This is a genomic window from Alteromonas sp. ABH2_165, from assembly GCF_056159945.1.
The window spans coordinates 1-57,671 of record NZ_JBSWWF010000005.1; the positions used below are offsets into that span (position 1 = coordinate 1).

48 protein-coding genes (1 of these 48 running past the window's edge) are annotated in these 57,671 nt (G+C 46.8%); 24 read left to right on the forward strand and 24 right to left on the reverse strand.

The annotated features are described in order from the left end of the window. The first annotated feature begins 244 nt into the window (after positions 1-244). Entirely contained in the window at positions 245-721 is a 477-nt protein-coding gene (locus ACXAFQ_RS10740) for an RNA recognition motif domain-containing protein (RefSeq protein WP_474821447.1), read from the forward strand. A 67-nt stretch (positions 722-788) separates the two neighbouring features. On the opposite strand, the gene ACXAFQ_RS10745 is transcribed toward ACXAFQ_RS10740, so the two are convergent. Further along, a complete protein-coding gene (locus ACXAFQ_RS10745) occupies positions 789-2,210 on the reverse strand; it encodes a DUF5610 domain-containing protein (protein ID WP_474821450.1) in 1,422 nt (473 codons plus the stop codon). A gap of 140 nt (positions 2,211-2,350) precedes the next feature. On the opposite strand from ACXAFQ_RS10745, the gene trmA reads away from it, so the two are divergent. Next, complete coding sequence (gene trmA, locus ACXAFQ_RS10750; RefSeq protein WP_474821453.1) at positions 2,351-3,454, forward strand: tRNA (uridine(54)-C5)-methyltransferase TrmA; 1,104 nt, start codon at positions 2,351-2,353, stop codon at positions 3,452-3,454. Here trmA and fabR read toward each other — a convergent pair. Continuing rightward, on the reverse strand, positions 3,451-4,068 hold the full coding sequence (gene fabR / locus ACXAFQ_RS10755) for an HTH-type transcriptional repressor FabR (RefSeq protein ID WP_474821457.1): 618 nt from the start codon (positions 4,066-4,068) through the stop codon (positions 3,451-3,453). The two genes, trmA and fabR, sit on opposite strands and share 4 nt — an antisense overlap. 239 nt (positions 4,069-4,307) lie before the next feature. On the opposite strand from fabR, the gene ACXAFQ_RS10760 reads away from it, so the two are divergent. The 4 genes from ACXAFQ_RS10760 to sthA all read left to right on the forward strand — a co-directional run bounded on the left by ACXAFQ_RS10760 (position 4,308) and on the right by sthA (position 11,245). After that, entirely contained in the window at positions 4,308-5,435 is a 1,128-nt protein-coding gene (locus ACXAFQ_RS10760) for an acyl-CoA desaturase (protein ID WP_474821460.1), read from the forward strand. Positions 5,436-5,595: 160 nt separating this feature from the next. Continuing rightward, the gene (locus ACXAFQ_RS10765) at positions 5,596-7,845 is read left to right on the forward strand and encodes an EAL domain-containing protein (RefSeq protein ID WP_474821464.1); all 2,250 of its coding nucleotides are present in this window, start codon (positions 5,596-5,598) and stop codon (positions 7,843-7,845) included. Continuing rightward, positions 7,846-9,702: a sensor histidine kinase gene (locus ACXAFQ_RS10770; RefSeq protein WP_474821467.1), complete on the forward strand. Its 1,857-nt coding sequence runs from the start codon at positions 7,846-7,848 to the stop codon at positions 9,700-9,702. It begins immediately after the preceding gene. Positions 9,703-9,820: 118 nt separating this feature from the next. Beyond that, positions 9,821-11,245, forward strand: coding sequence for a Si-specific NAD(P)(+) transhydrogenase (gene sthA / locus ACXAFQ_RS10775; RefSeq protein WP_474821470.1), 1,425 nt, complete (start codon positions 9,821-9,823; stop codon positions 11,243-11,245). A 65-nt stretch (positions 11,246-11,310) separates the two neighbouring features. On the opposite strand, the gene ACXAFQ_RS10780 is transcribed toward sthA, so the two are convergent. Both ACXAFQ_RS10780 and ACXAFQ_RS10785 read right to left on the reverse strand, forming a co-directional pair. Beyond that, positions 11,311-11,622, reverse strand: a complete 312-nt coding sequence (locus ACXAFQ_RS10780) for a pyridine nucleotide transhydrogenase (protein WP_070127611.1) — start codon at positions 11,620-11,622, stop codon at positions 11,311-11,313. A gap of 361 nt (positions 11,623-11,983) precedes the next feature. Continuing rightward, entirely contained in the window at positions 11,984-14,227 is a 2,244-nt protein-coding gene (locus ACXAFQ_RS10785) for a bifunctional diguanylate cyclase/phosphodiesterase (protein ID WP_474821475.1), read from the reverse strand. Between the two features lie 131 nt (positions 14,228-14,358). Here ACXAFQ_RS10785 and ACXAFQ_RS10790 point away from each other — a divergent pair, with 131 nt between their 5' ends. Next, positions 14,359-15,267, forward strand: coding sequence for a TIGR03899 family protein (locus ACXAFQ_RS10790; protein WP_474821479.1), 909 nt, complete (start codon positions 14,359-14,361; stop codon positions 15,265-15,267). A 66-nt stretch (positions 15,268-15,333) separates the two neighbouring features. Here the strand turns inward: ACXAFQ_RS10790 and ACXAFQ_RS10795 are convergent, their stop codons facing one another. The 12 genes from ACXAFQ_RS10795 to ACXAFQ_RS10850 all read right to left on the reverse strand — a co-directional run bounded on the left by ACXAFQ_RS10795 (position 15,334) and on the right by ACXAFQ_RS10850 (position 27,622). Further along, positions 15,334-16,080 carry a phosphoadenylyl-sulfate reductase gene (locus tag ACXAFQ_RS10795; protein WP_474821483.1) on the reverse strand — a complete coding sequence of 249 codons (747 nt, stop codon included), beginning with the start codon at positions 16,078-16,080 and terminating at the stop codon, positions 15,334-15,336. After that, positions 16,073-17,791 (reverse strand): assimilatory sulfite reductase (NADPH) hemoprotein subunit, encoded by a 1,719-nt coding sequence (cysI, locus tag ACXAFQ_RS10800; RefSeq protein WP_474821487.1) that lies wholly within the window; start codon positions 17,789-17,791, stop codon positions 16,073-16,075. Before cysI ends, ACXAFQ_RS10795 begins: the two co-directional genes overlap by 8 nt. Beyond that, positions 17,791-19,620, reverse strand: a complete 1,830-nt coding sequence (locus tag ACXAFQ_RS10805; protein ID WP_474821491.1) for an assimilatory sulfite reductase (NADPH) flavoprotein subunit — start codon at positions 19,618-19,620, stop codon at positions 17,791-17,793. Before ACXAFQ_RS10805 ends, cysI begins: the two co-directional genes overlap by 1 nt. Before the next feature lie 210 nt (positions 19,621-19,830). Continuing rightward, positions 19,831-20,604, reverse strand: a complete 774-nt coding sequence (locus ACXAFQ_RS10810) for a TIGR04219 family outer membrane beta-barrel protein (RefSeq protein ID WP_474821494.1) — start codon at positions 20,602-20,604, stop codon at positions 19,831-19,833. 3 nt (positions 20,605-20,607) lie between these two features. Continuing rightward, positions 20,608-21,600: a DUF2333 family protein gene (locus tag ACXAFQ_RS10815; protein ID WP_474822422.1), complete on the reverse strand. Its 993-nt coding sequence runs from the start codon at positions 21,598-21,600 to the stop codon at positions 20,608-20,610. Positions 21,601-21,731: 131 nt separating this feature from the next. Next, positions 21,732-22,061 carry a hypothetical protein gene (locus tag ACXAFQ_RS10820; protein ID WP_474821497.1) on the reverse strand — a complete coding sequence of 110 codons (330 nt, stop codon included), beginning with the start codon at positions 22,059-22,061 and terminating at the stop codon, positions 21,732-21,734. Continuing rightward, the gene (locus tag ACXAFQ_RS10825; protein ID WP_070127619.1) at positions 22,061-22,264 is read right to left on the reverse strand and encodes a PspC domain-containing protein; all 204 of its coding nucleotides are present in this window, start codon (positions 22,262-22,264) and stop codon (positions 22,061-22,063) included. Before ACXAFQ_RS10825 ends, ACXAFQ_RS10820 begins: the two co-directional genes overlap by 1 nt. Before the next feature lie 63 nt (positions 22,265-22,327). Continuing rightward, positions 22,328-22,999, reverse strand: a complete 672-nt coding sequence (gene pspA, locus ACXAFQ_RS10830; RefSeq protein ID WP_474821503.1) for a phage shock protein PspA — start codon at positions 22,997-22,999, stop codon at positions 22,328-22,330. A 472-nt stretch (positions 23,000-23,471) separates the two neighbouring features. Then, positions 23,472-23,759: a hypothetical protein gene (locus ACXAFQ_RS10835; protein ID WP_474821506.1), complete on the reverse strand. Its 288-nt coding sequence runs from the start codon at positions 23,757-23,759 to the stop codon at positions 23,472-23,474. 204 nt (positions 23,760-23,963) lie between these two features. After that, positions 23,964-24,977, reverse strand: coding sequence for a tRNA dihydrouridine(20/20a) synthase DusA (gene dusA / locus ACXAFQ_RS10840; protein WP_474821509.1), 1,014 nt, complete (start codon positions 24,975-24,977; stop codon positions 23,964-23,966). Between the two features lie 238 nt (positions 24,978-25,215). After that, the gene (locus tag ACXAFQ_RS10845) at positions 25,216-26,616 is read right to left on the reverse strand and encodes an MFS transporter (RefSeq protein WP_474821513.1); all 1,401 of its coding nucleotides are present in this window, start codon (positions 26,614-26,616) and stop codon (positions 25,216-25,218) included. 19 nt (positions 26,617-26,635) lie between these two features. Further along, a complete protein-coding gene (locus ACXAFQ_RS10850; protein WP_474821516.1) occupies positions 26,636-27,622 on the reverse strand; it encodes an aldo/keto reductase in 987 nt (328 codons plus the stop codon). Between the two features lie 102 nt (positions 27,623-27,724). Between ACXAFQ_RS10850 and ACXAFQ_RS10855 the strand changes: the two genes are divergently transcribed. Then, complete coding sequence (locus ACXAFQ_RS10855; RefSeq protein WP_474821520.1) at positions 27,725-28,321, forward strand: TetR/AcrR family transcriptional regulator; 597 nt, start codon at positions 27,725-27,727, stop codon at positions 28,319-28,321. Positions 28,322-28,391: 70 nt separating this feature from the next. On the opposite strand, the gene ACXAFQ_RS10860 is transcribed toward ACXAFQ_RS10855, so the two are convergent. Continuing rightward, the gene (locus ACXAFQ_RS10860; RefSeq protein WP_474821523.1) at positions 28,392-29,207 is read right to left on the reverse strand and encodes a mechanosensitive ion channel family protein; all 816 of its coding nucleotides are present in this window, start codon (positions 29,205-29,207) and stop codon (positions 28,392-28,394) included. Positions 29,208-29,315: 108 nt separating this feature from the next. Next, positions 29,316-30,743: a glycoside hydrolase family 15 protein gene (locus ACXAFQ_RS10865; protein ID WP_474821525.1), complete on the reverse strand. Its 1,428-nt coding sequence runs from the start codon at positions 30,741-30,743 to the stop codon at positions 29,316-29,318. 340 nt (positions 30,744-31,083) lie between these two features. On the opposite strand from ACXAFQ_RS10865, the gene ACXAFQ_RS10870 reads away from it, so the two are divergent. The 5 genes from ACXAFQ_RS10870 to ACXAFQ_RS10890 all read left to right on the forward strand — a co-directional run bounded on the left by ACXAFQ_RS10870 (position 31,084) and on the right by ACXAFQ_RS10890 (position 38,515). After that, the gene (locus ACXAFQ_RS10870; protein ID WP_474821528.1) at positions 31,084-31,881 is read left to right on the forward strand and encodes an SDR family NAD(P)-dependent oxidoreductase; all 798 of its coding nucleotides are present in this window, start codon (positions 31,084-31,086) and stop codon (positions 31,879-31,881) included. A 12-nt stretch (positions 31,882-31,893) separates the two neighbouring features. Further along, on the forward strand, positions 31,894-32,709 hold the full coding sequence (locus ACXAFQ_RS10875; RefSeq protein ID WP_474821531.1) for an SDR family oxidoreductase: 816 nt from the start codon (positions 31,894-31,896) through the stop codon (positions 32,707-32,709). Positions 32,710-32,961: 252 nt separating this feature from the next. Then, positions 32,962-35,079, forward strand: a complete 2,118-nt coding sequence (locus tag ACXAFQ_RS10880; protein WP_474821535.1) for a TonB-dependent siderophore receptor — start codon at positions 32,962-32,964, stop codon at positions 35,077-35,079. A 9-nt stretch (positions 35,080-35,088) separates the two neighbouring features. Next, on the forward strand, positions 35,089-36,279 hold the full coding sequence (locus ACXAFQ_RS10885) for a PepSY-associated TM helix domain-containing protein (protein WP_474821537.1): 1,191 nt from the start codon (positions 35,089-35,091) through the stop codon (positions 36,277-36,279). Between the two features lie 151 nt (positions 36,280-36,430). Further along, positions 36,431-38,515: a S9 family peptidase gene (locus ACXAFQ_RS10890; RefSeq protein WP_474821540.1), complete on the forward strand. Its 2,085-nt coding sequence runs from the start codon at positions 36,431-36,433 to the stop codon at positions 38,513-38,515. 68 nt (positions 38,516-38,583) lie between these two features. Here ACXAFQ_RS10890 and ACXAFQ_RS10895 read toward each other — a convergent pair whose 3' ends face one another. Both ACXAFQ_RS10895 and ACXAFQ_RS10900 read right to left on the reverse strand, forming a co-directional pair. Then, positions 38,584-40,638 (reverse strand): sensor domain-containing phosphodiesterase, encoded by a 2,055-nt coding sequence (locus ACXAFQ_RS10895; RefSeq protein ID WP_474821544.1) that lies wholly within the window; start codon positions 40,636-40,638, stop codon positions 38,584-38,586. Positions 40,639-40,999: 361 nt separating this feature from the next. Then, positions 41,000-42,043: an isopenicillin N synthase family dioxygenase gene (locus ACXAFQ_RS10900; protein WP_474821547.1), complete on the reverse strand. Its 1,044-nt coding sequence runs from the start codon at positions 42,041-42,043 to the stop codon at positions 41,000-41,002. Between the two features lie 334 nt (positions 42,044-42,377). Between ACXAFQ_RS10900 and ACXAFQ_RS10905 the strand changes: the two genes are divergently transcribed. The 6 genes from ACXAFQ_RS10905 to ACXAFQ_RS10930 all read left to right on the forward strand — a co-directional run bounded on the left by ACXAFQ_RS10905 (position 42,378) and on the right by ACXAFQ_RS10930 (position 49,646). After that, on the forward strand, positions 42,378-44,057 hold the full coding sequence (locus tag ACXAFQ_RS10905) for an ABC transporter transmembrane domain-containing protein (RefSeq protein ID WP_474821550.1): 1,680 nt from the start codon (positions 42,378-42,380) through the stop codon (positions 44,055-44,057). Beyond that, a complete protein-coding gene (locus tag ACXAFQ_RS10910) occupies positions 44,050-45,084 on the forward strand; it encodes an efflux RND transporter periplasmic adaptor subunit (protein WP_474821555.1) in 1,035 nt (344 codons plus the stop codon). The genes ACXAFQ_RS10905 and ACXAFQ_RS10910 overlap by 8 nt, the downstream gene beginning before the upstream one ends. Before the next feature lie 5 nt (positions 45,085-45,089). Beyond that, entirely contained in the window at positions 45,090-46,508 is a 1,419-nt protein-coding gene (locus tag ACXAFQ_RS10915) for a TolC family protein (protein ID WP_474821559.1), read from the forward strand. A gap of 479 nt (positions 46,509-46,987) precedes the next feature. After that, entirely contained in the window at positions 46,988-47,986 is a 999-nt protein-coding gene (locus ACXAFQ_RS10920) for a nucleoside hydrolase (RefSeq protein ID WP_474821562.1), read from the forward strand. 137 nt (positions 47,987-48,123) lie between these two features. Continuing rightward, entirely contained in the window at positions 48,124-49,146 is a 1,023-nt protein-coding gene (locus ACXAFQ_RS10925) for a LacI family DNA-binding transcriptional regulator (RefSeq protein ID WP_474821566.1), read from the forward strand. A gap of 2 nt (positions 49,147-49,148) precedes the next feature. Continuing rightward, positions 49,149-49,646 (forward strand): hypothetical protein, encoded by a 498-nt coding sequence (locus tag ACXAFQ_RS10930; protein WP_474821570.1) that lies wholly within the window; start codon positions 49,149-49,151, stop codon positions 49,644-49,646. Positions 49,647-49,706: 60 nt separating this feature from the next. Here the strand turns inward: ACXAFQ_RS10930 and fghA are convergent, their stop codons facing one another. Beyond that, a complete protein-coding gene (gene fghA / locus ACXAFQ_RS10935; RefSeq protein ID WP_474821574.1) occupies positions 49,707-50,549 on the reverse strand; it encodes an S-formylglutathione hydrolase in 843 nt (280 codons plus the stop codon). A 116-nt stretch (positions 50,550-50,665) separates the two neighbouring features. On the opposite strand from fghA, the gene ACXAFQ_RS10940 reads away from it, so the two are divergent. Genes ACXAFQ_RS10940 through ACXAFQ_RS10950 form a run of 3 tightly spaced genes read left to right on the forward strand, consistent with a single transcriptional unit; the run spans position 50,666 to position 53,810 of the window. Beyond that, positions 50,666-51,580 (forward strand): acyltransferase, encoded by a 915-nt coding sequence (locus tag ACXAFQ_RS10940; protein ID WP_474821577.1) that lies wholly within the window; start codon positions 50,666-50,668, stop codon positions 51,578-51,580. Then, positions 51,577-52,467: an acyltransferase gene (locus ACXAFQ_RS10945; RefSeq protein ID WP_474821581.1), complete on the forward strand. Its 891-nt coding sequence runs from the start codon at positions 51,577-51,579 to the stop codon at positions 52,465-52,467. The genes ACXAFQ_RS10940 and ACXAFQ_RS10945 overlap by 4 nt, the downstream gene beginning before the upstream one ends. A 2-nt stretch (positions 52,468-52,469) precedes the next feature. Beyond that, positions 52,470-53,810 carry a mechanosensitive ion channel family protein gene (locus ACXAFQ_RS10950; protein WP_474821584.1) on the forward strand — a complete coding sequence of 447 codons (1,341 nt, stop codon included), beginning with the start codon at positions 52,470-52,472 and terminating at the stop codon, positions 53,808-53,810. Positions 53,811-53,871: 61 nt separating this feature from the next. Here the strand turns inward: ACXAFQ_RS10950 and ACXAFQ_RS10955 are convergent, their stop codons facing one another. Further along, positions 53,872-54,063 (reverse strand): hypothetical protein, encoded by a 192-nt coding sequence (locus ACXAFQ_RS10955; RefSeq protein ID WP_070127639.1) that lies wholly within the window; start codon positions 54,061-54,063, stop codon positions 53,872-53,874. Positions 54,064-54,398: 335 nt separating this feature from the next. On the opposite strand from ACXAFQ_RS10955, the gene ACXAFQ_RS10960 reads away from it, so the two are divergent. Then, complete coding sequence (locus tag ACXAFQ_RS10960; protein ID WP_070127640.1) at positions 54,399-55,199, forward strand: DUF2884 family protein; 801 nt, start codon at positions 54,399-54,401, stop codon at positions 55,197-55,199. 355 nt (positions 55,200-55,554) lie between these two features. Here ACXAFQ_RS10960 and ACXAFQ_RS10965 read toward each other — a convergent pair whose 3' ends face one another. Then, positions 55,555-55,686, reverse strand: coding sequence for a hypothetical protein (locus tag ACXAFQ_RS10965; protein WP_474821592.1), 132 nt, complete (start codon positions 55,684-55,686; stop codon positions 55,555-55,557). Positions 55,687-55,797: 111 nt separating this feature from the next. On the opposite strand from ACXAFQ_RS10965, the gene ACXAFQ_RS10970 reads away from it, so the two are divergent. After that, positions 55,798-56,640: an NAD-dependent epimerase/dehydratase family protein gene (locus ACXAFQ_RS10970; protein ID WP_474821595.1), complete on the forward strand. Its 843-nt coding sequence runs from the start codon at positions 55,798-55,800 to the stop codon at positions 56,638-56,640. A gap of 6 nt (positions 56,641-56,646) precedes the next feature. Here ACXAFQ_RS10970 and ACXAFQ_RS10975 read toward each other — a convergent pair whose 3' ends face one another. After that, on the reverse strand, positions 56,647-57,671 hold the 3' portion of the coding sequence (locus ACXAFQ_RS10975; protein ID WP_474821599.1) for a sodium-dependent transporter. The gene runs 397 nt beyond the window's last position; the window shows 1,025 of its 1,422 coding nt (coding positions 398-1,422); its start codon lies off the right edge, out of view; it ends in the stop codon at positions 56,647-56,649.

A 57,671-nucleotide genomic window follows, 5' to 3' on the forward strand; every position in this document is an offset into this window, starting at 1 on the left:
CCGTTTGACGTTCCCCGTCGAAGTGGTGCGCATTCTACGCTCCAGAGGTTTTTCGTCAACCCCTTTTTCAACTTTTTATCGTTTTTTCTCGAAACTCGCACTCAAATGCCTAGTTTTCCAACAAAAGTCTGATTTTCATTGGTCTTTCGTCTACTATTTCAACAGACCATTGTCCAAATTGTTACAAATGAGTAAACTGTAAGCAGCCTCCACGAGTTTCACTAAAATAATTAAAGGTAGGTTTATGAAAGTAGGCTTTATTCAATGCGCAATTATTAGCGCGGTATTTGCAATTGCTGGGTATATTGTTTTCTCTTCCGGTTCTCTGGAAGCGAGTTTACCTGTGACAGTTGCAGCTTCTCTATTAATAAGCGGTATCGTTACACCTTGGCTTGCATCGTTTCTTAGTAAGTCTTCGACTTCAGCTTCGGCTAACTCTGATGTCGAAACTAAGACATCCGAAGAAACGGCCACTTTATATGTTGGTAACTTGCCATATAAAGCGAACGAAGATGCAGTTAAGGATTATTTCAAAGGTTTTATCGAGGTACAGAGTGTTCGCTTAATGAAAGATCGCCGAACGGGTAAACGTAAAGGCTATGGTTTTATTGAAGTCATTACCCAGGATGTCGACCAGGCAATTATCGAACTCAATGATAAGGTGTTTTTGGATCGTACGTTAAAAGTACGTGCAGCCAGAGAAAAGGGTGAGACTGAATAACTGTCTCCGATTTTTAGCTTGATCTGTATTAAATAAAAAAGGCACTCAATGAGTGCCTTTCTTTTTATTACTTACTCTTGGTATCCGGCTCTATCGGTTGAATTGTTTCCCGACCACCGGATTTCAGTGGTTCTGCTGGCTGAATGGTTTGACGATCATCCGGTTGAATTCGTTCACGTTCATTCGGCATCGCTTCTAACACTCGCTGGTTAAACGTGTGAAAACGGTTAATCGCAGACAGCAAATCAGGAACCTGCACTTCCTTCATTTCATTAATGAGGCCGCTAATCAATTCATTAAAGTCTTCACCTGAAGCCAGTTGCTGCCTTGCTGATTCAAACACATTAAGCATTTTATCCAAATACTGAGCAACCGGACGCGCTTCGTCTCCATGGGCAGCTCCAGTGTCATTTTCCCTATAATGTTGTATTGCACCATAAGTCTTCACGACTTCTGTTTGCTGAACTCTATTAAGTTGTAATGCATAGCCGGTCAGTTCCTGATCATCGAAGCCAAGCTCTAACGCTTTTTCAAAGGCCTTATCGATGTCACCACCAAAAAAGGTATCTGCAAGATCATTTACCGAGCCTACCAAATCTGCAATTGCCGTTAACTCACCGTCATCAAGTTCGCCTTTGAGTGAAAAACTGATCCCCTGTCGGTCAAAGTACGCATAGGATTCAGTTTTTTCGGCAGCCAACGAAATAGATTGCTCATCGCTATCCCCTATTCCGGGCATGACTGTCGCACTGTAACTTTGCTGATTCTGGTACTGAAACTGCCGCAAACTTTCAAAGCTTAGCGTTACCTCATCACCATCCCGAGTGCGTATCATTAAACTCGCTGATTCAGAATTCGAACTTCTCATCTCCATTGACGACTCGAGCGCTGATAACTGTGCAGGGTCTTGATTTTGCCCCAGTAAGTTAGACTCTAACTCATCAATTCGATTAGAAATTAGATCCCGGCTGCGTCCGATGCCAGTCGCGATCTCGTCGTTTAGCATTCCACCAAGATCACGCTCAGCCATCGCTATTCCGCGAGCAACGCCTTCACGTGCCTGTGAAAACAGACTGTTAAGCTTGTCATCATCGGCTCCGCCTCTGGCTGCGCCTTGAATAACGCCACCCACAAATTTCATAACGTTCTTTGCCACTTCTTCAAAATCAAATAACGATGCTTGCTTTTGCTCGCCCTTGTCATCGCTTTTTCTGGCAAATTTTCCACGTTGACCATCAACAGAAACTTCCTGCTCCATTGACGAACTATAGACTTTGAGACCAATGGTGGTTTGCGAACTGCTCACACTCACCATCGCCGTATTGCGCTGCTGAAGTTCTGCAGCTTGACGGAGTCCTTCTTGCTGTAACTGCTTTTGAATAGCTTTATTCGGATCTTCAACGCCTGTTGATTCAGAAACAGTTGGTTTCTGCTCTTTTACAGGTGGCGTCTTGTCACTAACAAATGCCTTAATTTCACCCACGTTCATAATAATGTCCTCACTAACCTCAATTCTTTATCGGCACCTTTTCGAATTTGTTTAATTTTAATACGATCTCAGAACAGTGATTGCACTATATTGCAGAGACACTACAATGCGCAGCCCGGAAACAAATGAAGTATTAACCAATGAGTACGATTATGCACAGCCACGAATACCTGACACAGCTTGAAGAAAAGAAAGCCAGATTAGGTCATCTTTTGAATGAGTTCGGCAACCATGAATTGGTTGTAATTCCTTCAAAAGAAACAGGCTACCGCATGCGTGCTGAATTCCGGGTATGGCACGAAGGCGACGACCTTTTTCACATTATGTTTAACAGTGAAACAAAGGAGAAGTATCGGGTTGATAGTTTTGCTCCGGCATCGCAAACCATTAATGAGGCAATGGACATACTGATCAGTCAGCTGCGTCCGTCGAAGACTCTTAGAAAGAAGTTGTTCCAAATTGATTACCTCACTGGGTTATCTGGAGAACTGGTGATCAGCCTTTTATACCACCGTCAATTAGACGAAGAATGGGAAGCTGCCGCTGAAAACCTCCGCTCGTTTTTATCTGAGCACTTTGGCACTGTAAATATTATTGGCCGAGCCAGAAAACAGAAGAAGATTCTAGGTAATGATTTTATTATCGAAGAGTTACCAGTAAATGCGCGCACTTATCAGTTCAAGCACATAGAAAATAGCTTCACTCAACCTAACGCTGAAGTTAATTGCAAGATGATCGAGTGGGCAATGTCGCAATGTGGAACCAGTGACGGTGATTTACTGGAAATGTACTGCGGTGCTGGTAATTTCTCCTTGCCCATGGCCAGTAAGTTCAGACGAGTAATTGGCACCGAAATCGCCAAACCATCGGTTAATGCAGCGCAATTTAATATTGATGTGAACGCAATCGATAATGTGGATATTGTACGCTTGTCGGCAGAAGAATTTACCGAAGCCTTGAAGACGGGGAGAACATTTTCACGGCTTAACGGTATCGACTTACAAGCTTATAACTTCACGACGGTACTGGTAGACCCACCACGCGCAGGCTTAGATGAAGATTCATTGAAGATGATTCAGGACTACCCTGAAATTATTTACATTTCATGCAACCCTGAAACACTGGCGGAGAATTTGAAAACGCTGACGCAAACCCACGAACTGGTCGCGACCGCCCTGTTTGACCAATTCCCTTTTACTCACCACATTGAAGCTGGCGTAAAACTGGTTAAAAAGCCGGTCTAGACTTTACTTCTTTCTCCTCTGGGGCGAAACACCTTCGCTCCAAGTTGCACAAATCTTAATTGCGCTTTTACCCTGTTTCCAATTTCCTGACGCAAAGCGACATCCACTTCCAGGGCTTCGGCACCAGCGCTGAAAACCAACCGTACCATGGCTTCTGCCTGCAAACTCGCAAGGTGATGCTCTACGTTCTGACTTTCTACAATGTAGTCAGAAAGTTCCTCGATAAAATGCTGGATCTCACGTAATACGGCCATGCGGTATGCCGTTGAAGTACCGGTATGTTCACGCAAAAGCAAACGAAACACGTTGGTATTGCCGGTAATAAATTCCATAAAGGTATCGACGGAAGTATCGATAACCCCACCTCCAGACGCGATTCTGCGACGGGCCTGACGCATGAGTTGCCGCAGCGCTAAACCGGCTTCATCGACGAGAGTAAGTCCTAACTCATCCATGTCTTTGAAATGACGATAGAACGAGGTAGGCGCGATACCAGCTGCCCGGGAAACTTCCCGCAGACTGATGGCCGACAGGCTGCGTTGTTCATCCAGTAATCCGAATGCCGCATCAATAATGCTCTGGCGGGTTTTTAGCTTTTGCTCCTGACGATTCAACGTCAACTCCTTTATACGCGTGCAACTTACCATGGCTAGTGTAACCGAATCAGACTGGCAGCGAGAAATGCTGATTAAAAATATTCCAAGTAAAAACAAATAGACCGCCGATCCTTGCCTTACAAAAGCAGCAACTCATGCATTGTGCACTATACTTAATGCGTAAAATATTGGTTTTCCCTTGCCTGTAGTATGGGAAAAAGCTAAATTAGCGTACAGTTGTAAGCCGAGTTGTTAAGATGAAGAAACCACCTATTATCCTCACCAATATTCTTGTTTTCGTAGTCACCGGCGCGATCGCTCTACTGGCGGTGCCTCTGTGGGCAGTCACCATGGGATTCGACACTGTTGAAATCGTTACGGCTATTGTACTTTTTTATTTTACAGGGATGTCGATTACTGCGGGATACCACCGCCTGTGGTCACATAAAACTTACGATGCCCATATTTCGGTAAGAATCATTCTGGCCATTGGTGGTGCGATGGCACTACAAAACAGTATTCTGCACTGGTCGTCTGATCACCGTGTGCACCACCGTCATGTCGATGACAACGATAAAGACCCCTACTCTGCCAGAAAAGGATTGTGGTTCGCTCACATGGGTTGGATGCTTCGGGAGTACCAAAAGCATCGCTATGACGACTACAGCAATTGCAGGGATTTACAAAAAGATCCTGTAGTGATGTGGCAGCACAAATATTATCTGCCGATTGTTTTGGTTGCGAACTTTGGTTTAACCGGATTACTGGGCTGGATAAACGGTGACGTGCTGAGCATGATTTTGTTCGCCGGTGTATTCCGCCTGTTCATGGTGCACCATGTCACTTTCTTTATAAATTCTTTGGCCCATTTTTGGGGTAGTCAGCCATATACCGATAAAAATACCGCGCGAGATAACGGCGTTCTGGCCTTCTTCACATTTGGTGAGGGCTACCACAACTACCACCATATCTTTGAATACGACTACAGAAATGGCATTCATTGGTGGCAGTTTGATCCAACAAAATGGCTTATCCGTGGATTGTCTTTTGTTGGGTTAACCACTAACTTACGCCGTGTGCCTGAAGAGCGAATTGAAAAGGCCCGGGCAGCAATGCAATTGCAGGAAGCTAGCCAGCGACTTTCCGCACTACCTGATGCAGATGAATTGCTACAGAAAGTGCAGGCAGAATATGACTTGCTGGTGCAAAAGATGTCTGCCTATTACGCAGCGAAAAAACGCCTTATGAACGTTCGTAAACGGTGTTTAAAACGTAGCGTTGAGCGCCTCGAAATCGACTTTCATTATAAAGAACTGAAGCATGCCTTAGCGCTTCAGAAAGAAAAGTGGCTCCAGTTACAGACACTTACGCCACAACTTGCATAGCTTTAACTTAAAACGCCGCTTCTTGCGGCGTTTTTATATTCTGACTGTTGCAAAATCAATAATATAAGTAACAATTAGGTGATGAGTCACTCTTGCGGTTTTCTGCATTTAGTAGCGGAATTAAGAGTCCAGGCAATTAAGATATTTGTACGGATTATGCATGACCGAAGAACAACTCTTTACCTTCACTCCTGAAGCGGAAGACACATCAAACACGTCTAGCCAATCAGCGGAATGGCTTGTACTCAGCGTTGAAGATGACCCTGGTTATCAGCAATCTTTGAAGTTAGGTCTCAACGGGTTAACCGTGCGAGGTCGCCCCATTCGATTTCTCACTGCCAACTCAGCAGCACAGGCTTCCTCTGTGCTTGCCGAGAATGATGGCATCGCGGTAATACTGCTTGATGTCGTGATGGAGCAGGACAATGCAGGCCTTTTTCTGGTTAACACCATTCGCACTATACTGGGAAACTCCCGGGTAAGAATTATTTTATTGACCGGTCAACCCGGTATGGCGCCTCGTCAAGACACGCTGAAAGAATATGATATTGATGAGTACTGGAATAAAGTTGATTTAACCGAAGAGAAACTTCGCGGAATCGTTTCAAGCAATATTAAAACCTGGTCGAATCTGACTGAGCTCTTTATTGCAAAACGTGGGTTGCAGATGATTGTCGACGCCTCCCGAGCTCTCACATCGAAGCAGGATGTCAGCGATTTCACCTACACGGTACTGAAAGAAGTTTCGCGCGTAATAGGCATTCCCGACACGGGTGGTATGGTGTGCGCCAGCAGGCCATCGATGGCCTCCCTCGAGCAATGTGAGGTGGTTGCGACATCTGGAGAATTCTCGCAATCAAATTCGCCATTACTGGCAAACTTGCTGGAAGAGCAACAATACATTGAACAACCAGGCCTCATCGACGCGATTAATGAAGCGCTCGCGCATCATGAACATCAATTTTTTGAAAATTGGTCAATTCTCTATTTCGATACAGCAGACGTAGACAACAATCAGTATCTTATTGTTGTAAAGTCACCAAAACCCCTTGAGCCCAGCCACATCACGCTGCTTATGGTTTTCAGTGAAAACATCAGTAATGGATTCGTTAACCTGGCGCTCATGAACAAACTTTCCATGCTGGCCTACTATGATGAAGCGCTCGGCGTACCCAATAAACACTGGTTACAGCGCGAAATTAGCAGCATGTCTACCTACGACAGAACATCAACCTCTCTGGTATTCTTAAGTATCCTTGATTTTTCTACTACTGAAATCACACTAGGAACCAATTTCAGTTCGCTGATTGTGTCTACGGTTTTGGAAAATATTAAAACCACTTGCCAAAAAGCCATGACGATATGCTACCTGGAGGATGGATGTTTCGCGATTCTCTATCGAACTGCTCGCCTGGCACAAGAAAGCAATCTGGATAGACTGGCCTCTCAAACGGTTGCCATTGATGGTGTTGTGCAGCGCATCTCAATCAACATCAGCCATGTTGGTGTTCAGGATCTCGATGCTTTAGATCTGAAAAAGTCGATTAAAACAGCCCAGCTTGTACACAATAGCCCGCGGCTAAAATTGGGCGCCGTTCATGCCATCACAAAAGCACATATTGACGATATAAACGCCCGGCATACATTACTCAAGTCCCTCTCAGACGCGCTAGACGATGGCTCTGCGTTTTTCCTTGAGTTCCAACCTAAGGTTAACTTACACGACGGTCGCCCAGTGGGGGTTGAAGCACTTTTACGCTGGCAATTCCAAGAAGGCGAAGTGTTGCCTCCAGGTGCATTTATTCCCCTTGCAGAAGCCTCAGGCCTTATCACCAAACTCGACAGCTTGGTGATGGAATTGGCAGTAAGTGCAGCAAGAGAACTTGCCGAGTCGGGCAACCACTTTGCTGTAGCATTTAATGTTACCCATGCGGATGTCATGTCGCCCACTTTTATTCCTCACTTAGAGCAGCTTTTGGCAAGGCACCAGGTAAAGCCTGAGCAGATAGAAATAGAAATTACCGAAACGCAGGCGATGGCAGATTATGACGGCATAAATCCCATTCTGGAAACACTGATCAATATGGGAATTACCATAAGTATCGATGACTTCGGTACCGGCTACTCATCACTTGCTCACTTAAGTACGCTTTCAGCATCGACGTTGAAAGTTGACAAGAGCTTCGTCGATACCTTGATGTCGAGCGAAAGTAATTCGAATACGCATATCTTGGATATGGTTTATCGTTTGTCGCGCCAATGTCATTTCAAGATCATTGCAGAAGGCATTGAGACCGAGACTCAACGAAACGCGCTAATTAATAAAGGCTACGAAACAGGACAGGGATTTCTATTCAGTAAGCCACTGCCGCTGCCCGCATTGATTGATTGGCTGAAAAAGGCAGGTTAAATGAATCGTTCTCTTTGGCGGAGAGCCAGTCTTTTTTACGTTGCGAATTTGTTTCTGTCTCTATCATCTGGCTACATTGTGTATCAATGGTTTCATAGTGAATCTATGGAGCAGTTGTCAGCCGATCACGCGGCAATGATTTCGTCGGTCAACACCGCGATTAGCCAGGAAATGGGCGATATCACTAACATCATTCGGCTTGCCAACGAACACCTCATGGAAGCCATCGATTATGACAATGATGACAATTCCAGGGCAGAAATTTTTCTGCGTATAGGCAGTGTTTTAAGCAATGTTTCGCAAATACGATGGATAGATTTAACCGGGAAAGAAACCATACGAGTTAACTTTACTGAAAATGGCGGCCAGATAGTGCCGGAGAACGAACTGCAAGATAAATCATCCCGTTATTATTTTATTCAGGCAAAAGAAACGTCGCCCGGTGGGATCAGTCTGTCCTCTATCGACTTGAACATCGAAAATGGCCGACTTACCTTACCTTACCAGCCTACTATTCGGGTTAGCCTACATACTTTCCCGAGACATCCGTTGGGAGAAGGTTTTCTGGTCTTTAACTTCGACATGACCGAGCTGTTCCAACGTTTGCGTAATTTTGAAGAGCCACAAAGCCAGCTACTCATCGCTGCCGGTGAAACGCAGTGGCTCATTAACCCTGACAGTAGCCTTGAATGGTCATCAAGTAAAAACAGCGAGCCAGCAAGCCTCAAAGTAGCGCAACCGGAACTCTATGAAAGATTGGCTGAGCACCATGTACTGTCACTGCAACGAGGTGCAAATGATGCCATTTTTAGCGCCGCGTTATTACCCATTCGCATGAAACACGCATTCAGCAGTGAAGAGCTGTATATTCTTGCCCGTACGCCGGGACAATACTATACCCTGCTGATGAAAGATGCGTTGCTGCCAGCCATACTCACATTTTTGGGTACATTTGCGTTAGTTGCATTATTTATTCTGCGAGATATTCGTCATCAGGAGCACGTAAACGTATTAAACAAGCAGCTTCTGGCAGAAAAAATAGAATTAAAGACCGCCCTTGAGCGTCAAACCAAATTAAGAGACGAGTTGGTAGAGTCTGAGAAGATGGCATCCTTGGGCATGCTGGTTGCGGGCGTCGCCCATGAGTTAAGTACGCCTGTGGGCGGCACAACAATGTGTATCAGCACATTGGAAAATAAACTTGAGCGGCTAGAGCAGCAAATTTCGTCCGGGCTTACCCGCTCGGAGTTAGATAATTACCTGTCAGCGACAAAAGAATCACTCACGATATCGCGGCATAACCTGGAGCGCATTACAGACCTAATAAAACGGTTCAAACGTTTAGCCGTAGACCGGGGCAGTGAATCGCCCGTTAGATTTAACCTCATGCAGGTGATTACGGATCTGATTCGAACGCTGGAATCGCAAGCGAGTAGCCGTCGAGTATCCATCACCCATAACATTCCCGAGGACATTCAGCTAAATAGTTTCCCAGGTTTGTTCTCTCAAATTCTGCAGAACCTGATAACCAATGCAATCCATCACGCCTTTTCCGACATGCCGAGAGGGGAAGTCGTGGTAAGCGCCATTAACAAAGAAGACAGCATTGAAATTAGAGTAAAAGACAACGGCAGCGGCATTGCTGAAGAGGTACAAGACCATCTGTTTGACCCCTTCGTTACCACCGCAAGAAATGATGGTAACACCGGCCTCGGCATGCACCTCGTACATCAATGGGTGAGCGTGCTTGGTGGTCGTATTATGTTCACAACAAAGCAGAATGAAGGAACCGAATTTGTGATGACATTTCCAGTTACTTCCGCACCACAACACGAGATGCCCGATAACCAGGATTGATACGCTTAAACTTTGTCTTTCGTATCAAAATGTTGCTAGACTTTGTAAGACTCCAACCGTACCAGCAACGTACCTTCCGGAATTCATCGGGATCCAGACACAGTGAGCACAATAAATTATGACTAAAAAAGCAGCCAAAGCGGCAGACCCCAGTTATCAGTTTGATGCAATCGTAATAGGCACGGGCCCTGGCGGCGAGGGTGTGGCAATGCAACTGGCCAAAGCAGGCAAAAAAGTCGCGGTAATCGAGCGATATGAAGCCGTTGGCGGAGGCTGTACGCACTGGGGGACCATTCCATCCAAAGCATTGCGTCATTCGGTTAGCCGTTTAATTGAATATAATACAACCTCATTATTTTCTGAAAATCAGGTTGCTCGTCATGTCACCTTTCAGGACATTATGAAACACGCTAGTGGCGTGGTGAAAAAGCAGTCTCGTTTACGTACCTCATTTTATGACAGAAACCGGGTTAGTTTGATCCACGGTGAAGCCAGTTTTGTTGACGCCCACACTTTGCAAATCGTACGCCCTGACGGTTCAAAAGACACGATTACTGCTCATCAGATTGTTATTGCCACAGGTTCACGCCCATATACACCGAAAGACATCGATTTCGATCATCCGCGCATTTATAACTCCGATACCATTTTGTCACTCAAACATGAGCCACAGAACATCATCATTTATGGTGCCGGTGTAATCGGTTCTGAGTACGCCAGTATCTTCCGCGGTATGGGCGTAAAAGTCGACCTGGTCAACATGCGCGATCGATTGCTATCGTTTCTCGACGCTGAGATCTCTGACGCACTGAGCTACCACCTTTGGAACAACGGCGTTGTGATTCGACACACTGAGACCTACAAGTCGGTAGTGGGCCATGACGACTGTGTCGTGATGGAACTTGAATCAGGAAAGCGCATGAAAGCGGATTGCCTGTTGTTCGCTAATGGTCGAACAGGTAATACCGATATGCTTAACCTCGACGCGATTGGCCTTAAAGCCGACTCTCGCGGTCAGTTACGGGTAGACGAGAATTACCGCACTGACATTGAGAACGTGTTCGCGGTAGGTGATGTTATCGGATATCCCAGCCTGGCATCTGCAGCATACAATCAAGGACGTTCTGCAGCGGAAGCGATGCTTTCTGGCAAAGCAAACTCCGGTTTGGTTGAAGACATTCCTACCGGCATTTATACCATTCCAGAAATTAGCTCTGTAGGTAAAACTGAGCAAGAGCTAACCGCAATGAAAGTCCCGTATGAGGTGGGTCGCGCGCAGTTCAAACATCTGGCCAGAGCACAGATTGCATCAACAACGGTTGGTAGTTTGAAGATTTTGTTCCACCGGGAAACCAAAGAGCTCTTAGGTATTCACTGTTTTGGTGAACGTGCCTCAGAAATTGTGCACATTGGCCAGGCTATTATGCAACAGAAGAATGGTGGCAATACGCTGGACTATTTCGTTAATACCACCTTTAACTACCCCACCATGGCGGAAGCATATCGGGTAGCGGCCCTTAACGGTCTGAATCGTATTTTCTAAGCTCAGCTTTAATCAGATACAAAAAAACCGGCTTTTTGAGCCGGTTTCTTTTATCTGGATAAACCTTACTGATTCATCGCAAGATTGTTTTTTGCCTGCAGTGCGTCTCTGTGCGCAACGATATCGATTTGCATTTTTTCAGCATCGAAAGTCATTGTTGCAATAGCATAGTCGCCAAAGTTTTCGCTCGCCTGCTCTGTTACTTGTTGTTGTGCATCGCGGTAACGAATGTTGTTGCTGATTTTGTCAGACATACATTGGTTATTCATTTCGAAAGATTTCGCATCCATACATTCGAAAAGCTGGCTGTTACCAGACTCCGCATGCGCAACGCCAAACGACATTAAAAGCGACAGGCCAATAAGTGATTTACGCATGTGATTACTCCTGTGTTACAGTGGATACTACTGTTATGATTCAGCATACTGTAGAAACGTAAATCCGTCAAATTTGGATCACGCGAATATTACAGGAATATGACAAACTGACATGTTAGCCAAAAAATCGACTAGAAGCCTGACAAGCGTGCGCTCACGCTACCTTAATAGTCAGTAAATTTAGGAAAAAGCGTTATAATTTACACATTTATAACACTGCCAAATTCCTAAAAACAAGCGTCTATTGCGTTAATCCTACATTGAAATCCTGAGCAGATTAGCGATCCGGTCTTAAAAATACCAAATTATCCCGCCACTAAAGTATAAATACGCATACTGTTGAACCAAGCACCATACCTGTTTAGTGGGACGCGTTTACAGTTTGCTTACTGAGCAAATATTGGTGTAAATCATCGAACGGCATAGGCCGAGCAAATAGATATCCCTGCGCTTCGTCACAGCCCAGTTTTATCATGAAGCTGGCCTGCTCACGCTTTTCCACACCTTCGGCGATGGTAATTAAACCGAGTTTGTTTCCTAGCGTTACGATGGTTTCAGCGATCACGGCATTTTCTTTGGGCTTAAGATCCATCACAAAGGAACGATCTACTTTTAGCCTATCTAAGGGCAGCTTCTGCAGATAACTCATGGAAGAAAAGCCAGTTCCAAAATCGTCAATGGCTGTGGCAACACCATAAGCCTTCAGTGCGGTAAGTGCGTCAATAACAATCTGCGGCTCATCCATTACCACACTTTCAGTAATTTCAAGCTCAAGGCGATGCGGCGCACAACCGTACTTAGTCAACGTTGCTTTGATTTGATCAACAAAATGACGATCACGAAACTGCGGGATAGATACATTGATCGCCATGCGTACCTTGTCAAAACCCAACTCCGTTAGCGAGTTAATACGCCTACAAGCTTCCTCTAGCACCCAATAGCCAATATCGACGATGAGTCCGGAATATTCTGCCAAGGGAACAAACTCAGCCGGAGAAACATATCCGCCCTGCCCGTCAGGCCAGCGAAGTAAGCCTTCCACACCGACAACCTCTTCGCTTACCAAATCAACCTGAGGCTGAAACCACAACTCCAGCAAACGAGCCTGGAAGTCGCTACGTAGTTTTCTGATCATAGCTAATTGACGGGTAGTATTTCGCTCAAACTCTAACTGGTAATATTCGTAATTGTCGGACGTGCTCTTCTTAGCCCGATTAAGCGCAATGTTGGTACGTTTTAGAATTTCAATACCCGCACATTTTTGCGGACCCGAGCGATACATGCCAATGGTGATATTTACCGGTAGCACGTTGTCTCCGGCGACGAAGCTGTCTGCGAACACCGCATTAATAGTCTGAGGTGAAATCTGCGTATCAGAACCAATTAACCCGAAAACATCGCCGCCAATTCGACTCTTAATGACTCGCTCATCAAAACTTGCTTCAAGCCGCTCAGCGATGGCTTTGAGTAACTGGTTACCCGCTTCCTGACCCAAACCATCATTGATATCGGAAAAGTGATTAATATCGATAAGCGCCACACATAGATCGGCGACCCCAAGAATTGAGGGGCGATCTAGTAAGTTGATAAACTCGTTGCGGTTGGGCAAACGGGTTAGCCAGTCACGGAAAGCCGCGTTGCGGAGTTCATGAAACAGATTTACGTTTTCATAGCCCACCGAGATGCTAGATAAAAAGACTTCGAGTAATTGGCGGTCTACCACAGTGAGTTCTTTACTCATACTCATAAACACAGCGGCTTCAAACCCTGAACTGTTTAAATAGAGTATTGAGTTTCCATCTTCAAGAATGTGGCGCTTCAAGCGCAGGCATCGACTGATGTTTTCGACAATAAGGAGGTCGGAAATTACATCAACAGGCTCATTAATATAAGATGCATAATCGCCTGCGGCCCCCAGAATATACACACCATTATCATCTCTATCGAGAACGGACCCGGCTCTTGCGCACACCAACCCTTCGGCATCTAAACCAAGGAGCGAACTAATTTGCGTGACTACACCTTCACAAAACCCTTTCACCGAATGCTCTTCAAGCAAGTTCGCCGCAGACGCTACAATTTTCTGTAAACCTAACCGACTTTGGTTAATGGTGAGAATTTGTTGGTATGAACGCAAGGAGGCATACACGGTAGTCAGTAATTTACTGCGCGTTAACTCCGTTTTGGTCTTGTAGTCGTTAATGTCGTAATTACGAATGACAAACTCTTCAGGCGCATAACCCGGCTGTCCTGTGCGCAGAATAATTCGTGGTTCAGACAGGCCAAGCTCTTCTCGCATATATTGCACCACGAGGAAACCCGCATCGTCAGATTCCATAACCACATCAAGCAGAATTATCGCAATATCTCGGCCATTTTCTTTGAGGATTTGTTTAGCCTGCTCACCTGAATAGGCATGCATGAAGTGCAACTTCCGTTCGGTGATGATCAAGTCGGCGAGTGCAAGCTTGGTTACGGCATGAATTTCTTCATCGTCATCGACGATCAGAACATTCCATTCCTTATAAGTTTGAGGTTCGAGCTCTGGATGCGCTTCCTCATCTAAAAAAACCAGTTCATCATTGTCGTAACTTGCCGATGACATTCATTATCCATCCTTTTTTACCACCTAACTTAAGCCTACTCGGTAGTTGCGTATTTGCAAGTTAATGGGCGATTTGCTTAGTAAGAATGTGAAGCGTAAAGTTAATATTCGTCTTATTCTAATTCTTAGCTATGAAAGTCACTGATTCGGGTAATTCCTCTGCCGCTGCTCCTTTAAGCCCAGCAGCGCTAAAACAAGCGCCACAGAGCAGCGCGTCAGAGAATGTGAAACGCAGCAGTTCGGCTTCGCGTTCAGCAACAGACAATGTTCAGCGTATCCAGTCGCTGTTCGCCAGAGTTGGGGTGAGCCCCTCGATGATCATGCCGGATGAAGACACCCGGCAGCGAGCAATTAAACGTAGAAACGACATTCAGGCATTAGCAAAAATCCGTAATCTGCAAGCCGTAATGGAAGCGGCAATGGGAGTCAGCCTCACCGAGACAAGCGAAGAAATGGTGGACCCAGACTGGTTCTACGCCTTCTCGCAACTCGCTGAAAATATTTACTCACCCACAATGCAAACCTTATGGGGCAAAATATTCGCGGTGGAAGTGAGTAAGCCGGGTTCGTTCTCGCTGCGCAGTTTGGAAACATTGAAGGCGCTTACTCAACGAGATGCTGCCATATTCTCAAGAGCAGCTTCGTTGTCGTGCGTTCGACAAGGCGACAGTGAGCCTCGTATTCTCACCGGTTACCATCAAAAGCCCGGCTTCTGGGCGTTTCTCGGCCAGCGACAGCCCGAGTCGCTGAATTTGGCCAGTTACGGTGTAAGTTATCCTGACTTACTGGCCCTTACCGATATGAAATTGATTTTTGCCAGTGAAATTGAAAGTGGTGAATTAGAACAAGGGCAAGGCATTAAATGGCGATGCGGCCAAGAAACGTTTCATATTGTGCCGAACCGCCAAGGATTAGCATTGGTGTATTATAAGTTTACCAGCACCGGGGCTGAACTCGCTCGACTCATATCCCGACAAAGCGCAGCGGCGTACGTAAATGCTTTGAAAGAGCGCTTTAGTGGCCCTTTTACTATCGAATAGCCAATAAATGACCGGCAATAAAAAAGCGACCGTAGAAAGGTCGCTTTTTTATTCGCTTAGAGAAGGTTAAATACCGTCACCAAATTCGTGCAATCCACACTCACGTTTCAGGCCAAAGAAGCGCGTATCTTGTTCGTTCATGCCTTCTTGTAAGGACTGGGTAGTATGCCAGTCACCAATCGACACGTAGCCTTCGTCCCAAAGCGGGTGATACGGCAACTCATGCTCTTTCAGGTAGTAGTGCAAGTCTTTGTTAGACCAATCGATGATTGGATAAACCTTAAATTGTTTTCCTACCTTTTGCAGCACCGGTAATCTTTCGCGGGTGTCAGACTGGCTGCGGCGTAAACCCGCAAACCAGGTACCCACTTCCAGATCTTTCAGCGCCCGTTGCATGGGCTCAACCTTATTAATGCGGTTGTATTTCTCAATCCCTTCAACACCCTGTTCCCACAATCGACCAAACCGTGCTTCCTGCCAGGCCGCAGACATCTCTGACTGGTACACTTTCAGGTTAAGGTTGAGTCGTTCCGTTAGTTCATCAATGAACTTGTAGGTTTCCGGAAACAGATAACCGGTATCGGTCAGCACTACCGGAATATCCGGCTTAGCTGACACCAGAAGTTTCAGCATAACGGCAGACTGCGCACCGAAGCTAGAGGACATCATGGGCTTACCGGGCAGCATTTTCAGTGCCCAGGCAATACGGCCAGCCGCGTCCATGCCCTCCAGCTCTGCGTTAATGTCTGCAATCTCTGCTGCGCTGGTGTCCAGCGTCAGCTTCGATGTGGTGTCGGTCAGGATATCACTCATAGAAGTCTCTTGCTGAGTCAACCACAGGGGCAATAACGCCCGCGCGAATGACGAAGTCACCGAACGCTTCACCGCTTTCGCGTTCTTTTGCCCAACGGCCAATTAAGGTATCGAGTTCAGTAAAGATTTCGTCTTCACTGATATTTTCCTGATACATCTTAGGAATGCGAGTACCTTCACGATTACCGCCAAGGTGCAGGTTATATTTACCCGGGCCTTTACCTACCAGGCCAATTTCAGCCAGCATGGCACGACCACATCCATTCGGACAGCCGGTGATACGGAAGATAATGCTGTCGTCGGCTACGCCATGAGATGCCAGTAACCCTTCCATACGGCCTACCGCTTCTGGTAGATAACGCTCTGCTTCTGCCATTGCCAGCGGGCACGTTGGCAGCGATACACACGCCATGGAATCGAGTTTCTGATTCGATGTATCGTCTTCGATCAGTTTGTGATCACGGGCAATTTTTTCAATCGCCGCTTTTTGATCAGCAGGTACACCCGCGATGATCAGGTTCTGGTTGGCGGTTAATCGGAAATCACCTTTGTGAATTTTGGCGATTTCAGCACAACCTGTCTTTAGCGGACGACCCGGGAAGTCCAGAATACGACCGTTCTCGATGAACAGTGTCAGGTGATAGTTACCGTCGATACCTTCAACCCACCCGAAGCTGTCGCCACGGGTAGTAAATTCGTATGGACGTGATTCAGCAAAGCTCACACCGGCACGCTTTTCTACTTCGGCTTTGAAGTTATCAGCACCTACACGCTCAAGGGTGTATTTGGTTTTCGCATTTTTACGATTAACCCGGTTACCCCAGTCACGCTGTGTGGTTACAACAGCAGCGGCAACATCCAGCGTATTTTCCAGCGGGATAAAACCAAAGTCAGTCGCTTTTCGCGGATACGTTGACTTATCACCGTGGGTCATGGCAAGACCACCGCCCACCAGCACGTTAAAGCCTACCAACTTCCCGTCTTCAGCAATGGCAACGAAGTTCAGATCGTTAGCGTGTAAGTCAACATCGTTCTGCGGCGGAATAACCACGGTAGTTTTAAACTTACGTGGCAGATAATTATCACCTAAAATCGGCTCAACCGGCTTCTCGGTGGTTTCTACTTTTTCGCCGTCCAGCCAGATTTCGGCATAAGCACGGGTTTTAGGCAGCAGATGCTCAGAAATTTTCTTCGCCCATTCGTAAGCTTCAGCATGCAACTGAGACTGAATCGGGTTGCTGGTACACAGTACGTTACGGTTTACGTCACCGGCAGTGGCGATAGAATCAATTCCGGTTTTATTCAGCGTCTGGTGCATCAGTTTAATGTGCGGCTTCAGTACACCGTGGAACTGGAACGTCTGACGGGTAGTCAGGCGGATACTGCCATACATGGTGTGCTCTTCAGCAAACTTGTCAATAACCAGCCATTGTTCTGGTGTCATCACACCACCCGGAAGACGGGCACGCAGCATCACATTGTGCAGCGGTTCAAGCTTTTGCTTACCACGTTCTGCACGAATATCGCGGTCGTCCTGCTGATACATACCGTGAAAACGGATCAGCTGGAAGTTATCTGCTGTGAAACCACCGGTTAAATCGTCTTTCAGATCTTGTTCGATAGTACCGCGCAGGTTATTACTTTCGCGCTTCAGGCGCTCGTTGTCAGCCAGTTTGCCTTCAACGATAAATGGCGATTTTTCGTTACTCATTAATAGACATCCTTCTGATAACGTTTGGCTTTGCGCAGAGCAACAATATAGGCTTTGGCGTCTTCTTCAGACTTACCACCGTGCTCCTGGATGATGGAAACCAGCGCAGCTTCAACATCTTTTGCCATGTGTGTTGCATCACCACACACATAGAAGTGAGCACCGGCTTCAAGCCACTCCCACACTTCTTTACCGTTTTCAGTTAAACGATGCTGAACATAAATCTTTTCTTTCTGATCGCGGGAGAATGCCAGCGTGATTTTGTCAACCAGACCAGATTTCACGTAGCCCTGCCACTCAACCTGATAGAGGAAGTCCTGGGTGAAGTTAGGGTTACCGAAAAACAGCCAGTTCTTGCCTTCAGCACCTTGAGCGTCGCGTTCCTGCATGAATGCACGGAATGGTGCGATACCGGTTCCCGGACCCACCATGATGACAGGCGTGTCGCCATTATCAGGCAGACGGAAGTGGTCATTTTTCTCGATATACACTTCAACTTCGGCACCTTCTTCCAATCGTTCACAAAGGAAGCTGGATGCGCCACCCTGGTGACGTTTGCCAAAGGCTTCGTAGTCGACGTGTGCCACGGTCAGATGCACTTCTTCTTCTACTTCATCCTGACTGGATGCAATAGAATACAAACGAGGCGTTAACGGGCGGAACGCATCAGCAAAGGCCTGTGCTTCAATTTTCGCCGGGTGTTCACGAACGATATCAATCAACTGACGCTCTGCCAGGTAAGTACGCAGTTGCGCTTTATCTTCCATCAGCGCAGCCAGGCCTTCGGAGCCTGTTGCTTCCTGATAAGCTTTTACAAACGTTGGATAGCTTAGTGTCAGTTCCAGCTTGCTGGTCAGTGCTTCAGTTAATGAAACGGTGGCATCACCCACTTTCACTTCTTCAGAGCCAGACAAACCTGTGAGTTCCAGGAATTCAGCAACCAATTCGGCAGAATTCTTAAACCAGATCCCTAAAGCATCACCGGCACGATACTGAATGCCTGAATCTTCCAGGCTGATTTCGATGTGACGGATGTCTTTTACCGAATCACGACCAGTGATTTTCTGCGATTCAATCAACGTGGCTTTAAACGGTGACTTTTTGGTGTACATCTGCTCTGCGCCAGATGGTGCAGCAACGCCTGACTGAACAGTCACCACGTCGTGAGTTCCGGCAGACGCAAAATCGTCTTTCAGTGCCGCAACTAATTGTTCACCCCAGGCTTTGGCAGCGTCTTCATAATCTACGTCGCAATCAAGGCGAGGCACGATGGCCTTTCCGCCAAGCTTACCTAAACGCTCATCGAAGTCTTTACCGGTTTGGCAGAAGAACTCGTAGCTACTGTCACCGAGACCCAGTACCGCGAACTTCAAGCCATCCAATTTAGGCGCTTTCTTACCGCCCAGGAATTCGTGGAATTCAATCGCATCATCTGGCGCATCACCTTCACCATGCGTACTCACGAATACCGCAACGTGCGTCTCGCCTTTGATGCTACGCGGCTTGTAGTCGGCCATGCTGATTAGCTTGCTGGTGTAACCCGCTGCTTCAGCCTGCGCCTGGAAACCTTTGGCCACGCCCATGGCGTTGCCGGTTTGCGAACCTACCAAAATAGTAAGCGTTGGTGTATTCGCCGGTGCAGCTGCTACCGGCGCCGCTGCTGCGGGAGCAACCGCTCCGCCCTGCGCTGCTGCCATACCAGCAACATAACCACTTACCCAGGTAAGCTGATCGCGGTTTAAGCCTGCAATGGCCTGCGTAATCGCATTCCACTGTTGCTCATTGAGCACCGCACCGGGTGCTCCGTTTTGATTAGAATTCACTGACATAGTTAATTAACCTTTTTAATATGCCGTCAAAGGTATCGATTTTTATTGAGAAGAGAAAAGAATAAATAACACTTTTTTATGCTCTAAAGTTTCTAAAACTGTGAAATTTACGCTCTCTGGAATATAAAAAGAGCCGTAAGCGATACTTACGGCTCTTATAGATTTGAAGATTTACCGCTGATGCAAAAAACATCAGCGGCATTTTAATCATCAGAAATGAATTTCTACACCTGCAAACGCACCGTCGAACTCCATATCGGCGTATACGCCATCGAGATCATCAATATCGACAGACACATTGCGGTAGCCTGCCTGAATCGTCATATCCACCGCTAAGCTTTCAATAAATGAATAAGTCAGTGCAATTTGATAATCACTCAAGGTATGATCATCGAAAGACAGATAACTGCCTTCCGCATACGCACCAAGACCGGTAAACGGTAAGCCTACTGCCACACGAGAATAGGCCATGGGAATGATACCGGAAAACGCCTGCTCACCTTGCGTTTGCGAGTCCGTGTCGGCAACGTAAAGCGTACCGTCAACGTACTTCGCGTTAACGCCAACATCGAAGCTCACCAAATCGTTGTCGAACAATTCATAGTAAAGAATGATGTCTGTGGTAGACATTTCTACTTGCGTGTAAATGTCGTTACCCATTGTATAGACATCACCATCGAAGGTGAATGTCGATGTAAGTGAAGTATTGCCATCGCTATCGAGGGTGGTATAGCTCAGCTTAATATTCGGTACAAAAGGGAGCGGATGTTCCACGGCAGCGTAAAATGAAGAGTTCGCGTTGCTATCAAAGTTGAAATCTGCCATTGCGCTGCCATCGGAAAACGTACCGTCATCAGCAAAACCACCTGATGGGCTTGTATACCAGCCTTGGCCACCCAGATACAATCCGGCAACGGTGTCCGCCACTACCGGTGATGCAGTAAAAGCCGTTGCGAGTGCTACAGCTACTATGCATTTTTTCATGAATTATCCTTGATTAAGAAGTTCAGTCAGTTCAATAAGCGCTGCATTAGCGCGAGAAATATAATTTGCCATGACCAGAGAATGATTAGCCATCATGCCAAATCCATTGCCGTTAAGAATCATTGGGCTCCACACGGTTTGCTGTGTCGCTTCCAGTTCACGAATGATCTGACGAAGACTTACCAGTGCATTCTTATCTTCAAGTGTATCGGCAAATTCGATTTCTGCCGCTTTTAAGAAATGCAGCAACGCCCAAGTCGCGCCGCGGGCTTCGTAAAAGTTATCATCCAGTTTCCACCAGCTCGTCTGTACAACCCGTTCTGACACTGCCGGCGTCGACTGTCGCGCATTCTTGTCACCGGCCAAATCGGTGTTCATTTTGGATGAGCCAACGCTTGCACTTAAGCGCTGAGAGTATGAACCTAAACGCTTTTCTACTTGTTTAAGCCACTCTCTAAGATTGTCGGCTCGGGTATAAAACTGACTGTCGCCAGCGGCCATATCGCCCAGTTCAGCGCGGTATTTATCCAGTGACTTAATCCCATTGCGATAGGAAGACTCTGCTGAAGGCAAAGCCCAGCTGCGACTATTTACATTGAATTCAGGCTGCGCTTTGGTGAGATGCGGGTTTTCTATAGACTGTGATTGAGAACGGCTAAAATCTTTGCGCATAGAGAGCGACAAGTCTCTGATCATTTCCAGCGCGCCGTATTCCCAAGCGGGCATATTATCGAGGAACAACCCTGGTGGCATAACATCATTAGAAATATAACCACCCGACTTATCGAGCAATGTTTCTGTCACCACAATCATTGTGGTTGTCATGGTATAGCCAGGAATTTCAGTTTGTGAAGGACTTTGTGCTTGTTCAGCCACGGCTTGTCTAACATCAAACGTGTCAGGTTCAACACTCCAGTACACGCCAATTAACCAGAATATTAAAAACAGGACAACAACAGTACCAATAATGGTTCGGGTGTTCAGGTATTGTTTAATGCTCAATGTATAGATTCCTTCTCAATAACAAAGTGGGTGATGTTGCTCATCACCCACTTTTAATTACCTTATGACTGCACTTTAGCATTCCAGCCATAATTTTTCGCCATGATTTGCGTAAGTTTTGCAGATCACGTCGTTTGTGGTCGTTTCGTTCGCAACACTAACCACACCGCAAGGACTACCAGCAGGAATGGCCAGAACGTTGCGACACCGGCAACCACTAACGCAGCGACACCAGCAACAGCGGCGATGGCAAGGGCGCCAAAAAGACTAAAGGCAACAATAACGCCGATAATTACAAATACAACGCCAACCGCCGAAGCTGCAGCAAAATTCTCAAAGGGTGACAACATTTCATCTCCCATCATTAAATGAATACCCCACCAATCGCTGAACAGATTACCAAAGGCATAAGTCAGCAATATGGCGATGATGATAGCTAAAAATGCATTTTTCATTATGACCACCGTGGTAACAGGAATGTGGCGGCGATATAGGCCATCAACACGGGTACACTAAGAATGAAGAGCCCAGCAACCGCAGCAGCACGAACCCAAACAGCATCAACAGACAGATAATTTGCAAGCCCTGCACATACACCGCTGATCATGCCGTTATTAATGTCGCGGTAAATGCGCTTATCAGTTTCTGGTAATTTCATTGTCTTCTCCTGACGATAACGATGCGCCCTGAGAGGGCGCGTATAAATGGGTTTAGTAAGAAATTAGGCGGCGCGTTTTTTCTTCAGTGCCGCCAGTTCTTCTTCAATGGCGTCGTTGGTTTCCAGCGCCTTGAACTCGTCTTCCAACGATGTAGCCGATGATGAACTACCTACCACATCATAGGCATCAACTTGCGCTTCCAGATGCTCGATACGCTGCTCATAACTATCCATTCGCGCCATGGCGTTTTCTACCTGCGTACTGTGCGTTACGCCGCGCGCTTTAAGGCGAACACTGGCGTTGTCTTTTCGCGCCACCAAACTTTTCTGTTTCTGACGGGCCTCAGCCAGCTTCGCGTGTAGACGTTGCGTATCCTCTTGCACCGACGTGAGCATGTCGCTCACCTGCGTTTTCTGACTTTCGATAGCGTCCAGTTTTTCCACATAACTATTTTTCTGTACCAGAGCGGCGCGCGCTAAATCGTCCTTGCCTTTATCCATGGCCAGTTCCGCTTTCGCCATCCAACTATCGATGTCCTTTTGCAATGTGGCAGCCTGACGATCGAGATACTTCTGCTCGGCAATATATTTCGCCGCCACTGAACGCATCTCCACCATGGTTTCTTCCATTTCCTGAATGATCAGGCGAATCACTTTTTCCGGGTCTTCCGCTTTATCCAGCATCGCGTTGATGTTTGATTGAATGATGTCTGACATGCGTGAGAACATTCCCATTGTCTTTCTCCTTTACCTGTTTCATGTTTATTCGATTACAGAGAGACTATTACAATCGCTGTGCCAAATATTTAACCCACTGTATTAATTGAACTTTTAACTTATCACTTCATTTTTTAACGTGTTATCAAAACTGAGTAATTAATAATTTGGTTAAATTAACCACTGGAAATTAGCCAATCTGACGAACACCAAGGTATTAACAGGCATGGTATTAACTGACACGGCATTAAGTGGCTGTGCAATAAGCTGAGCCGAAGCATGGTTAAAAGACAGAATAGGATGAATAGGGAAAACTCAGTAAACGGTAATACTAAAGGGTCGAGGATGGTGTTCGGTTTATACTGATGACGTGGAGCGGATGACAGAACTGTGCAGATAAAAAAAACAGGCAATCAATTATGATTGCCTGCATGGTCGTTCTTTTGCACTAGGTTGATGCTGTTTTCGCATCTTACAGCAAACCATAAGCTTACTCTTCTTCAGATTCAGAATGATCAGATTTTAATTGTGTCTCGCTTGCAGCCAGGTCAGTAACACTCACCGAACCTGCTTTTGATTCATTCGACAAACTAAAGTTATAAGTCGCATTGGCAACAGATTGCTGCACGCCATTGCTGATTTCTTCAGTTGCCATAGTGACAGCTTGATCGATCATCCGGCTTAAGAATGACTCGATCGCACCTTCTTGCGACATCGCTTGTGAACTAAACATCGCAGCCGACATCACGGCACTGGCTAAAATCATTTTCGCTTTCATAGTGTTTCCCTCTTGGTAACGTTTTAATGGTGTCGTTCACACTGCGACGACAAGTTACCGTAGAGATAGCGAGAGATGTGCCAACTACGAAAAATTCTTTAAACCCTTGTATTTAAGTAACTTTTTAAAAATAACAAGGTGGCACTAAAAAGCACAAAAAACGAACAACACAATAAAATGGTGAAAACAACCACTACCGTTAGTCTATTCCACCACCCGGGATTCGTTAAATGCTTTTGCGTTGGCTTGCGCCTGCTCAACTTGCTCAAGCGCATTCATCAGAAGATTAGGATCACGCTCTTTACCGGTTCCATTCTGGCTTAAGTAACGACGCCAGATGCGCCCGCCAGCCTGCCCCTGATACAACCCCAACATATGGCGGGCCACGTGCCAAGGCTTAAACCACTCATCGGTTTGACGCTCGATATATTTCTGCATGATGTGAACAATTTCGCCACGCGTTTTCGCCTGCGCTTCGTCACCGAAAACCACCTTATCAACGGACGATAGCAAGTAAGGGTTAGAATAAGCTTCCCGCCCCATCATAACCCCATCAACTTTGTTTAAGTGATCAAGGGTATCATCGAGGGTTTTCACCCCACCGTTAATGCTAATGTTTAGTCCTGAATGCGTTTCTTTAAGTTGATACACACGGGGGTAATTCAGCGGCGGAATTTCGCGGTTCTCCTTGGGACTCAACCCTTGCAGCCAGGCTTTGCGGGCATGCACAATGAAGGTATCGCAGCCTGCATCGGCAACAATATCGACAAACCGGGCAAAGCCTTCATATTCGTCCATATCATCGATACCAATACGGCATTTAACCGTTACCGGAATATCTACCGCCGCCTGCATGGCTTTTACACAGTCGGCCACCACTTCAGGTTGTGCCATCAGGCAAGCGCCGAAAGCACCGTTCTTTACCCGGTCTGACGGACAGCCAACATTAATGTTTACTTCATCATAGCCACGGGCTTGTGCCATTTCAGAACACCGCGCCATATCGGAGGGATCACATCCGCCCAGTTGCAGCGCCACAGGATGTTCTTCTTCGTTAAATGCCAGATAATCACCTTTACCGTAGATCAGCGCACCCGTTGTTACCATCTCGGTATAAAGCAGACTGTGCTTTGTAATTTGGCGCAGAAAATAGCGGCAATGTTGATCGGTCCAGTCGAGCATTGGCGCGACTGAGAAACGGCGATGGGTAGATAACATAGTAAAATAGCCTGTAAACCACTGTAATTAAATGCTTTCATAGAATTAAGCTGCACTTAATTCAAATAACCATTGCTCCGGCTCACTGCCCTGTAATCCATCCGAGAGGTGTAAGCGCAAAGCAGGGCTTTTATAGCCGGAGTAATTAATGCATTATTTTACCACAGAATGCGCTGCCGCAATCAAGCGGCAAAACGCAGCTGCTGCTGTATATACAGGTAAGATTCACTAAAGCTCTCTACTCTGTCGGCTTATTTAGCAAGGCTATCACTGACACCGCAACGGCTATCAATGCAACCAGTGAAGCAATTAAAAACACAGCGCTATTTGCAGATAGCTCGCCGGTTCCAATGTGCAAATTAATCTGCTGTTGTTTAAGCCACTGCAGTAGTGCGCCGAACACGCATGCCCCCGTTGCGGCACCAAGGAAAAACAGCATCTGGAATAACCCCATCCCAGCGCCCTGGTGGTGCTCAGGAAGGGTTGAAGAGGCTATTAATGGTGCTGCTGAAGCAATAAATGCAAACCCCAAAGCAACAACCATCATGGCGACACTGATTATTACAGTGCCATGCGCCAGTGCGAAAAGCGCCATAACCAACGTGCCACAGCACAACAAGCAGGTGCCTGATACTGCCAGGATATACGGACTGAACTTGTCAGCTAACCGGCCCGAAATGGGGGATGCAATAGCCACAGTGATGGCCGCAGGAGCAAGTACCAGTCCGATTGTCGATTCATTCAGATGATATTGATCGGACAACACAATCGGCAGCACAAAAAGACCCCCACCGAGATAGACTAGTTGGGCAATGAATGCCACCGAAGACGCCTGGATAAATTGCGGGTTCTGAAACACTGAAGCCTCGATAAAAGGAAACTCGGCCTGGTTACTTTGTCTGAACGTAAACCAGCTTATTGCCACTGTTGCCCCTATTAAAAATATCATAACGTAAGGCGGGGTCTGTGACTGCAACAGCGTGAGCAATACCATGACCAGCGCGATACTGACACCAAATAAAACGGCCCCTGCAGGGTTCAGCTGTTGCCAGCGATTATCAGACTGTGTCGGCTGCTGTACCGGAAGCAGTTTCGCACAAGGCAGCAATATCACCAGTAGTATTGTCGTAGCCAGAAATAAAACATGCCAACTGGAAATGCTGATCACCATGCCCCCTATAACAGGACCGCATGCAGCTCCCAGACCCACCGAAGAAGAAATTATGCCAAACATCAGACCACGATTGGCAGCAGGCATTAATGTACTGATGGCGCCAAATGCCAGTGAAGGAATGGCGGCGGCGCCTGCCGCCTGAACCGCTCGTCCTGCTACCAGCACAAAAAACGACGGTGACCAATAACACAAAAGGCTTCCCGCAAGAAATACACTTATTGCGAAGGCAAATAACCTGTGAATTGGGAAAACATCCAGCGCCTTCCCATATACTGCCGTGCCAATAGCAAACACAATGGCATACCCGGTAATTACCCACCCTGCCGCACTATTTGATATCGAAAATTCATCAATAATCGCAGGTACACCCACATTCATCATGCTGGTATTCAACACGCTGACGAATGCAGCAGCTGAAAAAATCACCATGATGACAATGCATTGCAGCTTACTTAAAGTTGTCACTTCAACGTCCCGTCATTTGTTATTGGGCAACAAATTTCAGCAACGATGGCGCATAGCGGTCACCCAGAATATTACTTTGGCTGAACGTTGTATCGAGTTGCTGACGAATATCATCCGGGATGTCGATATCCGCTATTACTCTGTTTTCAGCAATCCTGCCGCGATGTGTCATGCCCACCAAAGGCACAATATTTTCGTGCTTGCTTAGTAACCAGGCTACCGCCAACTGGGGTACGGTGATGTTCAATGCCGCCGCAACAGGCGTTAACTTTTCGATCTGCTGAACATTGTGATCGTAGTTTGAGCCTATTAATCTGGGGGGAGTAAATGCGGTTTTATCGTCCTCTGATACCCGGGTTGCATGTCCGGTCAGCAAGCCATCAGCCAATACCCGATAAGGTACAACACCTACTCCCAGTGACTGCGCTGTTGGCAATATTTCATTTTCAATAAACCGACAAACTATAGAGTATTCTACTTCAATTGCACTTACAGGGTGGATTGCATGAGCTCGTTTAAGTAAATCTGCACCCACTTCGGAAACGCCGAGGTAGCGCACTTTCCCCTCATCAATCAGATCCTTCACTGCACCAATCGTTTCCTCGTACGGTACGTCAGGGTCAGCACGACATGGCTGGTACAAGTCGATAACGTCGACACCTAAACGCTGTAGAGAGTAGCTGGCAAAATTTTTAATTGATTTCGGCCTGCCATCAACACCTAAAAAAGCCCCGGATGGATCAAACATTGCTCCACATTTTACACTCAGGCTTACTTTGTCACGGCGTCCTTTCAACGCTTGTGCAATCAATGATTCATTGTGCCCGCGACCATAGAAATCTGCTGTATTGATCAGCGTGAATCCCTCATCAATGCTTTGCTGAATCGTAGCTATGCTTTCTTTATCGTCTCTGTCTTTTTTCAATGACATCCGGTTACAACCCAACCCCAGTGCGCCAACAGTGAGCCCCTGTGAACCGAGATGCCTTTGTTTCATTGTCGTCATGTTTCACCACCCTTTATTAGACTGAACACTCTAATAATAAGATCCCTTTCCCTACTCCGTCAACATTGTTAGACTAATTACTCTAAAAATTAATTCTATGTAATGATGAGAATCGTCGACAAAAACAAACATGCCAAAAAGCGCACCGAGATCATTCAGGCTGCAGTCAAGTGCTTTGAAGAATGGGGGCTTATTAAAACCTCAACAGCCAAAATTTGTGCCGCAGCGAAAATCAGTCCGGGCCACCTTTACCATTACTTCGCCAGTAAAGACGAAATTCTGGCTGCGATTGCCGATCAGGTTTTTGCAACTGCGGTGGATTACTTTGCCCATCCGGATGCGTCGCTAACTACTTTTGATGTATTAGTTCAGTTCTTCAGAGACCGCATTTATCAGAATGTGAAAGGTAACCGAAGTGTATTGATGGATTTGATCTCACAATCGAATCATGATGATCGTACCCGGGATATATTGCGGAAATACACGCAACGATTGCAAAGCTTACTGGCCGAAACCATTCGTACCGGTCAGGCCAGTGGAGAAATTAGTACCACTATTTCAGCCGACATTACCGCGCTGTTAATGATAAGCCTCATCGATGCAGGCAAGGTACTACCGGTAAGAGTTAGTGATGAAAATGCGTTGGAGCAAACACGGCAGGAATTTGTTAGTTTGATTGAAACACGTCTGACTCCGTGAGATGCAGATCCGTAACTGATTAGAAGTCGTTTTGGCTTAGCGCAACTGAGAAGCAACGATGGGAACTCCCTCAGAGCATCTTTACTTCCCGCTGCGGGAACGGGATTTCAATATCAGCCTGTTGCAAACCGTCGTGAATAGCTTTATTCAGCGCATAGCGGATTTCAAAATGGCGGGTCGTTAATGCCCATACCCGCACACCAAAGTTAATGCTGCTGTCACCGAAGTTATCCACCCCGATAGCCGGTGTTTTGTCTGCAGAAACGCCTTCCACCTGAGCAACCGCTTTTTCCAGCACGCGGATTACATCGTCCACATTACTGGAGTAAGCCACGCCGACTTCGAGCTCAATAAGCATCTGCTCTGCAGAGTTATGCAGAATTTCGCCTACGATAAGTTTATTGGGGATCTGAATGCTTACATTATCTTCATTGACAAGGATGGTATATGGCAACATGACTTTATCCACCACGCCGGACACGCCGCGAACGTGGATGGTATCGCCAAGTACAAAGGGTCGGGTGATGATGATTGTAAACCCGGCGGCATAGTTGGCCAGCATACCCTGAATGGCAAGGCCGGCACCGAGTCCCACCGCTCCGATGGCGGCGATAAGGGGCGTAACGCTAATTCCGATATTACCCAGCGCAATAATGATGACCAGACCAAGTAGTAGAATTTTACAGGCACCGCCGGTGAAGCGACTGAGCGTAATATCAATTTCACGCTTCACCATCAGATTCTCGACCACATTGCCAACTTTCGTGGCAATCCACCAGCCAAACAGCAGTATGATTAGTGCGCCTAAAATCTGAAAACTGTATGTAACTGCGAACTCTACAAGGGTTTCATAAATGGCCTGAGCTTGTTGTATTTCTGTTTCCATGTTGTTATCTGGGTGGAATATAACTACGTCAGAGAATAACCAACTCAAACTACGGAAACAATTAAATCACGCTCCTGTTTTCTTTCTACACATTAAGACAATCCCAATTTACCTGCTGGTGATCTGCTTCCGTAATCCCATACAGCTAAGCACATTTACATAGCTCCATGTCAGATTATCTGCACTCAACATCTCGCCGGTCTGATAGTGGAATTGCTCTGACATGGCATCGTTTTCGCCGCAGTGGAACTGAATACGGTGTAAACAGGCATCCCCTAAATTAATCAAACCTTTAATAATAAACGAGAACTCTTCACTGTCTTTCTCGTAAACCTGTTCCTGATGCAGTTCAATATCGTCCCGGCAATAAGAAACCGCGAGCTGCAGAAAGCCCAGATTGTAATTCGTCAGATTAAGACTCTCTTGCGTTAAAAACAGAGAAGCGGTCAAATAACAAATGCCAGCCATCGTGCCAGTACATAAAAACCATGGATTGCCAGTATCAACTCCGTCGGTGCCGCTATATTTATCTTCAGGATAACGACCAATACCCGGTGCAAGTCGCTCACCGGCTGGAGACATTTTGATATCATTGACCGGGAACATTGAGTCAAAAGCCTCGTACAGCTTCAGCGCAGTAGATAGCACCCTGTCATTTGCGGCGGTCAGATAGGGCCGTGAACCGGAAGCCCCCTGGAAAATGCCAACCTGAAAAACCCCAAGAAGCACAGCGATATCAAGACCAGATGATTTATAATCCAGACCGCCCTGCCGGTTAAGGGTAGCCATATAGTAGCCCCCCTCTTCAGACCAGAAATCATTCATTGCGGACTCAATGTCTCCGGCCTGACGATGGTAGAAAGATGCGGTACCAGTGATGCCCAGCTCATCAGCCAGCTCAGCCCCTTCGCGCAGTGCCGTATACTGAAGAATCCGGGTGTAAAAATGATCGCCTTTCACTTCTTCCCATACATCAAAACAACTGTCCTGCCAGTGGTTGGCGATGTAGTCCAAATCTGTTTTGATAAGCCCTTCATCAATGCCAAAGAGCGCATCCCGAACGTAATCAATTTCTCCCTGACTCATCAGATACCGCGCCCAGCGCGTCATTGTCAGACCACGTTGTGCCGGACCGTCGTTCTGTGGTCTTCCCCATTCATCTTTATAGGCGTGACCACTTACGTAAAACTTCGGCTCACCTACGTTTCCGCTGGGGTTAGGCGTCTGCTGGTTTAGCGTCGAGAAGTCAATATAGTCTTCCATTACTTCCAGATACTTTTCTCTGAGCCCGAACTCATTAGTCTCACAAAGTCTTGCGATCTCTCTCATGGTGCGGGCCGAATCACGGGTCCAGTGATAGTAATAGTCTGGATTTGAGCGAGACGGAGAAGCGATAACGGCTCCGGGCTTGCCGTCAGACGGTGAGATATTGTCAAAGATACCGTCTAACAGGTTTCGTTCAGCCGATTTCAGCCATTTCTCCAGAGTCACTGGATGCGTTGATTGCGCAGCGGGCGCCTGTTTTATTTCTACCATGAGTCGGTTTGATTCCGGAAACAGAAAGTTATTGCTTTATACCCCTCTGCACCCGTGACGATCAGCGTTTGGACATCAGATGCGATAAATTAGCAAATCATTCCGACTATTGAGCAAGCATCGGTCTTTCCCATACCCTGCCGACATGTCTCCATCATTTACAATTTATTGTAATAATTTTCCGGCATTAGCAATCAGAGCGATCGGGGAAGTTGCGTTATTTTTGTAACGCACTGAAGTTACAAGAGTAATTGTTCGACATACCCTCAGGCATACTCCTTGCTGCCTTAAAAACGAACTTCTTCATTTCCATTCACGAAATCTATTTTGAAGGTATCCCATGGACTTAAATATTAAAGGGCGCGTTGCCCTTATCAGTGGTGCATCAGGTGGTCTTGGCCTTGCATCTGCGAAATGTCTAGCTGAAGAAGGTGTGCGTCTGTTTCTCACCGACATGAACGAAGAAGCACTTCGCGCGGCGGTGGATGAACTCCACGAATCTGTTGTCGGCTTTTATAAAGCCGACCTGACCGACGAAAGCGATATCAACACGTTAGCTGACAAAGTAAAAGCAGTGGGCGGTGCGGATATTCTGGTACATCTGGCGGGGATTACTGGAGCCAAGGGCGACCCGTTAACGATGAAAGATGAAGACTGGATGGAATGCTGGAATATTAACTTTATGTCTGCGGTAAGGGTATGTCGGGCTATCGTACCTGGCATGGTTGAAAAAGGCTGGGGACGGGTTGTGCTCACCGTATCCGAAAACGCTGTTCAACCTTACCCAGACGAAGCCGTGTACAACGCATCCAAAGCTGCCTTACTCAGTTATACCAAAGCGTTGTCACTTCCCTATGGCCCGAAAGGTGTTTTGGTTAATGCAGTTATGCCCGCTTTCATCGAGAGTCCAATGACCGATGGCATGATGGAAAAACTGTCTGAAGAACTCGGCGTGTCACAGGAAGAAGCGGTTGAACATTTTCTCGAAAAAGAACGTCCTTACCTCACGCTTAAACGCCGAGGCCGCGCTGACGAAGTAGCGGCGGCGGTAGCATTGCTTTGTTCTAACCGAACCACTTTCACCAACGGTTCTGCCTGGCGGGTAGATGGTGGCGCTGTAGCGGCAATTAATACTTAATAGGAGATAAATATGTCAGATTCTAAAGTGCCTCACCTTCCCGACCCTGAGTACATTAACAATGACTATGTCGGCGCAGGAAAATTGAAAGGTAAACGCGTGTTAATCTCCGGTGGCGACAGTGGTATTGGTCGAGCTGCCGCGCTGCACATGGCCCGGGAAGGTGCCAAAGTGGCTATTATTTATCACTCGGCTGAAGACAAGGCTGCCGAGACCAAGCAAGCCATTGAAGCTGAAGGTGTAGCTGCGTTGGTAATACAAGGTAACACTGGCGATAGCGCTGACTGCGATCGCGCGGTTGAAAAGGTCGTTTCTTCCTGGGGCGGCATCGACATTCTGGTGAACAATGCGGGATTTCAGAAGGCTTACCATAATCTTGAAGAAGTAAGCGACGAAGATTGGACGGCCCACTTTGATGTGAATATGGCAGGTATGTTTTACCTAAGTCGTGCCGCACTTCGCCATATGCAATCAGGTTCTGCCATCGTTAACACCGGCTCGATAAATGGTTATGTCGGCAATAAGGCTTTATTACCTTATTCATCTACAAAAGGAGCAATCTCAGCATTTACTCGCTCGCTAGCCAAGCAATATATGGACAAAGGCATTCGAGTTAATGAAGTTGCACCAGGCCCCATCGCTACTGATATTCAATCTGTATTCGAAGACTTCGACGAAGATATGTTAAAGAATATGGCGGCCCCTATTGGCCGGGTAGGACAACCTCGGGAACTTGGCCCTGCCTATGTATTTCTCGCCAGCCAGGATGGGGCATTCATCACCGGTCAAACGCTTCACGTAAACGGTGGCATGATGGTTGGCGCTTAAAAAATTAAGCTTTATCACCACTAAATACTGTACAAGTGCCCGTTGTTGATAACGGGCTTTTTTTAGCTGGCTCAGTGGCAAACTTTTCTCACGCCAATCCTCTTATTTCTCAACTCCCAATTTAATTCTTATCTGTATTCTCTCGCGTTCCTATTTTTTTCCGAGCAATTCAACTTCATTCCCTGTACACTCTCACAAACAGAAATGAAAACCATTCTTATTTAGATTAAATTATCCCCACTTAGGACTCTCATGAAATACTCTTCCTTATCGGTAGCCGTACTCAGCGCCCTTGTCTGCACTTTTCACGCTACAGCCTCATCCACAGATGACGTTGAAAAAATTGAAGTAACGGGTCGTGCCCAGCAATTCTATCTAGATAGCCAGACTCGCATTGGTACCAAAACCGATGCTGATATCATGGAAATCCCTTTGTCTGTACAGGTACTCACACGCCAACTCATTGCCGACCAGGCTGCTCGCGACATCACTGACATGTACCGCTCAATTGCGGGGGTCAGTGAATTCAGTTACTCAGGTGTTACCTTTCGGGGATTCCGCGATGATGCCAATGTGTTTTACGACGGCGTACGTGGCGACCCCTTCTCTGGTTTCAGCGTACCGCAATTGTTTAATGTTGAGCGTGTGGAAGTACTTAAAGGCCCAGCTGCAGCGCTTTACGGCGGTGGCGAGCCAGGCGGAATGATCAACTATGTTAGCCGTAAGCCTTCGTTCAACGAATACCGCAATGTTACGGTAACTGGCGGAAACTTCTCGCTGGCAGGAGCATCCACAGAATTCACTGGTGCCGTTAACGAATCTGTTGCCTATCGCTTTGGCGCTTTTTACGAGACTCAAGACAGCTTCCGTAATAATGCCGATTCAGAAAACATTGAGCTGGCTGGCGGCGCCCTGTTTGTATTGGGGAATAATACAGAATTGACCACCACCTACGACTACATTGTGCAGAACCTGGGCGGCAATCGTCTTCGCGGCGTTCCGGTAGATGATGATGGTAATTTTTTGGTCGACCGCAGTTATAACGCCAATGAAAAAGGGGATTATCAGGATCTTGAAGCACTGGTATTGCAAGCCAATCTTAAGCACGACTTTAGCGATAGCTTCACTTTCAATGGTACCTTGCGGTATTTAGATAACGAACGAAATCAGGGATATCACGAGTCCAGAAGCTGGATTGACGTTAATGGCGATGGTGTTGCTGACATCAATGACGAGACGATTCGCCGGGAGTATCGCAAACAGCTTCGTGCAAACGACGAGCTAAGCCTTACCCTGGATTTCGTTTATGACTTTGAGGCTGCGGGTATTACGCATCAACTTCTGTTCGGTGGCGATTGGCAGCATGTTAAAACCGACTACGACTATTTCCGCGCTCGCTACGAAGCAGATGGTGTGGCGAATCTCAACATTTTTACCCTTAACTATGGCGAAACAGACCCAACGACTTACAACCTGACAGACATGAATCGAGATGGATTGGAGCGTCAGCGGGCCAGTTTTTACGTTCAGGATAAAATGCAGTTCAGCGAAAACTGGGCACTCATGTTAGGCGCACGGTTTGATTACTTCGATGAACAAAGCATGGATACCGACACGGCCTACAACGACAGTGATGTTACACCGAGAGCAGGGCTCATTTACACGCCAACAGACGAAACAACGGTTTACCTGAATTATTCTGAGAGCTTTAACCCGGTAGATCCTTCTCAGTATGAAGAGTCTGTCGCCGATCCGCTTTCACCAGAAACCGGTAACCAGGTTGAGCTGGGTCTGAAACAATCCTGGTTAAATGGCGGCATCATGACTACCGCCGCCATCTATCAAATTGATAAAGAAAATCTGGTTATCAACAACCCGGACTTTATCGACGGTGAAAACAACGATATTGAACCCGCCCTTATCAACTTCGGCTTGGTAGAAAGCCAAGGTGCAGAATTTACCCTGGTAGGCGACATTACCGACAATATCAGTATTACGGCTAACTACGCCTACAACGATACCCTTTTAGAGGAAGGCGCGACCCGAAATACTTTTGATGGCCGTCGCTTTGCTAACACCCCTCGCCATCAAGCCGGATTTTGGGCGCGATATAATATTGCAGTTATCGACTCAGCATTTGCCATGGGCGTAGACTACGTGAGTGAACAAGTTAGCCTTAACGGTCAGCGGGTAAAACCATTCTCCATTTTTGATGCCAGCTGGACCACACGTTGGGACAACCTACTGCTAAGTGTTAACGTTAAAAACCTGTTTGATAAAGTATATGCAGTAAGCGGATTCAGTGAGCGTAACGGGCACTTTCCTGGCGAGCCTCGTGAGGTGGTTGTTCAGCTAAGCTATGACTTCTAAATCTTATAAATGAATAAACAGCGCTGGTATCGATGGCACAGCCTGGCGGGTCTTCCGCTGGCTGTGCTGTTGTGTTTCATAATGCTAACCGGCACCTTGGCTGTGATGTCACACGAGCTTGACTGGCTGACTAATCCGGCCGTTCGGGCACAACCATCGAACACGCCACTAAACTGGCCTCAGTACTACCGCGCTGCCCTCTCATCTTCTGACGGTAACCGCATTTATCAACTAGCAGCACCGATACATAACGGTTTTGCCGCCGATACGCTGCTGTATGATGAAAATAACCAGCGCTATCACGCCTATATCGACCCGGTTACTTATGCGCATACCGGGAATGGCACCTGGTTCAACTGGCAAACTCTGTTACGACGAATTCACCGTCATTTAATGATGCCGCTGAATATTGGTTTACCTATTGTTAGCCTTACCGCATTTCCGCTTTTGCTCTCGCTCGTTTCAGGTTTGATCCTGCACCCCAAATGGTGGAAAGGGCTTTGGAGATTGCCCCGAAAGCAAAATTCACGGGTATTCTGGGGAGATTTCCATCGCTTAAGCGGGTTATGGAGCAGTTGGCTACTTGTGGTAATTAGCATTACCGGCATTTGGTATTTTGCTGAAAAATACGGTTTGGGCGCGACCTATCCGAAAGATGGCAGCGTTATTAGTGAACACGCCAAGCATCATCCTGTTCGTGTTTCTCCAGAAATCTTCGACAAGCTCATTACTACAGTGCAGCGCCAGCGACCCGAGCTGGAGATAAAATCAGTCTTTTTCCCCATCAAAGCAGGCCAACCTGTCCGCGTTGAAGGCCAATCAAGCACAATGTTAGTGCGTAACCGTGCAGATAACATGGTATTCGACCCCGAATCTGGTAATTTGCTTTCCCAGCGCATCGCCAGCGATCTGTCATTTCACGTTAGGATTTCTGAAGCCGCTGACCCGTTACATTTCGGTGTTTGGGGCGGTTATTGGAGCAAAACGCTGTATTTTTTCTTTGGCTTATTGCTAACCAGCCTATCGATTACCGGAACCATTATTTACGCCCACCGGGTAACAAAATGGCGACGCAATGAAACGCCTGGGTTACTTTCAGTGATTGGCATCGGCTTTCAAGGCACCAAAAAAACAGGCTTACTCAGTGCCGTATTGCTACTGATATGTTTAGCATTGACACTCGAAACATTGCTTGCCTGAATGTCTTGTGTGAAAAACAATAGAGACGATTTATTCGATTTGTACGGCAAGCGACTTCCCCCCAGCATTGAGCATCCGCTAGGATAAACATGCACCAATAAAAAAGACTCCATAATAAAAATCATAACGATAACAATAAAAGGAAATGAACATGCATTTCAACCAACGTTTGTCCGACAGAGAAAAACCCCAAATACCTGGCAGGAACTTGCTTCTCGCCAGCATCACCGCCCTTTTGTCCACTGCGGCCTGCGCTGAAGCGCTACCGGATACCTTGCAATACGAAGATACTTTTAACCTCGAATATGCTGCGTCACCGTTTTTCAGTCACGACGGCAACACCGTTTTCTACGAACGTCGTTCTATGGATATCATGAAAGACCGAACGCACAGCACATTGTGGCAGGCATCTGTAGACGGAAAACGCCACCGTCCGGTGCTGGCCAACAATGCCAACGTGCGTTCTGCCACACCGTCACCCGACGGCAATATGTTGGCTTACGTTTCGGACGAAGGTGGCAGTAACCAAATTTACGTACGCTATCAAGACACCGGCCAAATCGCCAAGCTAACGACGGTTGAATTTATGCCCGGTAACCTGACATGGTCTCACGATGGTAAGCATGTGGCGTTTACCTTATTCACCCCGACCCTCGACAAGCCGCTTTTCACTGGCATGCCGAAAAAGCCTAAAGGCGCAGAATGGGCCGAAACCGCCAAAGTCATTGATACCACCAGCTATCGCTCAGACGGTCGCGGCTATTTACCGGCCGGCTTCAATCAAATTTATATCCTTCCGGTATCCGGTGGCACGCCTCGTCAATTAACAACGGGGGCGTTTCCTAATGACGGCAAACTCGCCTTCAGTGCCGATGATAAGCGCATTTTTTTCTCAGCCAACCGCAATGCAGATTACTCGCTAGAGCCGCTTACCAGCGACATATTCTCAGTAGATATAAGCTCAACAGACGTCACTGCTGTAACCTCGTTGCCTGGCCCTGAGTCGTCGCCCACATTAAGTCCGAACGGAAAATACCTGGCGTTTAACCAGGTTGAAGATAATAAAATGAGTTATCAGAACGGCGACATTACCGTGTTGGAACTGAAGTCAGGCAAAGTCACGCGCCTTACTTCGTCGTTGGATCGGTCGGTGCAGCAGTTTGAATGGAACAGTAACAGTGACGGGCTGGTATTTTCATACCTCGACCATGGTCAAACGCGGTTGGCTGAAGTAAACCTAAAAGGCAAAATAACAACGCTTAAAGCAACGCTTGGCGGGCAGTCTCTGGGCCGCCCCTATACCTCTGGTCAATTCGCAGTTGCAGACAATGGTACCATCGCATTTACCACCGACGATCCGCTGAGCCCTGCCGACATTGCTGTCATTACAAGACGTGGAACGTCTACTCTCACAGATCTTAACAGTGATGCACTAGCGCACCTTAAACTGGCGAGTGTAGAAACAATGCCAGTTAAATCGTCTGTTGATGGTCGCGACATTGATGCCTGGATTGCGCTACCGCCGAACTTTGACAACGCCAAATCCTACCCGTTAATTCTGGAAATTCACGGCGGGCCTCACGCGGCATATGGCCCCCACTTTGCCATGGAAATACAGCTGATGGCGGCACAGGGCTATGTAGTGGTATGGTCTAACCCTCGCGGCAGTTCATCCTATGGCGCCGACTTCGGCAATCTCATTCACCATAACTATCCGTCAGAAGATTACAACGATCTGATGGATGTGGTTGATACCGCGATTGGCAAAGGCTTTATTGACGAGAAAAATCTGTTCATTACGGGCGGCTCTGGTGGAGGCGTGTTAACGGCTTGGTCGGTAGGAAAAACAAACCGTTTTGCAGCGGCAGTGGTAGCAAAACCCGTAATCAATTGGATTAGCTTTGGCCTGACTGCCGATGCGTATCCTTACTTCACCGAATACTGGATGCCGGGCAAACCCTGGGAAGCATTCGACCACCTGTGGGCACATTCACCGCTGTCTCTGGTAGGCAATGTAAAAACGCCCACCATGCTGCTTACCGGCGAGTCTGATTACCGTACGCCGATTAGTGAATCGGAACAGTTTTATCAAGCGCTACGCCTGCAAGGGGTGGATGCCGCCATGGTGCGCATTCCGGGTGCTTCACACGGCATTGCCTCAAAGCCTTCTCGTCTCATTCAGAAAGTAGGCAACATTATGGCGTGGTTTGAAAAATACCGTACCAAAGCAGAATAACTAGCAGTCAGATAATTTCGCTCTGAAATGCATCAGTCCGGCAAAAGCCGGGCTGGTTTTTATATTTTTCAAAGTGGCTGTGGCTCAGAAAACAAGAAGCCTTGGCTGTAATCAATTCCCAGTTCCAGCAGTTTGTCCTGCACTGCCTGCGAATGCACAAACTCGGCAATTGATTTAATACCACTGTTTTTGCAGAAATATGCAAACGCTTTCACGATTTCATAGCTTTTACTGTCGGTATCGATTTGTTTGATATAGCGGGCATCAATTTTCAGATAATCGATCTCCAACTCCAAAATGCGTTCAAAGTTAGAATACTCGGTGCCGAAATCATCGATGGCCAACTTAAAACCAATGCGTTTTAAATCACGCAATTGCTTGAGATGGTTGTTCTTGCTTGAGCTACTGATCCCTTCGAGCACTTCAAGAATAACGCGTTCGGGTGTCACACTGTAGGTATTACAAAGCTCATTAAGAAAATTGGAAAGGTACTGCCCATTTAAATCATGCTCAGTGATATTCACCGAGAAGATGTAGTCCTTTTTGCTCATTATTCTGAACGCTTGACGGGCTATTTGTTGAGTGATTAAGGGTAACATCCCGGCAACCTGCGCCGCTTCAATAAAGCTATATGGCGAAATGACCTTGCCGTCATGAATGATGCGCGCGAGGGCCTCAAAATGGGTGATACGGCCATTGTGGTTGTTGCGTATTCCCTGGAAGAACGGTACCAGCAGCTCGTTATTCAGTGCAGTATGAATAAGGTTGTTTGCCTCGACAAAAACATGCCGCTGTGAAGCAACCCGTTGTCCGCACTCCTGCTCCAGTACCACACAACTAAATTTACCTTGGGCTTGGCTTTGTCTGAGTGCCGAAGAAGACAAACGCAGTAAATCAGCATCCCCTATACAACCCCCAAAAGACAGTGAAATATAAACACTCACGTCCCCCGCCGTTACCTGAGAAAACGAAAAATGTTGATGAAGCGCCCGGGCAATTTCTACCAGATCGGTGGGCTGATTAAAGAGCAACACAAACTTTCCAGCATCAATACCCACGTAGCAATCGGCCTCGACCAGCTTCATGATCTGACTGGCCGTTTCTCTTATCAAACCGTCGCACGCATCGAACCCATACGCTTCATTGAAATAACGCAGGCCATCAAGTCGAATGGCCAACATCCATTTCTTGCCGCCTCTGGCCAGTTCTTTTGCTAGCAAGGCTTTATTCGACAGGCCGCTCAGTTGGTCGGTGCTGGCAAGGTAAAGATTCTCAGCCTGCGTTTTCTTTAACTCGGTTAAGTCGGTATATATGGCAGTGTAATGATGGGTTCTACCGCTCTCGTCTTTAACCTGGTTTACCGACGACCATTGCTCAAGAATCCGCCCGTCGGCATGACGGTTTTTAATTTCCCCACGCCAGTTACCCCGGGTGGTCACTTGCTCCCAGAAAGCCTGGAAAAAACCGGCATCATGCTCACCACTTGAGATGAGCGAAGGGTTCTTACCCAATGCCTGTTCACGGGAATAGCCAAACATTTCGCAAAAGGCATCATTCACTTCCACGATTTTGTGCGCTGCGTCGGTGACAATCATGGCTTCTGAAGAATAGCGGAATATCGATGACAACATATCTAGCGATCGGTCTTGAATACGCCGTTCTAATTCTGCCGCCACTCGATAGGCTGCCATTTCAAACAGCAGCACAATTTCATCAATGTCATCGATGGGCGTTTTGTTTAGGGCTACAATAATGCCCAGTACCTCCCCCTGGGAACTGTGCAAGGGCACACCGATATAACTTTCAGCGCCATAGTCGACAACCATTTGATCTTTCGGGAACATGCCCTGCACATTGGCGGGGAAGCAGCATATCTGATCACGAGACACAAGATGGCAAGGTGTATCTGCCAGCGAATAAGTCATGTCTGGCTGTATAACGCCGCTATCGCAAACTGCCAATGTTGAACAGGTGTTCATTTCATTGTGAACTTCGCCCACCATGATGTAATCGCATTCACAAATTTCGGCCAAGCCCATAACGATGTGATTGAAATACGCTTGCCCACGGGTTTGGCCTACATACTCTGAAAATCGACGAAGCTTGGAAGTTAAATCATGCATGGGTTAAAGAATCATTCCGTAGAGAGATTTGTGGCGAAATTTGACACAATACTCGCGCAGATAAAAATGTCATTCAACAAGGCCTAATCCTTTAAAGCACTCGTCGGATGTGTTTCATTTATAACGATAAAAGTCGCGCACGATAGCATAAGCGATTTGTTATTAGTTGACCTGTATCAAGCTTTTACATGAGTAAAAAGGACACATCGATTACCTTGATAAAATCGCCGGTGAATGACCAGATGAAAGCCTGAAAAGCCCGTTTCGTTGCTTTTTTGCAACAGGCCTAAGAATGACTGGGCAGCGGCAACACATCAGCCAAATGACCGAAGCGTTGCGCTGCGTTTGGAGAAGAGACTAACTAGCTTGGTTGATTATTTTTAAGATGACCAAAAGTAGCAACACCGGTTGCACGTTCGGGGAGAGATGCTTCTCCTTTGGCCACTTTTTCCCGCAAGTACCGATAGGTTTGCAGCGCTTGGCTGTACATATGCTCACCAATACTTAATGGTTTATACTCCGTGCTGCCATCGTCAAACTGCGCCAGCGGACGAATTAATGTGTGGTAGTCACAAGCAAAGAACAGTGGAAAGGAATAGCGCTCTTGGGCCACCTTTCTTACTCTGTGGGAAGTCGCCACAAATTTACCAGCAGTCAACACTTCCAGCATATCGCCGATATTGATAACAAATGCCTCTTCGTCACCGTTTTTCATCGGCGGCGCATCTATCCATTCTCCATTATCGTTCATCACTTCCAGGCCAGGCTGATCAGCAAGCAGCATGGTAAAACATTCATAGTCTGTATGCGCACCAATGCCCGGACGGTCCTCTGCATTTTCATCGAAAGGGTAGTGGATTAAGCGTAGCTTTGATGGCGGACAGGAAATCATGGAATCGAAGTGATCTTCCGGTAGGCCTAGCGCAAGTGCAAACCCTGAAAATAACGTTTTACCCAGAGCAAAAAGCGTTTCGTAATAATCTAATACTGGCGTTTTAAAATTCTCTAGCTCAGGCCATTCGTTCTGCCCAATAAGCGGCGTGTTTGCTTGTACCAAAGGATGATCGTCAGGTGCGGGAAAGCCAACATCATAGGCTTCTTTTTTGTCTGGCTTCCCGGTGCCGTAAATTTCTTCGCCTTCTGGCACGAAACCTTTATGCGTTGCTGAACTACCAATGTAGTACTTCATCTTTTCAGCTTCAGACTGTGCAAAGAAGCGTTTCGCCGCATCACGCAGCGCTGCAATCTTTTTCGCTGGAATGCCGTGTCCGACAACATACAAAAAGCCAACATCCCTGGCGGCTTTACCCATGTCTTCGGCAACTTTTAAGCGCGCTTCAATGGCATCATTAAATAAGCCTTCAATATTAATTACCGGTATTTCAGTAAAGGTGTTCGATGTCATAAATTCCTCAACATATTTTATTGTTGTGGGTGCAAGCAGCGCCTCCTCTCGAAGAAGCTAAGCCATTTCGCACACCGCTGACATCAATAAAAACACAAGCTAGAAGAACTGAAAATACGAGAAATGTTATGTTTTGATTGTAAAAAACAGAAAACCCGCTCAGTAACGAAATTCTTGTACTTTGGTAATCGGTAAAAGCGTATTTTTCTGCGATCAATTTTGCCTTTTTAATCGTATACTGGTTTCAAACAAGAAACCGACTGCTGCTTGTATGACATACCCGGGTTAGGTAAATTTAAATTACAGCAGTTTCCCCGCTTTTTCAGAGAGATTCATGGCAGCCACAAAAGATTTACGCAGAACAAAAACACTTCTGTTTGATATCCTGCGCCCTGAAGCAGGTTTTTTCCAATTGGCTATTGGCTACGGGCTGATGATCGGCTTGCTCACCCTGGCCGTTCCGTTTGCGGTTCAAACATTAATCAACACCGTGGTGTACACAGCCTCTATCAGTGCAGTACTGGTTATCAGTGGTATCTTGTTTTGCACGCTTTTGCTTTACGGGTTGTTCAGCGCCCTTCGTACCCGGGTTATGGAATACTACGAGCGCCGTATTTACAGCCGGTTAACGGCTGATTTAGTGTTAAAAACCATTCAGGCTCCGCATCAGTTCTTTGAGGGGCGGAAAAACACCACCATCACACACCGTTATTTTGAAGTGATGACCTTTCAAAAAAATATGCCTTCTTTGATGGTCGATGGCTTTGCATTACTCTTACAAATGCTGGTGGGTTTAACACTTGTTTCGTTTTATCACCCGTTTTTATTCGCCTTTAACGTGATCATTGTAATCATGATGTACCTCATCTGGCGCACCTTGAGCACGCAAGCAAAGACCACGGCTATCGACTTATCCGACTCTAAATACGCCACAGCGAAATGGCTGAGTGATATTTCTTCTGCCCATGTGTTTTTCAAATCCAGACGCCACATTGAACATGCCGCCGATAAAACTGAATCTGTGATTAGCCGGTATGTGAGCTGCCATTCCGACCACTTTACCTTTACCTTTTCACAAACCGTGCTGTTCCTCATTATCTATGCGCTAGCAAGTTCAGCACTGCTTGGTTTAGGCGGCATTCTGGTGGTTCAGGAGCAATTATCGGTGGGCCAACTGGTTGCCGCCGAGCTCATTATGTCGGCAGTCTTTCTTGGTATTTCCCGTTTCAGTGTGTATTTGAATCTGTATTACGAATTGTATGGCGCCGCTGAAAAATTGAATGCGGTACTGAGTTTGCCGCAGGAAGAAGTACATTCTTCAGGCCAGAAATTGAATGGTCACAATGCACTGAGCTTTCAGCAAACCGTGTTAACACAAGCCGATGAATCGGTAGTGCTGGATATGGCGCTGAAAGAAAATGGTAAATACTTCGTGATTACCTCACAGGCGTGGCAGCAACGTAAATTGATGACTGTGCTGAAACGCTATGAATCACCTGATACGGGATGGATTGAGTTGGGTGGTCTTTCTCTCTCCGATTATCAAACCAGTGATTTGCGACAGGCCATCGCGATGGTTGATCGTTCACTTATTATTGAATGTTCAATTCTGGAATATTTGCGGCTAGATGCCAGCGACATAAGTGAAAAAGAAATTTATGAAGTGTTCAGGCACCTTCAATTGCAAAGTACATTAAAACGGCTCGAGGATGGGTTGCAAACGCAGCTTTCTCAGCTTGGTCATCCTTTGCAGCCGATGGAGTTTTTATTATTAAAAACTGCTGCAGCCATACTGTCTAAACCGGGTGTGATTGTGTTAAATCAGCATTTTGATGCCATTCCTGAAGCCATTCGCGGGATTATCCTGCGCTACCTTGATACCTTGCCGGTTACGGTGCTTTATTTCACCAGTAATCCAGACAGAACCGTATTCGACGGCACCGTTGTGCTGTCTGAAGACTCATCGCTGATAACCCATCTTCCGGAATCAGGCCTAGGAGATAGCCATGAGTAACGATCAGCATCTCTTTATGAGCAAGATGTCGACATTACAGGCGCAGCAGGTGCCCACCTGGTACAAGAAGGTAGCTTGGTCATTGTTCCTCATCGTGCTTGTTGCTGCCGCAATCCTCTATTTTGCGCCATGGCAACAAACCGCTTACGGCACCGGCGTTATCAGTACTCTGAACCCTGCCGATCGGGCGCAGCCTATCTCCGCGTTGGTTCCAGGCCAAATTAAAACCTGGCATGTTCGCGAAGGACAAAAGGTAAAAGAAGGCGATCCTATTGTGACGCTGGTTGATACTGACAAAGCGCTGGTTGAACGCTTACAGGCTCAGGTTAAAGCAGCAGAACTGGAGTTAGAAGCCGATTTGATGGCCGTAGAGAACGCCAAGGCTAACCTTGCAAGACAAAAGCGCTTGCATGCGGAAGGACTGGTTTCCATGCGCGATATTGAAGTGACTGAAAATACGCTACAGGAGCGTCTTGCTGCCGCAGCACAGTCGGAACAAGATCTAAACTCCATCAACTCATCCCTTGCCAGACAATCAACACAAACGAAATATGCGCCTCAAGATGGCACAGTCACCCGCTTACATTCAGGTGGTGTATCTACCCTTGTAAGCTCTGGCGCAGTGCTTGGCTACTTCATTCCCGATGGCGTAGAACGCATGGTTCGGGTGAAAGTAAATGGCCTTAACGCGCCGCTAGTAACAGAAGGCCGCCGGGTAAGACTACAATTTGAAGGCTGGCCAATATTTCAGTTTAGCGGTTGGCCGGGAACGTCAATTGGTACCTTTGGCGGTCGAGTGGCCATTGTTGAACCCGTTGCCGACCCGAGCGGCTTATTTAATGTCTGGATTAAACCTGAATCTGGCAGTAAGCCTTGGCCTAGTGAAACCTTTGCTCGTCTCGACAGCCGGGTAAACGCCTGGATCTTGTTAGAGGAAGTCAGCTTAGGTTATGAGCTGTGGCGACAACTTAATAATTTCCCGCCGGAAAACGTGCGAACCGGCACCGAACAAACAGTGACAAAGTAGTAACGATGAGTAAGCGCTTCTCTCTATTAATTGGGCTTTCAGTATTTTTGATCAGTCACGGTGTGTTGGCAAATGAGCCTGTTACCGCCGAAAAAGTATTGCAGTCGATCTTAACCAACCACCCAAAATTGCTGGAATTAGAGGCCAAAAATGGTCAGCGTCTGCAGGATATGGCTTACGCTGAAGCCGCTTTCGATATTCAACTGGAACAAGACACGGCGCTTCGCACCAGCGGCTATTACAGCGGCGATTACTTGTCTCAACGGGTAGTGAACCCACTTGGTACTGCAAACGCTAAGTTCAAAGCAGAATACCGCATTGGTAACGGCGATTTTCCCTATTACGAGCGCGAATATGAAACCTTATCCGGTGGTGAGGTAAATATTGGTTTTGCAATGTCGTTATTGAAAAACCGGGAAACCGATAAAAAACGTATGGCGATAGAAGATGCCAAAGTGGGGCTTGCTCAGTGGGATGCAGAAGCGGCATTGGCACTCAACGAACTCGTGTACAACGGCCTTTCCGCATATTTGGACTGGTACGAAAGTCACCTTAATGAACAAATTTATGCTGCGCTGGTTCAAACCACGAAACGTCGCGGTAACGCCATCGATACTCGGGTGCGAGAAGGCGATCTAGCCCGCATTACCCAAACAGAATTTGAAGTAACGGTAATGCAGCGTGAATTGGCGTTACAGGCAGCCAGCCGCAAAGCCGCTCAAGCCAGAGAGAAATTAGCTTACTACTATCGCGACAATCAATTTCAGCCCATAAACAGCGCGCAGCTGAATGAAGTGCCAGATGCGATTGCTTGGCCGTGGCAAGCGGGAAGCGTTAACCCAGCATCATTAAATGGTCTTATTCCGCGACATCCGGCGCTACAGAGCCTGCGCGCAGAGTGGCAACTGGCCAAAAACAAATACCGGCTGGCAGAAAATGCGCTTCTGCCTACCTTGGATATCGAAGCAAAAATAGCGCGAGACATCGGCAACGGCCCAGAAAACCTCACTGGCACAGAAAGCAAAGTGGGTTTGCAGTTCTCCATGCCTTTAGGCCGCCGACAGGCAAAAGCTGAAGCCAGCAAAGCGTCATTAAAACTTCGCGAAATTGATGCAGTTATTCAAGCGACAGAAGATGCTCTCAAGCGCGATATGGCCGTTGGCTTGCAAGCCCTGCAATATGGTCAGAATATGTTGGTTCTGCAACAAAAGCAGGCAGCACTAAGCGAAGCGCTGTTTAGCCAGGAGCGGAAGCGATTTGAAATGGGCGACAGCGACTTGTTCCTACTCAATAGCCGGGAATCCCAAGCAATTTCCGCCAGATTAGATGCGGTAAAAGCAGAAATAGAAATCATGCGGGTGGTGTTAGCGGTATATTTTCAAACGGGTTTACTTGCCGACCCCTCTCTCATTGCAGACATGTAAAAAGCAGCCACCCCGAAGGGTGGCTTCCTCGTACCGTTGACGGGCACTGCCAACGATACAGAAATGCCGAGGGTACCCAGCATTTCCTGCGTGCTGAATCACAGCACTATTCAGCCACATCGGGTTAGTTAAGGGATAAACCGACACCAGACTAAATGCGTCTTAACAGCGCACCACCTTTTTACTCCCCGGAAATGACGAGTTCAGGCGTTCTGCACTGGGCTATAGTAAAAATATCCGCAAATAAGACATCGATGTCAACATCGATGCAACATTTTTTTAACGAAAGCATTTGCTATTTAGCATGCGCTTGTGTCATAAAAAGACCTATGCACCGGTCTAGCAGGTATTTGAGTAGCGTGCGCTGGCAATCAATAGGGCGAGTTACAACGCAACGTTGTTAAATTATTATTCGCCCGAAAGATGACATCGAAAGACAGATAAATCACCGTTCTGTCTTTATCCACATGGAGATACTAATGCGTGAGATTTTAATCAGCCTCGCCCCATTATTGCTGGCTTTTCAGGCTTATGGTTCGTTACTGCCCATCCCTGTTCCGGAAGAAAAAAAGGTCAGGGTATTTGTAGTAACAGATGCAAAAAATGAAGCTGATGATCAGTTCGCCATCGTGCATGCCTTGTTGTCGCCAAAACTAGAAGTCAAAGGCATTATTTCCTCTCAGTTTGAAAACACATCTCTGCAAATGGGTCGGCCGGTAGGTTCAATGGAAGCGGGACTCAAAGAAATCAATTACATCCTGTCGCTGATGGATATTAGTGAAGACATTGCCGTTTACAGAGGTTTAGAGCTCGCGCTTGAATCTGCAAATGGGATTGAAAACGAAGCCGCCAGAGCAATTATTACTGAAGCAAAGAAAGACGACCCTCGACCGCTATTTGTCATTTCTTTTGGTCCCCTTACCGACATGGCTAACGCGCTGCTGTTAGCACCAGAAATCGGTGAAAAGGTCACTTCGGTGTGGATTGGTGGTGGCGATTATCCGAAAGGTGGTTGGGAATACAACCTTTCCAACGACCCCGTTGCTGCAAACGCGGTGTTTGCATCCAATGTAACCAACTGGCAAATTCCCCGAGCCGTGTATACCACTATGCGAACAAGCCTTGCTGAACTAACCGTTAAGGTTGCGCCCTACGGAAAAATTGGTGAGTATCTGGTTCAGCAGATGCACGAGTTCAACGCCTGGGCATCGGCCAGATTCCCCGATATTAATTGGCCTAAGGGCGAATCCTGGAGTTTAGGAGATAACCCGGCCGTTACAGTGCTTCTTGATGAACACGAATACGGCTATCGAGAACAAAGCGGCATACAATTCGCGAAAGAGAGTTTCGAGTATGAGCAGCATGATGAATTGAAATCGTTTCGCGTCTATACCTTCGTTGACCCTCGCTTTACTCTGGAAGATATGTTTAGCAAAATTCAACTTTTCGACCAGTTAGACAAGCAACCGCGGAAATAATCAGCTACACCTGAATAATGAACTTACACACAAACATATTAAATTTTGAGCCGATTGGGCTTACAATTGCAACGAATAAGAATAATTTATGAGGGAGTTGTGTGTACTCCCATTGCCCTGCTATTGGAAAGTGAACAATGAGTAAAGCAACAATTGGCGACGTGGCAAAGGCCGCGGGTGTTTCGAAGAAAACCGTATCTCGGGTATTGAATAACGAGCCCGGTGTTCGTAAAACCACCCAAGATGCCGTTAATGCAGCCATAAGAAGTCTGGATTACGTACCAAATCTGAACGCCAGACGTTTACGCACTAATCAATCTTACCTGATTGGTGTGCTTTACATTGACTATCCGAGCAACTTTTACGGTAGCCTCATTCTTAACGGAGCCATAAAAGCCTGCGACAAACTCGGTTACGACTTGCTCATACGCCCTTTTGAAGGCGGCTACGATGCACAAATGATTTCCGCAGCACTGAAGCACATGGTTGAACGCTCTAATGTCGACGGTTTCATTGTTGTGCCTCCGTTGTGTGAAGACGAATCGGTTATCCAAGCGCTGCAAGAAACCGATACTCCCATCGTAAAAATTGCCTCTCTAAATCAAGACAGTCATATCTCTATTCACAGCGACGAAAAGGCAGGCGCTCAGCTAGCAATTGAGCATTTGGTCAATCTTGGGCATAGCAAAATAGGCTTCCTGAATTATCTGGTGGGTCACGCTGCTGGTAAATGGCGTTATGAAGGGTATAAAGAGGCGCTTGAAAAGCACGGTATCGAAGAGAATGCCAACCATGTGTGTCAGTTTCGTTATGGCGAAACCACCCTGGAACAAGCCTGTAGAAAGATGTTGAGTCAAGCCGACAGACCCACCGCCATTTTTACAGCCAACGATTCATCTGCTGCAGTGGTTTATCGTATTGCATCCCAACTTAAACTGCGCATTCCTTACGACTTGAGTGTGGTGGGCTTCGATGATGACCCCGCTGCGATGAATCTTTGGCCACCGTTGACGACTGTCAGTCAACCGGTTGCAGAACTGGGTTATAATGCCGCTACAATTCTGATAGAGCAGTGCATTCGTCATAAAGCGAAAGTCGCACTGCCACTGTCGCTACCCGAGCTGGTGATTCGAAACTCTACCGGCCCATTACCGGAATAAGTGTGCCATTACGATCTGAGAGCCAGCTAGAAACAGCGCTTCAAAGAAGAAAACGACATCAACATATTACCAGTTGGGTGATGGTAACCAGTGTGCTGTTACTCACTGGTATATTTACCTACACAGCACTGAATTTTGATGCGTTATACGACCCCTACCGCAGTGTCTACCCTCGACTGAGTACGGTATTTTCGCCACTAAATATGGTGGTTATCACTGTGCTTGCCTCGGTAAATGGCTTCAGTATTTATAAACTTCGTCATGCGAAGGCACAGCTCGCACTCAGTGCCTACATGCTTGTGGCGGGCATGCAAGCAAACAATGAATCCCATCCCGCGTTTCTCAATGATTTTCTTAAAGCCGCAGGGCTGCCACTAAACTATTCGCTTTCTATGGTAAAGAAAATGAACATGCGACATTTCATGTCATCTTCAGGGGCAATTAATCGCGCGATTCGCCGTCATGAAAAAGAATGGATTGCACTTAGCAAACAGGCTTGAGTGGAGAAATGAAGGCGTGTAAAGCGCTGTCACAACGTAAGCTGTGACAGCGCAGTATTATCAGCTAAGTCCCAAGTGGCTAGCATGAAATTGCAGGTGTTCGTCAACAAACGAAGCAATGAAGAAATAGCTGTGATCGTAGCCCTCATGCATATTCAGAGTAAGTTGCGTGTCACTCTTTTGCGCAGCGTTTATAAGCGCCTGAGGCTTCAATTGCTCTTCAAGAAACTGATCCGCTCTGCCCTGCTCTACCAGCAGCGGAATATAATGCTGCTTCTGCGCCAGTAATACTGAAGCATCATACTCACGCCAGGCCGACTCATCGTTACCAAGATAACCACCAAGGGCCTTCTTACCCCACGGGCAATCCGACGGATTTGAAATCGGGCTGAATGCCGATACCGATACATACTGCTCAGGATTCCGTAAACCGATTACCAATGCGCCATGGCCGCCCATGGAATGCCCGCTAATGGCTTTTTCACCGGTTACTGGCAGATTAGCTTCCACAAGTGCAGGCAGCTCTTTAGTGATGTAATCGTACATCTGGTAATGCGAACTCCACGGCGCCTGTGTCGCATTCACATAGAAACCTGCCCCAAGGCCCATGTCGTAAGCCTGATTGTCATCATCTGCCACTCCCTCTCCCCGGGGGCTGGTGTCGGGCGCGACAATCGCCATGCCAAGTTCTGCCGCCATTTTCATTGCGCCGGCCTTCTGCATAAAGTTTTCGTCTGTGCAGGTAAGTCCAGACAACCAATACAGCACAGGCACTGGATTTTCTTTGCTGGCAAATGGCGGTAAATACACCGCGAAAGTCATTTCGCAGTTTGTGGTTTCTGCTGCGTGACGGTAACGACAATGACGTCCACCGAATGCGCGATTCTCACTAATAAGTTGCATAAATTTCTCTATATTGCGGCTAAATATTGCTAAATCCCGATTTCACAGTAAAGGGTGTAATGGATTTTAAATCAACATCGTTTACACTAACGGCCAAATTTCAGAGGTAAATAACAATGCTTAAAACGGTTGGCTATAATCTGCGTGGCACTGTGTCAGTGCTTGGCTACTTTTTCAATACTGTTTTCTGGTTTATCCCGATTTTTATCTTATCGCTGCTCAAGCTACCGCCAATTGCACTTTGGCGCCGCGTGGTCTCTTACCCACTGGACGCGTGTGCAACCGCGTGGATAGGTGTGAACAACCTGAACCAGCGCCTGCTGAGCAGTACGAAATGGACGGTAAACGGAATTAGCACATTAAAACCCGACGACTGGTACCTGGTCGTGGCCAATCATCAGTCCTGGGTAGATATTCTGGTTCTCCAACGGATTTTCAACCGCAAAATTCCATTTTTGAAGTTTTTCCTAAAACAAGAACTCATCTGGGTCCCCGTACTTGGACTCGCCTGGTGGGCGCTCGACTTCCCGTTTATGCGTCGCTATAGCAAATCGTTCCTGGCGAAAAATCCGCATCTAAAAGGCAAAGATATGGAAACCACTCGGAAAGCCTGCGAGAAGTTCAAATCCAAGCCTGTCAGCATCATGAATTTCGTTGAAGGAACGCGGTTTACAGTAGCCAAACATCAGCGACAACAATCTCCCTTCACGCATTTGTTGAAGCCGAAAGCCGGTGGCATCGCATTTGTACTTAGTGCCATGGGCGAGCAGTTACACAAACTCATAGATGTCACCATAGATTACCCCGGTGGTGTGCCTAGCTATTGGGACTTTGTGTGCGGCAAGGTGAAAGAAATTCGTGTGAATGTGGCAGTAACGCCCATTAAAGAAATCATTGAAGGCGGCTTTTTCAACGACACGTATTTTTCTGATCCGGCGCAAAAAGCGCGATTCCAACAGTGGTTGAATGAGCGCTGGAAAGCGAAGGATGCCCACCTTGACGCATTAAATTCAACGCAGGCTCCGCTATGAGAAAGCTGTTAGCCCCTCTAATATTTCTCATTCACACACCGCTTCAGATCTTTAACCTAGCTTTCTGGGCGTCGATCATAATCGTATGCGGAATATTGAAACTGGTATTGCCGTTCCCGGCGATTCGTACACTTTTGATCAGCATCATGCACCCGGCTATGCAGGCGTTTGGGGCATGCAGTGTGCTGCTGATTAAACTTTTTAATCCGGTCACAGTAGATGTGCGTATCGATGGCACCTTATCGCCACGCAATTGGTATCTACTGATATCAAATCACCTGAGTTATCTGGATATTGTTCTGCTGATTAATTTATCGAAGGGTCGTATTCCCCCGCCCAAGTTTTTCCTTAAAAAAGAGCTTATCTGGCTACCCTTTGTCGGTTTGGGTGCATGGGCTCTGGAAATGCCGTTTATGCGGCGATATTCGCGCAGTTACCTAGAAAAGTATCCTCATCGAAAGGGGCAGGATATTGAAACAACCCGACGGTCTTGCGAAAAGTACAAGGCACAACCAACAACCGTCATTAATTTCGTTGAAGGCACGCGTTTTACTGCCGTGAAACATAAAAGTAAAAAAAGTCCGTTTGCTCATTTATTGCCACCAAAAGCAGGGGGTATCGCATTTACTCTTGCTACCATGGGCCACCTTTTTACTAACTTGCTGGATATCTCGTTGTTATACCCTGGCGACGTAAAACACCCAATGATGGCAATGTTGAGCGGTCAGATGCGGCGTATCATCATCGACGTCAATGTACTCGATGTGCCAGAAGCAGTCCGGGGGGATTATTTCAGCGATGACGCATTCCGCGGCCGATTTCAAACCTGGCTTAACGAATTGTGGTCAGAAAAAGACACTCGAATTCACCAGTTACTGGAGCCCTGAACGTGCAAATTGCATCTTCGATCAGAGAGATCTTCGTCCATACTGTTAAGGACATTTTTCCCGACCTCACCACAGACACGATTCTCTACAACAGTCTTGGTATCATTGCGATATTCTTAGTCGCTCTCACGTTCTATGTGATCAGTCGCGTGATCCTGAAAGTGCAGGTGGCGATGTTGGTAAAGAAAAGCCGCAACAGTTGGGATGACGCACTGTACAGCCACGGTTTCTTCCGGCGACTAACTCACCTGGTGCCCGCACTGGTCATCTTTTTGCTCACCCCCGTACTGATAAACGAAGACAATCTGATATACGGCTTCATGCTTAAAGCTTCTCTGCTTTACATGATGCTCACCGCCCTACTCGGTATTTTTGCTTTATTAAATACCGTGCAAGACGTCTACAACGCGTCTTACCTGGCGAAGCGCGCTTCCATCACCGGTTTTATTCAAGTTGCTAAACTCGCTTTTTCAGTGATTGTGCTTTTACTGTGTATTTCACTGGTGGTGAACAAAAGCCCGCTCATCATCATGTCAGGCTTAACCGCACTGGCTGCGGTGTTGCTATTGATTTTCCGCGATACCATTTTAGGGTTTGTAGCGGGGATCCAAATCGCTGCCAACCGTATGTTTAATACCGGAGACTGGATTCAAATTACCAAGTTTGAAGTAGACGGTGAGATCCTTGAAATTGGTCTGACAAACGTGAAGGTTCAGAACTGGGATAAGACCATTTCCACATTACCAAGTTATTCACTGACCACAGAAGCGGTAAAAAACTGGCGTGGCATGCAGGAGTCTGGCGGTAGACGCATCAAACGCGCGGTGTATATCGATATTCATTCGGTAAAACTGTGCGATGCAGACATGCTGGATCGATTTCGCCATATTCGTTATATCACTGAGTATATCGACAACAAGGTCAGTGAGTTGCAGGCATATCACAAAGACAGTTCCATCGATGAAACCGATTTATTGAACAAACGCAGTATGACGAATATCGGGACGTTCAGGGCCTATCTTGAATCGTACCTGAAAAAGCACAAAGACATTAATCAGTCGCTTTACCTGATGGTTCGCCAACTGCCACCGAACGAACTGGGATTACCACTGGAAATCTATTGTTTCAGTAGCAAGAAAGAGTGGGTGCAGTATGAGAAAGTTCAGGCTGATATTTTCGACCACATTCTGGCTATGATGCCCATGTTCGGATTGCGCGCTTACCAACGCGATAGCCACTTAATGAACTGGGACCCGTTCGCTAATGCGCCCCATCCGGGCATTCAACACAAAGCCGATGTGACAGAATCGGGCAATGAAACAGAAAAAAGTAGCGAACGATAATTTGCTAACTGTCAGATACAAAAAACGGCGCTTTCTGCGCCGTTTTTGATATGCGAAATATTCAGAGTATGGCGTAAGCCATCAATACACAGACCACCAGTCCAGATACGCCAAAAAAGCCATACTCCACTTTTTCCTGCATGCCCTCAGCACCGGCTTTGGCTGTCATAAAGCCCATGATGATGCTGGCTAAACCCAGTGCAAATGCCATCACACATGCACCGAAACCTACTGCTGTAATCCACTCGCTCATATTCTCAAACCCTTAGATTCATTTCGTTACAACTCTGCGCTGTTCAGAGCATTAACGAAAGGCATAAACTGAACACTTATTATGCATCAAATTTTACTTATTGCGTAATCTAAATGCATTGCTAACCCGGTTATTTGATCTTGGTCAATTACGCTAATTAGTTCGTCATTTCACTAATTCTCAGTTAACGAATAACCTATTCAGTCCGATAAAAACATCCTAAACAACTGAATTAAAATGAAAATTAAAATTGGCCTCAGCATTGCTATCTAAAGCGAAACACACAGTAAAACCAATAGCCTCACGGCACCATATACATTTTAAAGGATGACATCATGAAGAAACTTGCTGCTATTGCCATTGCCACTGCATTAACTACAACCCCGGCGTTTGCCGATATCGGGGCAGGCAGCTGCGATATCAGCATGCAGGGCGACGTGAGCTGGCAAAAAGGCGTATTAACACTGAACACGCCTGACGATCAAGAAATTGTCATTACCCCAGCCCATCACCTTTCGCTGAATGGTCAAACGGTTTCTCTGAACAACAGCCAGCAACAATATGTCACCAGTTATTATCAGCAAATTGAAATGGCCGTACCGATGACCCTGAACATCACCTACGATGCCTTGGAGTTAGCTGGCGGCGCCATCAATGAGGCATTCGGCGAATTACTGGGAGCAGATAACGGACTTGTTGAAGATCTGGATGAAATGTTTACCGACCTGCGCACCGAAATGAACACTCACTTCTATGACGAAGACGGAGAAATGCGCATTTCCAGTGAAGATTTCGACGATAACGGTTGGGTTTCTGAGCGCTGGGAAGACAAGTACGAAGAAAAAGTGGAAGATATCATCGCTAACTCAACGGGTCGTCTACTCATCGCTGTAGGTAAGGCCATGCTGGCAGGCGACGACGATTTTGAAGAATTCGAACAGCATATGGAAAATTGGGAAGAAGACTTCGAGCAACGGGTTGAAGCCAAGTCTTCTGCCATCGAGGCCCGTGCAGACGAACTGTGTGAAATACTGAAAAAAGCAGACTACGCAGAAAACAAAATGCAGAAGCATATTCCTGGCCTCGAAAGCCTGAACATGCTGACCATCGAACGCGGTGAAGAAATGCTGATGTAGTGGTTATTTTTGGCCAGGCAGCCTGCGAACGATTTAATGCGTTTGTATGCTGCCGATATTTACCATTGCTGGATGCACTGACAATTACTGCGAAATGTCTTGTACAAACGATACCTTATTACCTTCGGGGTCTGAAGCCTCAGCCAACTTAATTACCCCAGGAAATTCAATTATGTCGCCGATAGGTAAGCCGTTTAACTCGCAAAAATGGTGATGCTTATCAGAGAAAACGGCCAGTGCTTTATGAGATTAGGTTGGCTTTTTGTTCATCAAATTCGAAATGCTGCATGATTAAAAAATATACCGTTTTTAATCACCTTACAATGTGTTTAATGTGAGGATCAGCTAACACCACTCAGCACTCTTTTACTGGATTGGCGATCTCCAATGGGCTGTTTGTCAGCACAGTTAGCGCCTCGGCTTCTGAGGTACCGGCATCGTACAGGCTAGCTTGTTTGGTATTGCGAAGCGGCGTTTTCTGTTTCACAGATACTGGTAGTGAAAGCAGAAACAAACACACAAACGCGATCATGCTAGAAATTATCGGGCAAGACGGTTTTAATGTAGTCTCCATTTTCACCATTGAGCGAGTTGAATAATGTCACAGGCATCTGCATCACAAAACGCACCACAGTCCGGCATCACCCTGTGTGGCTGTGGGTGGTTGGGTAAACACTTTGCCCGTTCGGCATCTGCTATGAAAATACTCGGTACAACCCGCTCTGAAAATAACGTCCCTGAACTCAGAGATCTTGGCGTGTCGCCCTTTCTCTTTTCTCTCGGAGATGATCCACTGGAACTGGCGACGCAAAGTGGTAACAACGCCGTGATCCTGAATATTCCGCCTGGCCGCAAGAAAAAGTTGGACGAATCTTTTGTTACCAATATGAAGCAACTCATGAGCAGTCTTTTGAACGCGGGGGCCAATAAGCTTATTTTTATAAGTACCACATCGGTTTTTGGCGATGCCGAGGGAGAACTGGACACGACTGCGGCGGTATCTCCCGTTACCGACTCAGGTAAGGCTCACTGTGAACTGGAGAAGTTTCTGATTGAAATGGAAAGACCCAATATTCATGTACTGCGATTGTCAGGCCTGGTTGGCCCAGACCGGCACCCTGCCAAGTACCTGGCAGGAAAGGAACTGAACAAAGGTGAGCAAGCGATAAACCTGGTACATATTGATGATGTGGTGTGCGCCCTTCACGCCATTTTAGCGTGCGGTTCGAACCAGCCCGGCGCCCTCATGCAACTATGCGCTATTAACCACCCTCGTCGTGACGAGTATTACACCTGGGCGTGTGAAAAACTGGGTTTGGAAGCGCCGGTATTTACTGCAAATGGCAGCAAAGGTACGGGTGGTAAAAAAATTCTGAGTGAGATGTACTGGAACATGCTGGGGCTGAAACCGAAGTTTGCCAGCCCCTACGATATGCTTTAACCAGCCTTAAAAGAAAAGGCTGTGGCCGAAGTATTTCAAGGCAACGGTATTGATGAATACTGCCAGTAGGATAACCGGAATGAACGTACCTACTGAAAAATCCACATACTTCTCGAAGAAGCTACCTTTGTAATTTTCAGCGCCTTCATCCAACGCCTTATTAAAATTCACTTTCTTCCATTTGTAAATCACGAAGATACAAATTAAGAAACCGTTCAACGGCAGAATAGTGTCGTAAAACACATCGTAAATCACATCAAAAAATGACTTACTCTGTCCCGCATAACTCACAAAACTCGACAAGAATGCGTTATAACCAAACGATAACGCCGACAGCACTGCCAGTATCACCATCATGAGGCCAAGAATGAACAGGGCTTTCTTCCGCCCCATGTCCTTCTCGTCCATCAGCGCCGCCACTGGCACTTCAAAAATAGAAACCAGTGATGTAATAGCGGCGAAGAACACCTGCAGGAAGAACACGGCTGCCACGATACTCGCGCCGGTGTAACCGAACGAATCTTGCAGTGCGAGGAAAATTTGCGGCAGGAAGCTGAATATCATGCCGATAGACGATTCGCTCAATTGGCTAGGATCGGTATTCGGGTCGAAAGAGAAAATTGCAGGGAGAATCATCAGACCGGCAATAAAAGCGACCGCCGTGTCGGTAAGTGCCACCAGCTTTGCTGAGCCCGGAACATCGGAACGATTATCAATGTAGCTGCCGTAGGTAATCATGATACCCATACCCAATGACAGCGAGAAGAATGCCTGGGAGAGCGCACCGTTTATCACGCCAGCGTTAATTTTGTCGAAATCTGGGATAAGGTAGAACTCAACACCCTTCATGGCGTTATCTTGAGTTAAAACGAATATCACCAATGCCACCAGCATGGCAAATAGCGTGGGCATGAGTACTTTCGCGGCTTTCTCGATACCGTCTTTCACCCCGCCTTGCAGGATCAGATACACCACCGCCAATACGCCGGCCATGTAAATAAAAATTCTCTCGCTTTTAATAAAGTTACCGA

Bases quoted from the DNA above. Each gene is read 5' to 3' on its own strand.
- trmA (WP_474821453.1), top strand. From the start codon at position 2,351: ATGAGTACGATTATGCACAGCCACGAATACCTGACACAGCTTGAAGAA.
- ACXAFQ_RS10810 (WP_474821494.1), bottom strand. From the start codon at position 20,604: ATGAAAAAATGCATAGTAGCTGTAGCACTCGCAACGGCTTTTACTGCA.
- ACXAFQ_RS10905 (WP_474821550.1), top strand. From the start codon at position 42,378: ATGGCAGCCACAAAAGATTTACGCAGAACAAAAACACTTCTGTTTGAT.
- ACXAFQ_RS10790 (WP_474821479.1), top strand. From the start codon at position 14,359: ATGAAAGTCACTGATTCGGGTAATTCCTCTGCCGCTGCTCCTTTAAGC.
- ACXAFQ_RS10925 (WP_474821566.1), top strand. From the start codon at position 48,124: ATGAGTAAAGCAACAATTGGCGACGTGGCAAAGGCCGCGGGTGTTTCG.
- ACXAFQ_RS10875 (WP_474821531.1), top strand. From the start codon at position 31,894: ATGTCAGATTCTAAAGTGCCTCACCTTCCCGACCCTGAGTACATTAAC.
- ACXAFQ_RS10955 (WP_070127639.1), bottom strand. From the start codon at position 54,063: ATGAGCGAGTGGATTACAGCAGTAGGTTTCGGTGCATGTGTGATGGCA.
- ACXAFQ_RS10835 (WP_474821506.1), bottom strand. From the start codon at position 23,759: ATGAAAGCGAAAATGATTTTAGCCAGTGCCGTGATGTCGGCTGCGATG.
- ACXAFQ_RS10895 (WP_474821544.1), bottom strand. From the start codon at position 40,638: ATGCATGATTTAACTTCCAAGCTTCGTCGATTTTCAGAGTATGTAGGC.
- ACXAFQ_RS10870 (WP_474821528.1), top strand. From the start codon at position 31,084: ATGGACTTAAATATTAAAGGGCGCGTTGCCCTTATCAGTGGTGCATCA.
- ACXAFQ_RS10900 (WP_474821547.1), bottom strand. From the start codon at position 42,043: ATGACATCGAACACCTTTACTGAAATACCGGTAATTAATATTGAAGGC.
- ACXAFQ_RS10865 (WP_474821525.1), bottom strand. From the start codon at position 30,743: ATGGTAGAAATAAAACAGGCGCCCGCTGCGCAATCAACGCATCCAGTG.
- ACXAFQ_RS10970 (WP_474821595.1), top strand. From the start codon at position 55,798: ATGTCACAGGCATCTGCATCACAAAACGCACCACAGTCCGGCATCACC.
- dusA (WP_474821509.1), bottom strand. From the start codon at position 24,977: ATGTTATCTACCCATCGCCGTTTCTCAGTCGCGCCAATGCTCGACTGG.
- ACXAFQ_RS10825 (WP_070127619.1), bottom strand. From the start codon at position 22,264: ATGAAATTACCAGAAACTGATAAGCGCATTTACCGCGACATTAATAAC.
- ACXAFQ_RS10740 (WP_474821447.1), top strand. From the start codon at position 245: ATGAAAGTAGGCTTTATTCAATGCGCAATTATTAGCGCGGTATTTGCA.
- ACXAFQ_RS10890 (WP_474821540.1), top strand. From the start codon at position 36,431: ATGCATTTCAACCAACGTTTGTCCGACAGAGAAAAACCCCAAATACCT.
- ACXAFQ_RS10920 (WP_474821562.1), top strand. From the start codon at position 46,988: ATGCGTGAGATTTTAATCAGCCTCGCCCCATTATTGCTGGCTTTTCAG.
- ACXAFQ_RS10820 (WP_474821497.1), bottom strand. From the start codon at position 22,061: ATGAAAAATGCATTTTTAGCTATCATCATCGCCATATTGCTGACTTAT.
- ACXAFQ_RS10795 (WP_474821483.1), bottom strand. From the start codon at position 16,080: ATGAGTGATATCCTGACCGACACCACATCGAAGCTGACGCTGGACACC.
- ACXAFQ_RS10860 (WP_474821523.1), bottom strand. From the start codon at position 29,207: ATGGAAACAGAAATACAACAAGCTCAGGCCATTTATGAAACCCTTGTA.
- ACXAFQ_RS10765 (WP_474821464.1), top strand. From the start codon at position 5,596: ATGACCGAAGAACAACTCTTTACCTTCACTCCTGAAGCGGAAGACACA.
- sthA (WP_474821470.1), top strand. From the start codon at position 9,821: ATGACTAAAAAAGCAGCCAAAGCGGCAGACCCCAGTTATCAGTTTGAT.
- ACXAFQ_RS10805 (WP_474821491.1), bottom strand. From the start codon at position 19,620: ATGTCAGTGAATTCTAATCAAAACGGAGCACCCGGTGCGGTGCTCAAT.
- ACXAFQ_RS10880 (WP_474821535.1), top strand. From the start codon at position 32,962: ATGAAATACTCTTCCTTATCGGTAGCCGTACTCAGCGCCCTTGTCTGC.
- ACXAFQ_RS10940 (WP_474821577.1), top strand. From the start codon at position 50,666: ATGCTTAAAACGGTTGGCTATAATCTGCGTGGCACTGTGTCAGTGCTT.
- fghA (WP_474821574.1), bottom strand. From the start codon at position 50,549: ATGCAACTTATTAGTGAGAATCGCGCATTCGGTGGACGTCATTGTCGT.
- ACXAFQ_RS10855 (WP_474821520.1), top strand. From the start codon at position 27,725: ATGATGAGAATCGTCGACAAAAACAAACATGCCAAAAAGCGCACCGAG.
- ACXAFQ_RS10760 (WP_474821460.1), top strand. From the start codon at position 4,308: ATGAAGAAACCACCTATTATCCTCACCAATATTCTTGTTTTCGTAGTC.
- ACXAFQ_RS10885 (WP_474821537.1), top strand. From the start codon at position 35,089: ATGAATAAACAGCGCTGGTATCGATGGCACAGCCTGGCGGGTCTTCCG.
- ACXAFQ_RS10945 (WP_474821581.1), top strand. From the start codon at position 51,577: ATGAGAAAGCTGTTAGCCCCTCTAATATTTCTCATTCACACACCGCTT.
- ACXAFQ_RS10915 (WP_474821559.1), top strand. From the start codon at position 45,090: ATGAGTAAGCGCTTCTCTCTATTAATTGGGCTTTCAGTATTTTTGATC.
- ACXAFQ_RS10960 (WP_070127640.1), top strand. From the start codon at position 54,399: ATGAAGAAACTTGCTGCTATTGCCATTGCCACTGCATTAACTACAACC.
- ACXAFQ_RS10850 (WP_474821516.1), bottom strand. From the start codon at position 27,622: ATGACGACAATGAAACAAAGGCATCTCGGTTCACAGGGGCTCACTGTT.
- pspA (WP_474821503.1), bottom strand. From the start codon at position 22,999: ATGGGAATGTTCTCACGCATGTCAGACATCATTCAATCAAACATCAAC.
- cysI (WP_474821487.1), bottom strand. From the start codon at position 17,791: ATGAGTAACGAAAAATCGCCATTTATCGTTGAAGGCAAACTGGCTGAC.
- ACXAFQ_RS10910 (WP_474821555.1), top strand. From the start codon at position 44,050: ATGAGTAACGATCAGCATCTCTTTATGAGCAAGATGTCGACATTACAG.
- ACXAFQ_RS10770 (WP_474821467.1), top strand. From the start codon at position 7,846: ATGAATCGTTCTCTTTGGCGGAGAGCCAGTCTTTTTTACGTTGCGAAT.
- ACXAFQ_RS10785 (WP_474821475.1), bottom strand. From the start codon at position 14,227: ATGTCATCGGCAAGTTACGACAATGATGAACTGGTTTTTTTAGATGAG.
- ACXAFQ_RS10780 (WP_070127611.1), bottom strand. From the start codon at position 11,622: ATGCGTAAATCACTTATTGGCCTGTCGCTTTTAATGTCGTTTGGCGTT.
- ACXAFQ_RS10745 (WP_474821450.1), bottom strand. From the start codon at position 2,210: ATGAACGTGGGTGAAATTAAGGCATTTGTTAGTGACAAGACGCCACCT.